Genomic DNA, 55,894 nt, shown 5'->3' with positions numbered 1-55,894 from the left:
CCTTGAGCGGCACCGCAATCGACCAGCCCTCGTCGGCGATATTGGTCGGCTGGTAGGTCACCTCATAGCGATTCCAGCTGCTGGAATTCTTGATCGCCCCGAGGATACGCTGCTTTTCGGACGGCACCCCGATCTGCACCTGCGAGAACGCGACCTGCTCCAGCACCTTGCCGCCGTCGCCAATGGTCTGCGCGCGCATCAGCAGGCCGGAGTTTTTCTCCGCCCACAGGTGCACCGCATAGCGTGCGGCATCGTGCGGCTCCAGCGCAAAGACCTCGCACTCCATGCCTGCCACCCGCTCGGCGGGCATCTTGCGCATGTCGTACAGGTCCAGCACGTCGTTCTTGTTGGTGGCGAGCAGCGCCGGGAAGCGGTCCTTGGCTTCCTGCTTCTCCACCACCACCAGCTTGGCTTCGGGGATCAGGCTGTGCACCACGTCATTCTGCCGCAGCACCTCGCGCGGCTTGCCATCGAGCGTTTCCAGGCGTTCGTACTCGTTGTGGACGAGATCGCTGTAATGCTGGATACGCGAGGCGTGCATGACGCTGCCGCGCTGGTAGATCAGCGTGCCGACATAGTTTTCGCGCTGTGCGGCTTTGTGGATCTTGTTGAGCCAGGCGGTGGCGTCGCGTCGGTTCAGCGTACTGTCTGAAGGCTGTGCGGTGGCCGCGGCAGCGCTCAGACACAAGGCCAGAAAAAAGGACCTACGCAGGGCCCTGATTTTCTGCGCGCCCGCTACATAGGCGGGCGACCCTCCTTTAAGCATGTCCGGCATTATTCCTGCGTATTTTCCTGAGTAAAGTTTGCACCGTTGGCAACCGTGCGCATGGTGGGCACGAACGCATCCGTTGCCACCGACGTGCGATGGGCACGCAGGTATTCGTCCAGGCGCGGGTCACGGATCATCTGGGGACTTTCCGCCGCCACGGTGACGATACCAGAGGCCGGGCTGGCTGCGGGCTGGTCGGCGCGCGCCACCACGGCATCGGGGGTGGCCAGCGTGGCGGGGCCGCGCATCTGCGGCACGACCACCCAGCTGACCGCTGCCACGGCGGCGGCGATCGCGGTGCCCGGCATCACGCGGCGCACCCACGACGGCCTGACCAGCAGGCGGTGGCGGGCGCTGGCCTGCGCCACTGCCGGCACCAGTACGTGCGGCTCGGCTTCCAGGCGCGCGGAGAAACGAGAGAGGAAAGCAGTGGTGGAACCCGCGTGCGTCAGGTCTTCCGAACGCAGCGTGTCGCCGATCAACTGGTAAGTGGCCCAGTCGGACATGCCGGCATCGCTTTTCGCGAGACCCAGCACGGCATCGACTTCGTGCAGCGCCAGTTCGCCATCCATCAGTACGGAGATCTGCTCCGCTGCTTCCACTACATGAACCGACTGCTTATGAGCCTGACCCATTTCCCACCCCAAGACATTCCATTGAACACCGATAATCCCGTCACTTCTGTCGCTTATCGATGCAGGAATACGCTGCAACGCTGGCCGCACGACATTCTTCTCGACTACCCGACTACTACCACCGCTTGCCCTCTGCCGTTCCCAGCAGCGGACGCAATTTCTCGGCAATCGCCTCGCGCGCCCGGAAGATCCGCGAACGCACCGTCCCGATCGGACATCCCATCGCTTCGGCGATCTCCTCATAGCTGAGGCCCTCGATCTCGCGCAGCGTGATGGCGGTTCGCAATTCCTCCGGAAGGGCCTCCATGGCGCGGTTCACCGTCTCGGCGACCTGGCGCGTGTGAAGCATCGATTCCGGCGTATTGATATCCCTTAGTTGCTCACCGTCCGCAAAAGTTTCAGCCTCTTCTGCATCGATATCGCTGGACGCTTCCGGGCGGCGGCCCTGGGTGGCCAGGTAGTTCTTGGCCGTGTTGACGGCGATCCGGTACAGCCACGTATAGAAGGCCGACTCCCCGCGGAACTGGGGCAAGGCGCGGTATGCCTTGATAAAGGCATCCTGCGCCACATCCTCAACCTCAGCGGGGTCCCTGACCAGGCGCGAAATCAGGCGAATGATCTTCCGATGGTATTTGGTCACCAGAAGTTCAAAGGCCCGCTTGTCGCCCTGCTGGACGCGTTCAACTAGGAGCTGATCGGCTTCGCGTTCGCTCACGTATGGCTCACCTGCAGTGTATCTCTTGGTTTGGTCGTCACGACAAACGTTGTATTTTACCTACGATTCTAAGCCCGCCCGGTGAAGCAACGCGCATCCTGTGACCGTAAGCTAACAAAATCGTTCCCCTGCCGGCATATCAGGTTGCACCCGCAGTGCAACTCTGGCGGCGCGTTGCAACCGCCGCACCAACTCGGGCGAACCCGCCTGCCAGGGAAGAAATATGGCGCCCGGCATCCCGGGCGCTCCGGGGACCAGGCGCACGACAACGGCGCCCCCGGCCTGCCAGCATTGCCTGACCACAGCCTCGTGCCGGGCACCGCCCGGCCCTTGCAGGCGGATCCGCAATGGCTCCTTGCCGTCGGGGGCGTGCAGCACCGCGGTGCAGTGCCAGCGCAGGCCGCGCCACCACGCCAGCCAGGCACGCACCGTCGCCGTGGCGGCAAGCGTGAGTCCCAGCGCCATGGCGGCATGCCCCCAATGGAAACCAGACTGACTGCCGGCCACCACATCGGCCAGCGTCCGCGCCAGCAGCGCGAGCGCCAGCGTTTCGCCGGCACAAAACATGAACAGGGCCCACAACGGGTGGACCCTGCCCTGGCGCAGCCCGCGAAGGGCCCGCCTCAACCACGGATCAGGCGCGGCGGAAAACAAGCGTGCCGTTGGTGCCACCGAAACCGAAGTTGTTCTTCACCGCGACGTCGATCTTCATCTCGCGCGCCGTGTTGGCCACGTAGTCCAGGTCGCACTCGGGATCCTGGTTGTCGAGGTTGATCGTCGGCGGCGACACCTGGTTGTGCAGCGCCAGCACGGTGAAGACCGATTCCAGGCCGCCGGCACCGCCCAGCAGATGGCCGGTCATCGACTTGGTCGAGTTCACCACCATCTTGTAGGCCTGCTCGCCGAATGCGGCCTTGATCGCATCGGATTCGTTCTTGTCGCCCAGCGGCGTGGACGTGCCGTGGGCGTTCAGGTAGTGCACCTGGTCGGTATTGATGCCGGCGTCCTTGAGCGCATTGACCATGCAACGGCGCGGGCCGTCCATGTTCGGCGCGGTCATGTGATAGGCGTCGCCGCTCATGCCAAAGCCGATCAGCTCGGCATAGATGCGCGCGCCGCGCGCCTTGGCCGACTCGTACTCCTCCAGCATCATCACCCCCGCGCCTTCGCCCAGCACGAAGCCGTCGCGGTCCTTGTCCCACGGACGCGAAGCGGCCGCCGGATCGTCATTGCGCGTCGACAGCGCACGCGCAGCGGCGAAACCGCCGATGCCCAGCGGCGACACGGTCGACTCGGCACCGCCCGCCAGCATGGCGTCGGCATCGCCGGCCTGGATCAGGCGGGCGGCCAGGCCAATGCTGTGCAGGCCGGTCGTGCAAGCGGTCACGGCAGCCAGGTTCGGGCCCTTGATGCCGTGGATGATCGACAGGTGGCCCGCGATCATGTTGATGATCGATCCCGGCACGAAGAACGGCGAAATCCGGCGCGGACCACGCTCGGTCAGCACGGCGTGGGTTTCTTCGATCAACGGCAGCCCGCCGATGCCCGAACCGACCAGCACGCCGATGCGCTCGGCATTGGCGTCGGTCACTTCCAGGCCGCTGTCCTTCAGCGCCTGCGTGCCGGCTGCAATGCCGAAATGGATAAAGGTATCCATCGCGCGGGCTTCCTTGGCGGGGATGTAGTCCTCGGCATTGAAACCCTTCACTTCACCGGCAAAGTGCACGGAAAGCGCGGAGTGATCGAATTTGGTGATGGTGGCGATGCCGGACTTGCCGGCAACCAGGTTGGCCCAGCCTTCGGCAACCGTGTTTCCGACCGGAGACACAAGGCCAAGCCCAGTGACGACGACGCGACGACGGCTCACTATGTTTTCCTACGGGTGCGTGAAACGGGAACGGAACGGAGATCAACCCGCCGCCGGCCTTGCGGGCCGCACGGCGAAGCACATTCCATTCTGCTTCTTCAAACAGACGAAAGCCACAGAAAACAGCAAGGCGCGGCCGCAACGGCCCGCCCACCTGCCTTCTGTGGCTCGGAATGCAGAGACGACGGGCTTAGGCCTTGACGTGCGCGGTGGCGTAGTCGATAGCCTGTTGCACGGTCGTGATCTTTTCGGCTTCCTCATCAGGAATTTCCATGCCGAATTCATCTTCCAACGCCATCACGAGTTCAACCGTGTCCAGCGAGTCCGCACCGAGATCGTTCACGAACGACGATTCGTTCTTGATGTCTGCCTCGGCCACGCCAAGCTGTTCTGCCACGATTTTCTTGACGCGTTGTTCGATATTGTCCATGTAACCCTCCAGGGAAGTTCGACAAAAAGTGGGCGCATTTTAGCAGGTTTGAGGCGACAGAAATGCCGCCTGCCAAGCTTTGCAAGAATCGCGCCCGTTTGGTTCGGAAAACTACTACTTCAGGCGGCTTCTTCGGGCTTCTTCCCCGAAACCAGCCAACCAAAAACCCATTAGTTCATGTACATCCCGCCGTTCACATGCAGCGTAGTGCCGGTAATGTAAGCGGCTTGCGGACCAGCCAGGAAGGCCACCGCGTTGGCGATATCCTCCGGCTGGCCAAGGCGACCCAGCGGGATCTGTGTCTTGAGAGAAGCATGCTGCTCTTCGGACAGCGCCTTGGTCATGTCGGTGTCGATAAAGCCCGGCGCGACACAGTTCACGGTCACGTTGCGGCTGCCGATTTCCGCGGCCAGCGAGCGGGTCATGCCCGCCACGCCCGCCTTGGCAGCAGAGTAGTTCATCTGGCCGGGGTTGCCGACCGAGCCCACCACCGAAGTGATATTGATGATGCGGCCCTGGCGGGCCTTCATCATCGGGCGCAGCACCGCGCGCGACAGGCGGAACACCGAGGTCAGGTTGGTCTGAATCACGGCCAGCCAGTCCTCGTCCTTCATGCGCATCGCCAGCTGGTCCTGCGTGATGCCGGCATTGTTGACCAGCACGCCGATGCCGCCGTGGGTCTTGACGATCTCGTCGATGAGCGCGTCGCAAGCGGCCGCGTCATTGACGTTGAGCACGGCGCCCTTGCCCTTCAGGCCATCGACGCCGAGGTAATCGGTGATGCCGGCCGCGCCGGCTTCGCTGGTGGCGGTGCCGATCACGGTGGCGCCCTGGCGGGCCAGTTCCAGCGCGATGGCGCGGCCGATGCCGCGCGAGGCGCCAGTGACCAGCGCAACCTGGTTGTCGAGAAGTTTGGTCATGCGGATGTCCTCTTGCTTACTTCAGCAGCGCCAGCGTGTCTTGCAGCGAGGCCGGATCGAAGATCGCGCCGCCGGTCAGGTTGCCGTCGATGCGCTTGGTCATGCCGGCCAGCACCTTGCCGGGGCCGCATTCGATCACGTGCGTGATGCCTTCGGCGGCCATCTTCTGCACGCACTCGACCCAGCGCACCGGCGCTGCGGCCTGGCGCACCAGGGCGTCCTTGATCGCGTCCGGATCATTGACGATGGCGACGTCGACGTTGTTCACCAGCGGGATCGACGGCGCCGAGAAAGCCAGGCCGGCCATGCGCTCGCGCAGGCGGTCAGAAGCGGGCTTGAGCAGCGACGAGTGGAACGGCGCCGACACCGGCAGCGGCAGCGCGCGCTTGGCGCCCTTGCCCTTGGCGATTTCGCAGGCCTTCTCGACCGCGGCCTTGTGGCCGGCGATCACCACCTGCGACGGCGCGTTGAAGTTCACGGCCTCGACCACGCCCGCGGCCGATGCCTCGGCGCAAGCGGCGCGCACGTCGTCATCGGACAGGCCCAGGATCGCGGCCATGGCGCCCTCGCCCACCGGCACGGCTTCCTGCATGGCTTGCGCGCGGAAGCGCACCAGCGGCACCGCATCGGCAAACGGGATCACGCCCGCAGCCACCAGCGCCGAGTACTCGCCCAGGCTGTGGCCGGCAACCAGCGCCGGCGCCGGGCCACCGGCGTCCAGCCAGGCACGGTAGACCGCCACGGCGGCGGTCAGCATCACCGGCTGCGTGTTGGTGGTCAGGTTCAGCTCTTCGGCGGGGCCTTCGGCGATCAGGCGACCGAGGTCCTGGCCGAGCGCGGCCGAGGCTTCTTCCACGGTAGCGCGCACCACGGCGTTATCGGCGAAGGCATTGAGCATGCCGACCGACTGCGAACCCTGGCCGGGAAATACGAAAGCGAATTTCATCGGAATGGAACCCTAACAAGAAACGGGTGGCCGGCGCCGCGGCATGTCCTGCATGCGCGGCATGCCATGGCACCGGCCGCGAATCACATGCGCAGCAGCACCGCGCCCCAGGTGAAGCCGCCGCCCACGCCTTCCATCAGCACGGTCTGGCCCGGGCGGATGCGGCCGTCGCGCACCGCGACGTCCAGCGCCAGCGGGATCGACGCGGCCGAGGTGTTGCCGTGCTCATGCACGGTGGCGACCATGCGCTCCGCCGGCAGGCCCAGCTTCTTCGCCGTGCCCTGCATGATGCGGATATTGGCCTGGTGCGGAATCAGCCAGTCAACCTGGTCCGGCGTCAGGCTGGCAGCCTCCATGGCTTCGCGCGCGACCTTGTCCAGCACATTCACAGCCAGCTTGAACACAGCCTGGCCGTCCATGTGCAGGAACGGGTTGCCGGTGATGTTGCCGCCGGCGACGTTGCCCGGCACGCACAGGATATCGACATGCCTGCCGTCCGAGTGCATCGCGGTGGACAGGATCCCCGGCTCCTCGGAGGCCGACAGCAGCACGGCGCCGGCACCGTCGCCGAACAGCACGCAGGTGGTGCGGTCGTTGAAGTCCAGGATGCGCGAGAACACCTCGGTGCCGATCACCAGCACGTTGCGGTGCGAGCCGCTGCGGATGAACTTGTCGGCCGTGGCCAGCGCGTACACGAAGCCCGAGCACACCGCCTGCAGGTCGAAGGCCGGGCAGTGGTTGGTGATACCCAGCTTTTCCTGCACGATGCAGGCCGTGCTGGGGAACACAAAGTCCGGCGTCGAGGTGGCGACGATGATCAGGTCGATGCTCTGGCGGTCGATGCCGGCAGCCTCGATGGCCTGCTCGGCAGCCTTGACCGCGAGATCGCTGCTGGTCACATCCGGCTCGGCCCAGTGGCGTGCCGAAATGCCGCTGCGCGAGACGATCCAGTCGTCGCTGGTCTCGATGCCCTTTTCGGCAAGCTGCGCGGCCAGGTCATGGTTGGTCACGCGCCGCGGAGGCAGGTAGCTCCCGGTACCGATGATTTTTGCGTACTTGGTCATGTTTTGTCGGATCGTATGGCCCGCAGGCACCCTCGACCGGCGCGCGTGGCGCTCAGGCGACGTGGGGGCTGGGATGCGCGCCAGGCACCTCTGTCTCCGGGGCGGGCTGTGCAGCGCCTGCGGCGCTGGATTTATCGGCAAAAGCCCGGGTAATGCGGGCGATCACGCCATTCTTGGCGGCATCATACCCGCGTTTGATGGCCCACTCAAAAGAATGGGCATCGGCCGAGCCGTGGCTCTTGATCACCAGCCCGCGCAGCCCAAGCAGCGAGGCGCCGTTGTAGCGCGCCGGGTCAAGCCGCCTGGCCAGGCGCGACAGCACCGGCATGGCGACTGCGGCCAGCAGCTTGGTGAACCACGAGCGGGTGAATTCTTCCTTGATCATACTGCCGATCATCTTGGCCAGGCCCTCGGTGCTCTTGAGTGCCACGTTGCCGACAAAGCCGTCGCAGACCACGATGTCGGTAGTGCCCTTGAAGATGTCGTTGCCTTCCACGTTGCCGTAGAAGTTCAGCTCCGAGGCGCGCAGCAGTTCACCCGCACGCTTGACCACCTCATTGCCCTTGATGACTTCCTCGCCGATGTTCAGCAGGCCCACCGTGGGGTGGTCCTTGTGGTCGACCACGGCCACCATGGCTTCGGCCATGCGCGCGAACTGCAGCAGGTGCTCGGGCTCGCAGTCGGCATTGGCGCCCAGGTCCAGCACAGTGGTGCCCCAGCCTTGCTCGTTCGGGATGGTGGTGGCGATGGCCGGCCGCTCGATGCCTTCGAGCGTCTTAAGCACATAGCGCGACACCGCCATCAGCGCGCCGGTATTGCCGGCGGAAATGCAGGCACCGGCCAGGCCTTCCTTGACCTGCGTGACGGCGACGCGCATCGAGGAATCCCTCTTCTTGCGCAGCGCCACCTCGACCGGGTCATCCATGGTGATGACCTCGGTGGCCTCGACGATAGTCACGCGCGGATGGTCCAGCGCGTGAAGCTTCTTCAGCTGCGTCCGGATGGGGTCGGGCAAGCCGACCAGCACCATCTCGGCGTCGTCGTGGCGGGATAGAAAACTGATCGCCGCAGGCACCGTCACGGAGACTCCGTGATCGCCGCCCATGCAGTCGATAGCGATTTTGATCGTCATTGTTCCTGGTACGGATAGCGCGGCGGCGCACGCCACGCCCGGCGGGAAATCCGAGCGCCCAACAAAAAAGCGGCAACGATCTTGCCGCTTTTTTGTCTCTGACACTTTTAGTGTCCGACCTACAGGCATGCGCGAGCGAGACGCAACGTCACGCCGAACGAAGCTATCAGTCGTTCTTGGTCTTGATGACCTTGCGGCCACGGTAGTAGCCGTTCGGGCTGACGTGGTGACGCAGGTGGGTTTCGCCGGTGGTCGGCTCAACTGCCAGCGGCGCGGCCGACAGGTGATCGTGCGAACGGTGCATGCCGCGCTTGGACGGCGACTTCTTGTTCTGTTGAACAGCCATGATGACTCCTTCGAGAATTTTTCAATATTAACACACGCATCCCGCCCAAGGCGTAGCCGGGGCCCGGCCGGATGCTTCAGATTCACCTGCAAGACCTTGCGCACCGCCTGTCGGCGGCATCAATGCTTGGTCTTCAGGCCGGCCAGCGCCGCAAAGGGCGAAGGTCGCTTTTCTTCCTCAGGCTCAGCCTCTGGCTGCGCCTCGCCGTCCGAACCGGTCACGAGGCTTTCGTGCACCGTCGGGCAGACGTCATGCTTGGGGGCCACCGGCAACGCCAGCAGCACTTCATCTTCAATCAGGTCCAGCAGCGAGAAATGCTTCGAGCCGGCGATCACGTCGACTTCGTCGTCGTCCATCGGCGCGGCGTCGGCCGCTTCCTCGCTCTCCACCACCTCGAAACGCGTTGCCGTATCGATCGGCTCGGCATAGGGGGCCAGGCAGCGCTGGCAATCCAGCCATATCCGGCCCTGCACGGTCACGTCGAGAAACAGCCGCCGCGCCACCGGGGCGCCCGGCTCGGCCGCCTCTTCACGCATGAAGCCAGTGGCCGTATAGGCAAACGTCTCATCGGGTGCCGAGGCTGGCGCTTGCGCGGCGGTCTCGGCTAAGATGCGCGGCAAATCCCGCACCGCCACGTCGCCGGCCAGGCTTTCACCCTTCCGGCACAAGGCGAAGAGATCAAGCGCGCGCAGGTCAATCGGCTGGGTCATGTGCGTGGCTCCGGTCGCTATACAATGACTGGTTCACCACATTCCACGCCTGTCGGACTACGGGCCGCACACATTGGCGGCACTGCGCCCGGGTGCGGATGCGGCTAAACGCGCGATTGTACGACGTAAACCGTGCCGAGGTCAAAGGTCTTGCAACGCGGGCCGCACCTTTTACTGTTTCGCTTCCTGTTCCGATTCCATTACTTATGTCCCCAGACCCCCGCCCAAGCCTGATCCTTGGCTCCGGCTCGCCCTACCGCCGCGAATTGCTGGCGCGCCTGCGCATTCCGTTCGAGGTGGCCGTGCCCGACATCGACGAAACACCGCTTGCCGGCGAAGCGCCCGAAGCCACCGCGCTGCGCCTGTCACAGCGCAAGGCCGAAGCCATTGCCGCACGCCATCCGGGCGTGCTGGTGATCGGCTCGGACCAGGTGCTGACCCTGGACGGCGAACAGATGGGCAAGCCCGGCACGCACGAGAAAGCCGTGGCGCAACTGCGCCGCATGCGCGGGCGCACCGCCACCTTCCACTCGGCCCTGTGCCTGCTGGACGCACGCACCGGCACCGTGCAGTTGGCCGACGTGCAGACCCGCGTGACCATGCGCGACCTGACCGACGCTGAAATCGAAACCTACCTGCAGCTGGAGCGCCCCTACGACGTGGCCGGCAGCGCCAAGTCCGAAGGCCTGGGCATCACGCTGCTGGAACGCGTCGAGTCGGACGACCCGACCGCACTGGTCGGCCTGCCGCTGATCGCGCTGACCGGCATGCTGCGCCAGGCCGGCTACCCTCTTCTTTCCGCATGACCCGCACGAGCCCACGATGAGCGGCACTCTTTACCTGATCCCCAATACCCTCGGCAAGCGCGACGAAGCCGACCCACTGGCCGACGTGATCCCGGCCGGCGTGCAGCAGGTCGCGGCCAACCTCGATTACCTCGTCGCCGAGAACGCCAAGACCGCGCGCGCCTTCCTGAAGAAGCTGGGCGAGACCACGCCGCTGGCGCGCCCGATCCAGCAGATCGAGATCCGCGAGCTGAACGTCAACACGCGCGCCGACGCCCTGGCCGCGCTACTTGTCCCGCTCGAAGCCGGCCGAGACGGCGGCCTACTGTCCGAGGCCGGCGTGCCGGCGGTGGCCGACCCCGGCGCCGACCTGGTACGGCTGGCCCATGCGCGCCACATCCGCGTGCGGCCGCTGGTCGGGCCCAGCTCGATCCTGCTGGCGGTGATGGGCTCGGGCCTGAACGGCCAGAGCTTTGCCTTCAACGGCTACCTGCCGGTCGATGCCGGCGAGCGCGCGCAGCGCCTGCGTGAGCTGGAGCAGCGCTCGCGCAAGTCCAGCCAGACCCAGGTGTTCATCGAAACGCCCTACCGCAATGCGGCGCTGCTGGAAGCCATGCGCCAGCACTGCGCCGGCACCACGCTGCTGTCCGTGGCCGTGGACCTGACCCTGCCGGGCGAGACCATCGTCACGCTGCCGCTGTCAGACTGGCGTCCCGAGCGGATCGACCTGCACAAGCGCCCGGCGATCTTCTCGCTACTGGCCATGTAAGCAATGACAAAGGGGGCGCGAACGCCCCCTTTGTCATTGCCGCAGCACCATCCAGGCTCAGTGCATGCCCTGCATGCGGTTGCTCCACAGCATGGTCTTCATCGCCGCTGAGCCCACTGCCGCGCCAAAGCGCTTGGCCACGCGCTCGGCGATGTTTTCCTTGACGGTGTAGTCGACGATGTCCGCGGCCTTGAGCACATCGCGCGCGACATAGTCGGCACTACCCAGCCCGTCGGCCAGGCCCAGCTCTATGGCGCGCTCACCCGACCAGAACAGGCCGGAGAACAGCTCCGGATCATCCTTGAGCCGGTCGCCGCGCCCTTCCTTGACCACGTCGATGAACTGCTGGTGGATCTGCTTGAGCATGGCTTCAGCAAAGGCCTTCTGCTTGGGCACCTGCGGCGAGAACGGGTCCAGCATGCCCTTGTTGGCGCCCGAGGTGTACAGCCGGCGCTCCACGCCCAGCTTGTCCATCAGCCCGGTAAAGCCAAAACCATCCATCAGGACGCCGATCGAGCCCACGATGCTGGCCTTGTCGACATAGATCTTGTCGGCCGCCGCGGCCACGTAATAGCCGCCCGAGGCGCAGATCTCTTCCACCACCACATAGAACGGCTTGGACGGATGAAGCTTGCGCAGCCGCTGGATCTCATCGTTGATGATGCCCGCCTGCACCGGCGATCCGCCCGGCGAGTTGATCTTCAGGATCACGCCGGCGGCATTGCTGTCAGCAAACGCCGCCTGCAGCGAGGCATTGATCGACTCCGCGCTGGCCGGGGTGCCCGCGGCGATCTCGCCCTCCAGCGTGACCATGGCCGTATGGCGGCCCCCGGTGCCGATGGTGCCATCGCCCTTGAAGTCGAACACCGCGACCAGGAGCAGCCCCAGCAACGCCAGCCCGACAAATCGGAAGAAGATGCGCCAGCGCCGTGCCGCGCGCTGCTCGCGCAGCGATGCGGTCAGCACTTTTTCCAGCAGATCGCGCTCCCAGCCGGTGCCGCTGCCAACCGGGGGCCCCGCGGTGGCACCGGCCATGCGCGCCTCGCGCTCGCGCGCTTCACGCCTTGCCGCGTCGTCGCCGGCGCGCAATTCGTCTTCCAGTGGGTAGTCGGCGCGCGGTGCGGTGACCAGGCGCTCGGACTCCGCCTGGGGCGCCCCTTCGCGCGGCTCACCCTCGCCGGCTGGCTTGTGCTCGTCCGGCTGACCCGATTCACCCGATGGCGGCTTCTGTTGTTCTGTCATGCAAATCGCTCGTGGAAACGCCTGGCAACCCAGGCCTGGAAATACAACGGCCGGCCCGACCGCCGGCCCTACCCGTCATTCAGGCACCGTCCATGCGCGCAGCGATCCGGTATGGCGCTTCCGGCAACCAGTAGACGTGGCCGTCGCGCTCCTCGATGCGCAGCTTGGCCAGCGATGCACCGCGGCAGGGACCGCCGACGCACTCGCCGCTGTCCGGCGCATAAACCGCGCCATGTGTGGCGCACATCAAGTATAGGCCTGAGGTATCGAAGAACCGGCCTTCCTGCCAGTCCAGCTCCATCGGCACATGGGCGCACTGGTTCAGGTAACCGTGCGCGGCGCCGTCGAAACGCACCACGAAGGCGCCGATCTCGCGCTGGTCCAGCGCCACCGAGAAGCGCACGCCCAGGCCGCCTTCCTCCAGGTCCGCGGCAGCGCACAGCCGCACCGGTGCCTGGCCGGCCGCTGCCTCAGGCATGGGCAAGCAGCCAGTCGGTCAGGTCGGGGATGGAGGTCGCGCAATGCAGCGGCGCCATCGCGCGCAGCGAATCTGCGGGATGTGCACCATAGCACACGCCAATCCCCTTGGCGCCGGCATTGGCCGCCATCTGCAGGTCATGGGTGGTGTCGCCGACCATCACCGTGCGCTCCACGTCCTGGCCCAGCTCGCGGGTCAGCTCGTGCAGCATGGCCGGGTGTGGCTTGGAGAAGGTTTCGTCGGCACAGCGCGTGGCGTCGAACAGGCGGGTCAGGCCGCTCGCGGCCAGCGCGCGCTGCAAGCCGACGCGGGTCTTGCCGGTGGCCACGCCAAGAAAATAGTGTTCGCCGCGCAGGGTCTCCAGCATTTCGCGCACGCCGTCGAACAGCACCAGGTCGGCGTCGCGAGCGAGGAAGTGGTAGCGGTAGCGTTCGGCCAGGCGCGGGTAGTCGGCGGGGTCCAGCGTCGGCACCGCGTAAGACAGCGCATCCTTCAGGCCCAGCCCGATCACGTGGCTGGCGGCCCTGTCATCCGGCACCGGCAGGCCCAGGTCGCGGCTGGCAAGCTGGATGCACTTGGCGATGGTCGGGGTCGAGTCCATCAGCGTCCCGTCCCAGTCGAAAACGATCAGGTCAAATTGTTGCCTGGCCATGGAAGTCCTTGTGGCGTTTGATGCACTACCCTACTCCGGGGCATGCAGTTCACGCAATTGTTGCAGGAATCCGACGCACTCGTCGGGCAGCGGCGCTTCCACCGCCAGCGGCTCGCCCGTGGCCGGGTGGATAAACACCAGCCGGTGGGCGTGCAGGAACATGCGTTTGAGGCCCGGCTTGGCACCGGAACGCGCCAGCGCCTTGTTCAGCGAGAAGTCGCCATATTTTTCGTCCCCGACAATCGGGAAGCCCGAGTGGGCCAGGTGAACGCGGATCTGGTGGGTACGGCCAGTCTTCAGCTCGGCCTCCAGCAGGGTGAAGCCCTGGAAGGCCTCGACCCGGTTGAACACGGTGTGCGAGGCCAGCCCGTCGGCCTGCACCCGCACCCGGCGCTCGCCGTCCGGCGTGCTGTACTTATATAGAGGCAGCTTCACATGCTGGCGCGCGTTCGGGAATTCGCCGGCCACGCAGGCGAAATAGCGCTTGTCCATCGCGCTGCCGCGAATCTGCTCGTGCAGGTGGACCAACGCCGAGCGCTTCTTGGCCAGCACCAGGATGCCGGAGGTCTCGCGATCGAGCCGGTGCACCAGTTCCAGGAACTTGGCCTGGGGCCGGGACCGGCGCAATTGCTCGATCACACCGAAGGCCACGCCCGAGCCGCCGTGCACGGCCACGCCGGCCGGCTTGTTGATCACCAGCAGCTGGGCGTCCTCAAACAGCACCGGGAATTCGCCCGCTGGCACATGCTGGGCATTGTCCGATTGCGCCGAATTCGCCACCCGCATTGGCGGAATGCGCACGACATCACCCGACTGCAGGCGATAAGTGGCATCGATCCGGCCCTTATTGACGCGAACTTCACCCGAACGCAGCACCCGGTAGATATGGCTCTTGGGCACGCCCTTGGCCACCTTCAGCAGGAAGTTGTCAATGCGCTGACCTTCCGAGCCTTCGTCAATCGTGACATACGCCACCTGTGGGCTGGCCGGCGCAGCTTCGGCAGCCTTTTCAATTTGATGGCGTAACTCATTCATTTTCAATATAATTTCCTCGCTGTCCCGGCTTGTGGCCGGCAGCGCAAGACCTGTGTAAGCGATTGATCTTCGAGTTTTCTTGGATTTTTCGCATTCTACACTTGGGGTTGCCGCCAACCCCGCCCGTCTCCCGCAACTTTGCGTTCCGCCAAGCGCCAGACGGGCAAATGGCAGTAAGAAGCAGCACGCACGGTGCCGCCGGCATGCAGGAAGTCGCCCAAAGGAGGCTTCGGCGAGGCAGGCGGTGACGTGGGAACTGAGTGTTCAGGTAAAACAGAATTTAAAGGCGGATGCCACTGCCGGCATCCGCTTCGGTGAGAGAAGTCCTGCCCGCACCGGGAAACGGTGCCGGCCGGCAGGTTAGCCTGCCGCCTGACTGGAAATACCGGCGCCCGGTCGCAGAATTCCAAGAAGTAGTAGGTGCGCCCGCCAGGAGCAGTCAGGCAGCAACGGCAACCATGCCGTGTCCGAAAAATTTGCTCTTTGACGCGTCTAGGCCTTCCGCGGCCGGCCGCGATGCCGCCGGCGCCGGTTGCGCCGGCGTTCAGCATCGCCTCCGGCACGGGAACGCGCCGGATGTCTGCGCAAGAGCAGCCTCCGGTGTTCTCTCCTGCCCCGCGGACGTTACCCCGACGTCATCGCTCTCTTTCACCCGCGCCCAGCCGCTCGCCTATCCCGCGCAGCGGCGCTTTCCGGCAATTCTCGCGCCTCGCTCGCTCCCTCGCGTGCTCCATAGATCGCCGCGGACACCGCCCAGACGGTGCCACCCGCGACACTGGAGTGAGGTATTGCGATGAAACGCATGCTGTTCAACGCGACGCAACAGGAAGAATTGCGCGTCGCCATTGTCGACGGTCAGAAACTGATCGATATCGACATCGAGACTGCCGGGCGCGAACAGCGCAAGGGCAACATCTACAAGGGTGTCATCACCCGCATCGAACCCTCGCTGGAAGCCTGCTTCGTCAACTACGGCGAAGAGCGCCACGGCTTCCTGCCGTTCAAGGAAGTAGCCCGCGCCTTCTTCAAGGAAGGCATCGACGTGCGCAACGCGCGCATCCAGGATGCCCTGCATGAAGGCCAGGAACTGATCGTCCAGGTCGAGAAGGAAGAGCGCGGCAACAAGGGCGCGGCCCTGACCACCTTTATCTCGCTGGCCGGCCGCTACCTGGTGCTGATGCCCAACAACCCGCGCGGCGGCGGAGTGTCGCGCCGCATCGAGGGCGAGGACCGGCAGGAACTGCGTGAAACCATGGCGCAGCTGACCGTGCCGGAAGGCATGAGCATCATCGCCCGGACCGCCGGCATCGGCCGCTCGGCCGAGGAACTGCAGTGGGACCTGAACTACCTGCTGCAACTGTGGAAGGCCATCGACGGCGCCGCCGGCGACAACAAGGCTCCGCTGCTGATCTACCTGGAATCGAGCCTGGTCATCCGCGCCATCCGCGATTACTTCCAGCCGGATATCGGCGAGATCCTGATCGATACCGACGAGATCTACGAACAGGCCCGCGCCTTCATGAGCGTGGTGATGCCTGACAACATGAACCGCGTGAAGAAGTACCGGGACGACGTGCCGCTCTTCTCGCGCTTCCAGATCGAACACCAGATCGAGTCGGCCTACTCGCGCATGGTGATGCTGCCCTCTGGCGGCGCCATCGTGATCGACCACACCGAGGCGCTGGTCTCCGTGGACGTGAACTCGGCCCGCGCCACCAAGGGCGCCGACATCGAGGAAACCGCGCTGCGCACCAACCTCGAGGCCGCCGACGAGATCGCCCGCCAGCTGCGCCTGCGCGACCTGGGCGGCCTGATCGTGATCGACTTCATCGACATGGAGTCGGGCAAGGCCCAGAAGGACGTGGAAACGCGCCTGAAGGACGCGCTGCGCCACGACCGCGCGCGCGTGCAGATGGGCAAGATCAGCCGCTTCGGCCTGATGGAGCTGTCGCGCCAGCGCCTGCGTCCGTCGCTGTCGGAGGGCTCGCACATCACTTGCCCGCGCTGCAACGGCACCGGCCATATCCGCGATACCGAATCGTCCGCCCTGCAGGTGCTGCGCATCATTCAGGAAGAGGCGATGAAGGAAAACACCGCCGCCATCCACTGCCAGGTGCCGGTGGAGGTAGCCGCCTTCCTGCTGAACGAGAAGCGCCAGGAAATCAACCTGATCGAGCTGCGCTTCAAGGTCAATGTGCTGCTGATCCCCAACAAGCACCTGGAAACGCCGCACTACAAGCTGGAGCGCCTGCGCCACGACGACCCGCGCCTGGAAGAGAGCACCGCCAGCTACCGCATGGCCGAGGCTGCCGCCAAGGAACTGGAAGCCGACACCAGCTACAGCAGCCGCCGCAAGGAAGAAGCCAAGCCGCGCCAGGAAGCCGCGGTCAAGGGCATCACCCCGGAACAGCCGGCGCCGGTATCGGTGCCGCGCCCCGAGCGCGCGCCCAAGCCGGAAGCCCCGGTCGCCCCGCCCGTGCCGGCCACCCAGCCGGTGGTCAGCGGCGGCTTTATCGCCTGGCTGAAGGGCCTGTTCGGTGCCCGTCCGGCGACCCCGCCGGTGGTGGAGCCGGCCAAGCCGGCAGCTGCAACCGAGACCCGTAGCGCCGAAGGCCGGCGCGAGCGCGGCCAGCGCGGCGAAGGCCGCGGCCAGCGTGGTGAGCGTGGCGACCGCGCCGAACGTGGTGAGCGCACGGAACGTGGTGAGCGTGGCGAGCGCCAGGGCCGTGGCCAGCGCGGCGACCGTGCCGAGCGCGCGGAACGTGGTGAGCGCCAGGGTGCCGAGCGCGGCGAGCAACGCGAGGGCCGTGGCGAACGCCAGGGCCGCCAGCCGCGCCAGCAAGGTGAAGGCCAGGCCACCCCGGCCCTGGCCCGCCAGGGCGAGGCCGTGCAAGCCGAGCGTGCCCAGGGCGAACGCGTGGAGGGCCGTCAGGAAGGCCGCCGCGACCGCAACCAGGAACGCCGCGAGCGCCAGCGTGAACGCCAGCGCGAACGCAGTGAACTGCGAGAAGCCGAAGCCGGTGAAGCACCGCAGCCGGAAGCCATCGCCGCCGCCCAGGCCCTGGGCGTGCTGCCCCAGGCCGTGACCGAAGAGACGCAAGCCGTCCGCGCCGAGCTGCCGGAAGGTGCCGAGAGCGCCGCCGAGACCGCTGAGGGCGAAGAGCGCCGTCGCCGCAACCGCCGTGGCCGCAACCGCTATCGCCGTGAGCGCGACGAGTCGGCGCAAGGTGCGCAGGGTGAAGGTGAAGGCGAAGGCGACGAAGAAGCCGCCGCTGCCGAAGGCGTTGCCCCGGTGCGCGCTGAAGCCGCCGTGCCGGCCGAGCCCGCACCGCAAGCTGCCGTGGCCGTGGCCGCCGCAGCCGAGGCCGTCGAAGCGATCCGCATCGCCGTGCCGGAAGACGTGGCGCCCGCGCCGGTCGCCGAGGCCGCCCCGCTGACCGCGCCGGCTGCCGAGCCCGTGCCCCAGCAAGCTGCCCCGGTAGCCGTTGCCGTCACAGAAGCCGTTGCCGCCGAAGCGATCGTCGAAACCACCGCAAGCGTGGCCGTCGAAGCGGCTCCGGTCGTGCCGGCACCTGCCGCTGCACCGGTCGCCGCCCCTGTGGCCGAAGCCGCACCGGCCGAGGTGTCCGCCCCTGCAGCCCCGGTGGTTGCTGCAGCGCCGGCCGCACCGGCGGCGTCGGCCACCCCGGCAGCACTGGAGAACCTGGAACCGATGCTGGCCACCGCCGGCCTGCAATGGGTCCATACCGACAGCGACAAGCTGCGTTCGGCCCAGGAAGCCGCCGCCCGCATGGCGCCCGCCCCGCGCGTGCAGCGCGAGCGCAAGGCGCTGCCGCCGCTGCCCCACGGCCCGATGATCCTGGTGGAAACCGGTGGCCGCGAAGTGGAGATGGCATCGCAGCAGTAAGCATTGCCGCTGCACCGCAGCCAAAGCAAGAAGGGGACGGCCACGCCGTCCCCTTTTTTCATGGGCAGCCGGCCGGATGAATCCCCGCCATCACCGGGGGATGCGGGTGCCCCGCCCCCGCCTCGGCTAGAATGGCAGCAGAAGGCATCCGGCCCTCGAGCGCCCCTGATTTGGCCACGCCGCCATGCCGCTCCCCGGACGCCGTGCCCACCCACAGGCCATGACCGAATCCGTCATTCCGATTTTCGACCTGCGCGACCATCGCTACCGCTCGATGACGCCCAGCATTCCCGGCAAGCTGGCTGCCCCCACCGGCCTGGTGGCAGACACCCGCGGCCGGCCGCTGCATGACCTGCGCATCTCGGTGACGGACCGCTGCAACTTCCGCTGCGTCTACTGCATGCCGAAGGAAGTCTTCGACAAGGACTACACCTTCCTGCCGCATTCCGAGTTGCTGAGCTTCGAGGAGATCGAGCGCACCGCGCGCCTGTTCGTCGCCCACGGCGTCGAGAAGATCCGCCTGACCGGCGGCGAGCCGCTGCTGCGCAAGAACATCGAGCACCTGGTGGAGATGCTGGCGAAGATCGAGACCGTCTCGGGCAAGCCGCTGGACCTGACGCTCACCACCAACGCCTCGCTACTGGCGCGCAAGGCGCGCGCGCTGCGCGACGCCGGACTGACGCGCGTCAGCGTCAGCCTGGACGCGATCGACGACGCCACCTTCCGCCGCATGAACGACGTGGACTTCGCCGTCGCCGACGTGCTGCACGGCATCGAGACCGCGCAGGCCGTGGGACTGGCGCCGATCAAGGTCAACATGGTGGTCAAGCACGGCACCAACGACCAGGAAATCGTGCCGATGGCGCGCCACTTCCGCCACAGCGGCATCATCCTGCGCTTTATCGAGTTCATGGACGTGGGCGCCAGCAACCACTGGCAGATGGATGAAGTGCTGCCGTCCTCCGAGGTGGTGAAGCGCATCGATGCGGAATTTCCGCTCGAACCGGTGCAGGCCAACTACTCCGGCGAAACCGCCGAACGCTGGCGCTACCGCGACGGCAGCGGCGAGATCGGCGTGATCTCCAGCGTCACCCACGCCTTCTGCGGCGACTGCAGCCGCATCCGGCTGTCCACCGAAGGCCGGCTCTACCTGTGCCTGTTCGCGACCGAGGGCTTCGACCTGCGCGCGCTGCTGCGCGGCGGCTACAGCGACCTGGAAATCTCCAATGCGATTGCGCAGGTGTGGCAGGGCCGCACCGACAATTATTCCGAGCAGCGCAGCGACCCGACGGTGCGCGCCAAGCGTGCCGAGCGCAAGATCGAGATGTCCTATATCGGCGGCTGACCCCGCCGCACACACAATCCATGATTGCACGCGACGACATCACCGGCCTGATCCTCGCAGGCGGCAGGGGCAGCCGCATGGGCGGCACCGACAAGGGCCTGCAGCCGCTGCACGGCACGCCGATGGCCATGCACACGATGATGCGCCTTACCCCCCAGGTGGGCGGGCTGATGATCAATGCCAACCGCAACCTCGCCGCCTATGAGTCCTTCGGCGTGCCGGTCTACACCGATTCCGTGCCCGACTTCGCCGGCCCGCTCGCGGGGATGCTGGCCGGCCTGGAGCAATGCGCCACGCCGTGGATGGTGACCGCGCCCTGCGATTCGCCGTTCTTGCCGACCGACCTGGTGGCACGCCTGGCGCAGGCAATCGAGACCGAAGGCGCGGACCTGGCGATCCCCGTCACGCTGGACCAGGACGGCCGGCGCCAGACCCAACCTGTGTTCTGCCTGATGCCGGTCAGTGCGCTCGACAGCCTGGTGGCTTATCTTTCCGGCGGCGGCCGCAAGATCGAGACCTGGGCCGCCTCGCACCGGCTGGCCGAAGTGCTGTTCGACGACGCCGCGGCCTTTGCCAATATCAACACCCTGGACGAACTGCGCACGCACGAAACGCGCTGAGCCACCATGCCCACCCTGCAATCCGTCATCTCCTGCCTTTCCGACTACGACCCCGCCGCCCTGCCGGTGGACCAGGCCAACCGCATCATCGGCGAGGTGGTCGAGCCGGTGCGCGGCGTCGAGCAGTTGCCGATCCGCAGCGCCCTGGACCGCGTGCTGGCCGAGGACATCGTATCGGCCATCGACGTGCCGGCGCATGACAACTCGGCGATGGACGGCTATGCCTTCCAGGGCGCCGCGCTGGCTGCCGCGCAGACCGCCACAGTCGAGCTGGAAGTCATCGGCAGCGCCTTCGCCGGAGGTGCCGGCGCGCTGGCGCCCACGGCGGCGCAGGCGGTGCGCATCATGACCGGCGCGGTGATGCCGGCCGGCTGCGACACCGTGGTGCCGCAGGAATTCGTGGAAGCCGTGGACGACGGCGCGCGCATCCGCTTTGCCGCCGACTGCGTGCGCACCGGCGACAACCGGCGCCTGCGCGGCGAAGACCTGGCGCGCGGCCAGGCCGCGCTGCAGGCCGGGCGCATCCTCCAACCCGCCGACCTGGGCCTGCTGGCCTCGCTGGGCGTGGCCGAGGTGCGCGTGCGCCGGCGCCTGCGCGTGGCGTTCTTCTCCACCGGCGACGAGCTGCGCTCGATCGGCGAGCCGCTCGATCCCGGCTGCGTCTACGACTCCAACCGCTACACGCTGCACGGCATGCTGCGCCGGATGAACGTCGACCTGCTCGACATGGGCGTGGTGCGCGACGACCCCGACGCGCTCGAAGCCGCCTTCCGCACCGCCTGCGAGACCGCCGACGCGGTCATCACCTCCGGTGGCGTCTCGGTCGGCGAGGCCGACTACACCAAGCAGATCATGGCGCGCCTGGGTGATGTCACGTTCTGGAAGATCGCGATGCGCCCGGGCCGGCCGATGGCCTTCGGCCGCATCAATTCCAACGGCCGCGACGCGCTGCTGTTCGGGCTGCCGGGCAACCCGGTGGCGGTGATGGTGACCTTCTACCACTTCGTGCGCGCCGCGCTGCAGCGGCTGATGGGCGCCAGCGTGGCACCGCTACCACTGCTGCGCGTGCGCAGCGCGCAAGCCATCCGCAAGAAGCCCGGCCGCACCGAGTACCAGCGCGGCATCCTGGCGCGCGCCGGCGACGGCCAGTGGGAAGTGCGCATTACCGGCCAGCAGGGCTCGGGCGTGCTGCGCTCGATGAGCGAGGCCAACTGCTTTATCGTGCTCGGCCACGAACAAGACTCGGTCAAGGCCGGCGATGCGGTCGAGGTGATGCTGTTCGACGGACTGGTCTAGCCGGACCGGCAGGAGCTGCACGCAAGCGCTTGCCACACGCCGGTAGCAATGTGTCGTTTTTGTGCCGCACATTTGCGGCCGTAGCACTGCCGGCACGGGGCTTTCGCCTGCCCCCGCCGACGGCGGGCTATGCTTGGCATCGACCAATCGCTACACTTGGCGCACGATTCAGAACCATTCGAGTATCCCCCGTCATGAATCAGGAGATCGCCTACCTCCACCCCGTCAAGACCGCCCGCGCGCTGGTGCTGGTCTACCTGTGCTTCTCGCTGCCGATCGTGTCGCTGGGCCTGTTTGTCACCTTCGTCCGCTACGGTGACCTGCCCGCCATCACGGTCTTCAGCGCAATCATCCTGAATGCGCTGATCGGTTTCGGCCTGCTGTGGCTGGCCTGCAAGGCCTACAACTGGGTGGCCGCCCGTTTCGGCGGCATTGAAGTCCACGTGCGCGAACTGGCGCCCGAAGACGAGCGCTGAGCCGCGCGCCGGCGCCCAGGCCGGCAGCAAATCCGGCAGCCCCCTTCGGGGGCTTGCCCTGAGCCTTCCCTGCCGCGCGTTCAGCCGCCGTTGTCTTCGGCGGCCTCCGGCGCGTCCGCCGCTTCTGCGGCATTGAGGCCAAGCACCTGCTGCGCGGCCTCGCCCGGCAGCGCTTCCACCGTGCGCAGCTTGCGCGCCATCTGGCGCGTGCGCACTTCAGCCTGCTCGATATTGCGCGCGGCGCGTTCCAGCGTATCGCGCGTCTTGGCCAGCACGTCGCCAAACTTGCCGAACTCGGTCTTGACCGCGCCCAGCACCTCCCACACCTCGCTTGAACGCTTTTCCAGCGCCAGCGTGCGGAAGCCCATCTGCAGGCTGTTCAGCAGCGCGGTCAGCGTGGTCGGCCCGGCCACGGTCACGCGGTAGTCGCGCTGCAGCAGGTCGGTCAGGCCCGGGCGCCGCAGCACTTCAGCATACAAACCCTCGGTCGGCAGGAACAGGATGGCGAAATCCGTGGTCTGGGGCGGCGACAGGTATTTCTCGGCGATGGTCTGGGCCTCGCGCCGCAGGGCCACTTCCAGTTCGCGGCCGAAAGCGAGCACGCCGTCCGGGTCGCCCCGCTCCTGCGCGTCCACCAGGCGCTCGTACTGTTCCTTGGGAAACTTGGCGTCGACCGGCAGCCAGACCGGCGCATTGTCGCCACCCGCCGCCTTGCCCGGCAGCCGGATGGCGAACTCCACCCGCGCGCCCGAGTTGCGCACGGTCTCGACATTCTTGCCGTACTGCTCCGGCGTCAGCATCTGCTCCAGCAGCATTTCCAGCTGGACTTCGCCCCAGGTGCCACGCGACTTCACATTGGTCAGCACCTTCTTCAGGTCGCCCACGCCCTGCGCCAGCACCTGCATCTCGCCCAGGCCGCGGTGCACCTGCTCGAGCCGGTCCGACACCAGCCGGAAGGATTCGCCCAGGCGCTGCTCCAGCGTGGCGTGCAGCTTCTCGTCGACGGTGCGGCGCATTTCCTCCAGCTTGGCGGCGTTGTTGGCCTCGATGTCCTGCAGCTTCTTCTCCAGCGTGGCGCGCACTTCGGCCAGGCGCCGCTCGTTGGCTTCGGACATCTGCGCCAGCTGCTGCTGCAGCCCGTCGCCGAAGCGGCGCAGCGTGCCGGCCTGCTCGTCGCGCGCCTGCTGGCCCTGCAGCATCATGTGCTGGCGCACCTGCTCGAGCTGCTGGGTATTGGTCTCGGTCAGCTTGGCCAGTTGCTGCGCGAAGGTGTCGATCTGGTTGTTCTGCAGCGTGGCGATGCCGGTCAGCTGCGACGACAGCGCCTGCTGGAAGCGCAGCATCTGCTGCGCCGACTCGTCGCGGTTGCCGCGCGCGGCCCCGGCCACTTCGGTGCGCACCTCGCGCTCCAGCCGCTCCATGCCGCGCGCGCTTTCCGCGCGCATGTCGGTCAGTTGCCGGCCAAGCTCGGCCCCCGGCGAGGCAGCCTGCTGGCGCAGCAGTACGATAACCAGCAGGGCGACCGCGAGCAGCGCCACGGCCAGCGTCAGGAACGGAATCAGGGTCATGCAGGAAACAGGTGGATGGCAGGCTTAGCGGCGCCGCGACATGACGTCGGGGTTGATCACGGTGGACGGATGGCCGGCCTGCGGGCCCTGGTCGAGCGCGGCGATCAGGTTGTCGGCGGCCAGCATCGCCATCGCACGGCGGGTCTTCTCGGACGCGCTGGCGATATGCGGCGTGAGCACGACGTTGGGCACCGTCAGCAGGTCCGGATGAACACCGGGCTCGCCCTCGAACACATCCAGGCCGGCGCCGAAGATGCGCTTGTCACGTAGCGCCTGCGCCAGCGCGGCGTCGTCGACGATGCCGCCGCGCGCCAGGTTCACCAGCGTCGCGGTCGGCTTCATCAGCGCCAACTCGGCCGCGCCGATGGCATGGTGGCTCTGCGGGCCATAGGGCAGCACCAGCAGCAGGTGGTCGGACTGGCGCAAAAGGTCTTCCTTGCTGACATAGCGCGCGTTGAGCGCGCGCTCGGTGTCCGCCGGCAGCTGGCTGCGGTTGTGGTACAGCACGCTCATGCCAAACCCGCTCGCGCGGCGCGCCAGCGCCTGGCCGATGCGGCCCATGCCGAGGATGCCCAGCGTGCTGCCGTACAGGTCCATGCCGACCAGCATGTCGTAGCTCCAGCGCTGCCACTTGCCGGCGCGCAGGTAGTGCTCGGCCTCGGTCACGCGGCGCGCGGTGGCCATCAGCAGGGCCCAGCCGAAGTCGGCGGTTGTTTCGGTCAGCACGTCCGGCGTATTGGTGGCGACGATGCCGGCGGCTGTCAGCGCCGGCACGTCCAGGTTGTTGTAGCCGACCGCCATATTGCACACCGCACGCAGCGCCGGCAGCCCGGCGACCACGTCGCCGTCGATGCGGTCGGCAGCGTTGGCCAGCACGCCGGCCTTGCCCGCCAGGCGCGCCTTCAGCGCGGCGGCGTCCAGCACCGCGTCCTGCTGGTTGTCGTCGACATCGAAATACTGCGCCAGGTGCGCAATGACTTCGGGATAGATGGCGCGGGTGACCAGGACAGACGGCTTCATGGCATCAAACTCGGAAGAAAAGGAAGGTCATGATGACGAACAGCGGCATCAGGAAGATGCCCGAGTACAGCATGTAGCCGAAGAAGCTCGGCATGCGCACGCCGCGGTTCTCGGCAATGGCTTTGACCATCAGGTTGGGAGCATTGCCGATATAGGTATTGGCGCCCATGAACACGGCCCCGGCCGAGATCGCGGCCAGCGTCGAGGCATCGCGCGTCATCAGCGTGGCCGCGTCGCCACCGGCGGTGTTGAAGAACACCAGGTAGGTCGGCGCGTTGTCCAGGAACGAGGACAGCAGGCCGGTGGCCCAGAAGTACATGCTGTCGACCGGCTGGCCGTTGCTGTCGCTGACCGCGCGGATCACGCCGGAGAAGGCGCCGTCGGTGCCGGCCTTGAGCATGGCGATGACTGGAATGATGGTCAGGAAGATGCCGGCAAAGAGCTTGCCGACTTCCAGGATCGGCTCCCAGTTGAATTCATTGCCGGCGCGCGCCGTCTGCGGCGTCACCAGCAGCGACACTACCGCCACCACCACCAGGAGCGCATCGCGCACCGCGGCCTGCAGCGGCACCTCGGTGCCCAGGATGTCGAACGAGATGCCCGGCTTCCACAGCCCGCTCATCAGCACCAGGCCGATCACGGCCAGCAGCAGCACGAAGTTGAACTTCCCTTCGATGGCGATGCCGCCCGAGTCCGGCGTGGGGTCGCTGCGCGGCGGCAGTTCCTCTTCCTTGTTGTGGTAGTAGTGACGGTCGAGCAGGTAGAACAGCGCCAGCAGCACCACGCAAATAAAGACCGTCTCCGGGAAGATGTTGCGCATGGTCCAGAAGAAGTCCACGCCCTTCAGGAAGCCCAGGAACAGCGGCGGATCGCCCAGCGGCGTCAGCGAGCCGCCGGCATTGGCCACCAGGAAGATAAAGAACACCACCACGTGCGCCACGTGGCGGCGGTTGTCATTGGCACGCAGCAGCGGCCGGATCAGCAGCATGGCCGCGCCGGTGGTGCCCATGAAGCTGGCCAGCAGCGTGCCCAGCGCCAGGATGCCGGTATTGAGCCCGGGCGTGCCGTGCAGGTTGCCGCGCACGCAGATGCCACCGGCCACGATATACAGCGAGGCGATCAGAACGATGAACGGGATGTACTCCGCCAGCAGCGCGTGCACCGCGCTGGCCACAGCCGCATGGGTGCCGAACGCTGCCGCGAACGGCAGCAGGAACAGCAACCCCCAGCCCGCGGCGATCTTGCCATAGTGGTGGTGCCAGAACTTGGGCGCAACCAGCGGCCACACCGCGATCGACAGCAGGATGCCGGCGAACGGCAGCCCCCACAGCGAGGACAGCGACGCCCCGTCAAGGTCCGCGGCATGGCCGACGGCGGGAAAGGCGGCCAGCGCGGCCAGCAGCGGCAACAGCACGGAGGCACGTCGCATCAGGCAGAATCTCCTCGGGAATGCAGCATTCATTGGCGCACCGCCCGCACGAAGCCGCGGCACGCAGGCAAGCGTGCAAGTGTAATTCATGCACCTCTTGCGCAGGCCTTGCTGCATCAGCGGCGCATCGCATTCCGTGCGGCGCAAGCCGCGGCTTCAGGCCTCGTCGACCAGGATCACATGCACGCGGTATGGGCCATGGGCGCCGAGCACGATGGTCTGCTCGATATCGCCCGTGCGGGAAGGCCCGCTGATGATATTGGTGGCGCGCGGCAGTTCGCCGCGCTCGCTGCGCACCAGCGCAAAGGCGTCTTCCAGGCCGGCGACAATGCGCGAGCGCGGCACCACCGCCACGTGGGTCTCGGGCAGCAGCGCGGCCGAGGCAAAGGTGGCCGGGCCCGACAGCAGCATCAGCGAGCCGGTCTCGGCAATCGCGCAGAAGCAGCCGGTAATGCCGACCAGGTCGCCATGATCGTGGTCGGCCTCGACCTCGCGCACCGGCGGGCGGCATTCCACCGCCAGCCCCGCGGCCTGCCACGGCAGCGGGCCCAGCGCGTCCCACGCCACGGCACGGTGGACCAGGTTCAGGCTGTCGAGGAAGCGCGCGGTGGCGGCGGGCACCTCGTCCATCGTCGCCACGCGGTCCACGGTCGAGGCCATGCGCTGCGCCTGGGCCAGGAAGGCCTCGGCCAGGTCGGCCGCCACCGCCGGGCGCGGGCCCTGCGGGTGGCGCGACAGGTAGTCGGCCACGGCCTCGCGCTCACCCGCGCTCGGCCGGGTCGGCCTGCCCTGGGCAGCACGGATGCGGGCAAAGATGCGGTCGCGGGCGTCGTTGGTTTCCATAAGGACTGGCTGGGGGTCGCAAAGCGCGGCGAACGCGCGATGCGCCGATTATAGTGGCGCCCGCCGCGTGCAAAGCATGCGATGGCGGGCGCAAGGTGTTGAATTTTGCTACGCCGCGGGCTGAACCGAGTACACCTGGCGCAGGTAGGACAGGTAGCCGGGATCGTCGCACATGGTCTTTTCCGGCGTGTCCGACAGCTTGGCCACCGGCTGCCCGTTGCAGCGCACCATCTTGATCACGATCTGCAGCGGGGTATAGCCGAGGTCGTTGGTCAGGTTGGTGCCGACGCCAAAGGCCAGCCGGCAGCGGCCATGGAAGCGCTCGTACAGTTCGATCACGCGCGGGATATCGAGACTGTCGCTGAAGATCAGCGTCTTGGTGCGCGGGTCGACGCGGTTGGCGGCATAGTGGGCGACCATGCGCTCGCCCCACAGCATCGGGTCGCCGGAATCATGGCGCACGCCGTCGAAGAGCTTGCAGAAATACAGGTCGAAGTCGCGCAGGAAGGCATCGAAGCCGTAGGTATCCGACAGCGCGATGCCCAGGTCGCCGCGGTACTCGCGCGCCCAGCGCTCCAGCGCGTACACCTGCGAATCGCGCAGCCGTGGGCCCAGGGCCTGGCAGGCCTGCAGGTATTCATGCGCCATCGTGCCCAGCGGCACCATATTGTGCAGGCGGGCAAAGTGGACGTTGCTGGTGCCGGCCAGCTGCCGTCCCAGCAGGCGCCGCATGGTCAGCAGCACTTCTTCCTGCCATTCGCGCGAAAAGCGCCGGCGCGTGCCGTAGTCGGCGATCACGCAATCGGCCAACTCGGGCGTCTTCAGCAAGGCCAGCTTGTGGTCCAGCCGGCGGCGGCCTTCGGCCAGGTCGGGCCTGGGCTGGGTGCGGCGGAAATAGACCTCGTTGACGATGGCCAGGACCGGCACTTCGAACAGGATGGTATGCAGCCACGGGCCGATGATCGAGATCTCGATCTCGCCGTTGCCCTGCGGGGACGGCCGCACCGAGACATATTTCTCGTTCAGGTGGAACAGGCCGAGGAAGTCGACGAAATCGCTCTTGATAAAGCGCAAGCCGCGCAGGTAGGCGAGCTCGTCGTCGGTGAAGCGCAGTTGGCACAGGTGTGCCAGCTCGGTGCGGATCTCATCGATATAGGGCGTCAGGTCGACGCCCGCGTTGCGGCACTTGAAGCGGTATTCCACTTGCGCCTGCGGGAACTGATGCAGCACCACCTGCATCATCGTGAATTTGTACAGGTCGGTGTCGAGCAGGGACGGGATGATCATAGCGGGCCAGACGGCGATGCCGGGTCAGTACATCATGCTAACCGAAGTCTGGCCGCGCCCGGCCACTCTTGCCGCTCAACCACCATCGAGAAAGGGCTGTGGCTGCCGCGGCGCCTCCCTGCCCTTTACCTTGCCCTGCAGGCACCACAGCTGGCGTCCGTCTGTGCCGGGGCACGACACCAGCGTGGCGGCGGCGCGCGGCACCCGCTGCGGCAGCGGCTCGGCAAAGGCGCCGTCGCCGGCCATGATGCGCTCGGTGTAGACCTGCGCCCCGGCGCGCTCGAAGCGCAGCACCTGCACCCGGTCGCCCGGCTGCGGCTGCAGCTGCGGCCCGCACGGCATCAGGCCGGCCCGGCCGCAATGGGCGATGGCGTCGCCCGCGGGCGAATCGGTCACGCTGAAGTGGTCCCAGTCGAACCCGGTCAGCGCCGGCAGCGCGACCGGCGCGTCAGTGCGCGCGCGCCACGCCACCAGGCGCGATACCACGCTGTCGGCCATGCCCGGCGACTGGACCAGGGTCTGGGCGGCAACGGACCCGATCGGCGCCAGAAATGCCGTCAGCAGCACAGCAATGGGCGCGAAGGTCCGGCACATCGCGGCACTGCGCCGCAGGCTGGCATGGCTGGCAAGGCAAAGCTGGCGTGGCATACGGGTCTCCCGGCACGGATGCAAGTGACTGCTGGCGGCCTTCATCATGCCCGCTGGCGGGCCGACATGCCAGCAGGCCGCCATGCGTTAAATCAAAACCACATAAAGAAATAAGAAAACTATCTGATCCGACTATATAGACCCGCTATTCTTGCCAGAAGCCTCGGCTACAATATCGCTTTCCGAAAGGCCTCGGCCGGCGCTCGTCCAGCCCATGCTGCCATGCGGCACCATGCGGTAGAAGCGGCGCGTCCGCCGGCAAGAAGCGGCCCCACAGTTTCCCATTAAAAGCCGACCTGTTTTCTTGGAACCGAAATGACTCACGTTGTCACCGAATCCTGCATCCGTTGCCGCTACACAGACTGCGTTGACGTGTGTCCGGTCGATTGTTTCCGCGAAGGCCCCAACTTCCTGGCTATCGACCCGGATGAGTGCATCGACTGCGCCGTGTGCGTGGCCGAATGCCCGGTGAACGCCATTTACGCCGAGGAAGACGTGCCGGGCGACCAGCAGCAGTTCATCGACCTGAACGCAGAACTGGCCCGCAACTGGCCCTCCATCACCAAGACCAAGGCCCCGCTGGCCGAGGCCGAGGAATGGAAGGACGCCACTGACAAGCTGCAATACCTGCAGCGCTGACAGAACAAGAAAGCCGTCCCCACGCGCTTTCCGCAATACCGGGCACAAGCGGCCCACGCAAACGTATCAGGACGAATATGGACTTGAGCATTCCAAATCCCGTCGCCGACACGACCAAGCAGGTCGACGGCGGCAGCCCGGCAGGCGGCCAGCCACAGGAAATCGATGCGCTGATCGTCGGTGCCGGCCCGGTGGGCCTATTCCAGGTCTTTGAACTGGGCCTGCTCGAAATCAAGGCACATGTCATCGATTCCCTGAAGGTGGTCGGCGGCCAGTGCGTGGAACTCTATCCGGACAAGCCCATCTACGACATCCCGGCCGTGCCCATCTGCACCGGCCAGGAACTGACCGACAACCTGCTCAAGCAGATCGAGCCGTTCGAGCCCACCTTCCACCTGGGCCAGGAAGTCGCCGTCGTTGAGCGCCGCGAAGACGGCCGCTTCTTCGTCGAGACCTCGCTCGGAACCCGCTTCATCACCAAGACCATCTTCATCGCTGCCGGCGTGGGTTCGTTCCAGCCGCGCACACTGAAGGTCGAGGGCCTCGACAAGTTCGACGGCAAGCAGCTGTTCTACCGCGTCAAGGACCCGAGCCGCTTCCATGGCCGCAACCTGGTGATCGTCGGCGGCGGTGATTCGGCGCTGGACTGGACGCTGGACCTGGTCGGCAAGGCCGAGTCGGTGGTGATGATCCACCGCCGCGACGGCTTCCGCGCCGCGCCCGCCTCGGTCGCCAAGATGAAGGAACTGTGCGAGCAGCTGGAAATGCAGTTCGTGGTCGGCCAGATCGGCGGCTATGAAGAGAAGGACGGCGTGCTCACCGAGATCAAGGTGACCGGCGCCGACGGCGTGACCCGCCGCATGCCGGTGGATGACCTGCTGGTGTTCTTCGGCCTGTCGCCCAAGCTGGGCCCGATCGCCGAGTGGGGCCTGGACCTGGAGCGCAAGCAGATCAAGGTGGACACCGAGAAATTCGAGACCAATATCCCGGGCATCTTCGCAGTGGGCGACATCAACACCTACCCCGGCAAGAAGAAGCTGATCCTGTCGGGCTTCCACGAGGCCGCGCTGGCCGCGTTCGGTGCCGCGCCGTATATCTTCCCCGAGAAGAAAATCCACATGCAGTACACCACCACCTCGCCGAAGCTGCACAAGATCCTCGGCGTGGATTCGCCGGTATTCGACTGAGCCGAGCGAGTGCCGTAGAAAAAAAACCGCCGCAAGGCGGTTTTTTTCTGGCACAAAGCAAAAACCGTAGCTATAATGCGGCCTCGCTGTTCGACACGACGGCACGAAGCCAGCAGAGATGCCCTTCGCACCGTACGGCAGGCAGCAAGCCGGAAGCTTCCAGACACCTTCTGACAAGAACAAAATGTCGAAAAGGTGTTGACGAAGAAAAGAGAAACTGGCTATAATTTCTTTCTCAGCTGTTCCCCGATAGCTCAGTCGGTAGAGCGACGGACTGTTAATCCGCAGGTCCCTGGTTCGAGCCCAGGTCGGGGAGCCAACCGATACGGAAGCCCGGTGCAAACGCACCGGGCTTTTTCGTTTTGGGCTTCGGCGCAAAGCGTCACGGCAGACCGGTTGCCGCAACGCCCTCCTCTGTTCTACCTCATCCCTGCAGCGAAGCGCTGGCAACCTTCAGTGCCGCGACGATGGCCTCCGCATTAACCTCGACCCGATGCAGCGGTCCCGCCACCGACAGGCCATAGGTCACGCCACCCATCGTTACCGGCATGGCGATGGCCCCCAGGTCCGGGAACGACTCACCGAAATTCGGATACCAACCCTGCTTCTGCCAGGCCTGCATCATCGCTTCCAGTTCCTGCGCCGAACCGATGGTGCGCGGCGTGCGCGCGGCGAACGACAGGCCTGAGAGCAGCTCGCCGCGCGCGCTGGCCGTCATTGCGCCCAGGATGGCGCGGCCGATCGAATTGACATGCGCGTCGCGCAGCTCGCCCGGCGCGGCGATATAGCGCACCGGATTGGCGGATTCGCGCGCCTCCAGGTACAGCACGCGCCCGTCGTCCTGCAGCTTGCCAAAGATCACGGTCTCGCCGGTGGTGTCGCGCAGCGATTCCAGCACCGGCTGCACGCGCTCCAGCAGCGGGTCGTTGCGCGCGATGCGCTGGGCGATATCGAGCAGCCGGCGCGTCGGGTAGTAGCCCTGGCGGCGTCCGGTCTCGTACAGGTAGCCCAGCGAGGCCAGCGTGCGGATCAGCCCCAGGCAGCTCGACATCGGCGCGCCCAGCAGCCTGGCCAGCTCGGTCAGCGTCAGCGAGCGCCCTTCGCGCGCATAGATCTCCATGATCTCGATCACGCGCAGCGCCGTCTTGACGCTGGCGTAGCCGGACTTCTCCGCTGCTTCGTTTTCTGCCATCGTAGGCTTCCTCGACTTCAGTATCTGTTGGCCGGGATTGTACGCGGCGGAGTCGACCGGCATGGCGCGTCAGCCGCCCTCCGCGCCGCCTGGCCCGGGCAACGCCTGCGGCCAGCTGCGGATATTGCCGGGCGTGCGCGAGAAGCGCGTCGGGATGCCGACCCCGCGCAGGCGCCCTTCGCTGGGATGGTCGTATTCGAACATCATGCCGGTGGCGCGCAGGTGCGGATCGTCGGCCAGGCTGTCGAAATGCGGCACTTCGCTGTGCGGGATATCGGCGTCGCGCAGCAGGTCCAGCCATTCGACCGTGGTGCGCTGCGCGACGATTTCGGCCAGCGTGGCGTAGAGCGCGTCGATATTGGCGCTGCGCGCCGCCGGGGTGGCATAGCGCCGATCGTGCGCCAGTTCCGCATGGCCTGACACATCGAAAAAACGCAGCCATTGGGCGCTGGTATAGGGCAGCAGCGCAACATGGCCGTCGCGCGTGCGATAGGGCTTGCGGTGCGCCGACATTACGCGCGGATAGCCGGCCGGCCCGAGCGGCGGGATGAAGGTCTGCCCGGCCAATTGCTCGGTGGCGAGGAAGGACACCAGCGTCTCGAACATCGGCACCTCGATGGCCTGGCCCTGGCCGGAGCGCTCGCGCTCGTACAGCGCCATCGGGATCGCGTAAGCGACGGTCAGCCCGGCCACCTTGTCGGCCAGGATAGTATTGACGTACTGCGGACCGTCGTTTGAATTGGCACCCTGGAATTGCGCCATGCCGCTGCGCGCCTGGATGATGTCGTCGAATGCCGGCGCGCCCGCGTAGGGACCCTCCTCCGAATAGCCGTAGGCGCCGCAGTAGATCAGCCGCGGATGGTCCGCGCGCAGCGACGCATAGTCCAGCCCAAGCTTGCGCAGCGACTGCGGCCGCACGTTGGAGACAAAGACATCGGCCGTGGCGATCAGGGCTTTCAGCGCGGCGAGGTCGTCGGGCTGCTTCACGTCCAGCACCACGAACTGCTTGTTGCGGTTCAGGTTCAGGAAGCTGGCGCCCATGGCTGCGTGCCGCGCCGGCTCGGCATGGCGGAACACATCGCCGGCGGGCGGCTCGACCTTGATGACTTCGGCGCCCATGTCGCCGAGGATCTGCGTGGCATACGGCCCCATCGCGACCGAGGTCATGTCAATCACGCGGATGCCGGCCAGCGGCCCGGTGGCCGCGCTCGCCTGCGCTTGCTCTGCTTGCATCGTCGCTCCCGCTCAGTACGACTTGGGCAAACCCAGCACGCGCTCGGCGATAAAGCACATGATCAGCTGCGGGCTGACCGGCGCGATGCGCGGGATATAGGACTCGCGCAGCAGCCGCTCGACGCGGTACTCGCGCGAGTAGCCCATGCCGCCCAGCGTCAGGATCGCAGTCTGGCACGCGTTATGGCCGGCCTCGGCGGCGAGGTACTTCGCCGTGTTGGCCTCGGCGCCGCAGGACTGGCCTGCGTCATAGCGCGCGGCGGCCTTGAGCATCATCAGGTTGGCCGATTCCAGCTGCATCCAGGCCTGCGCCAGCGGATGCTGCACACCCTGGTTCATGCCGATGGGGCGGCCGAACACCACGCGCTCCTTGGCGTACTGCGTGGCGATGGCCAGCGCCGCGCGGCCGAGGCCGATGGCCTCGGCGGCGATCAGGATGCGCTCCGGGTTCAGGCCGTGCAGGATGTATTCGAAGCCCCTGCCCTCTTCGCCAATGCGGTCTTCCTCCGGGATGAACAGGTCGTCGATAAACAGCATGTTGGTATCGACGGCGGCGCGGCCCATCTTGTCGATCTCGCGGATCTCGATCTTGCTGCGGTCGACTTTGGTGTAGAACAGCGACAGCCCTTCGGTCGACTTCTTCACCGACTCCAGCGGCGTGGTGCGCGCCAGCAGCAGCATGCGGTCGGCCACCTGCGCGGTCGAGATCCAGATCTTGCGCCCGCTCACCGAATAGCCACCCGGCACCTTGCGCGCAAACGTCTTGAGCTTGGTGGTGTCCAGCCCCGCGTCGGGCTCGGTCACGCCGAAGCAGGCCTTCTCCTGGCCGGCGATCAGCGGCGGCAGGAAGCGGCTCTTCTGTTCGTCAGTACCGAACACCACCACCGGGTTCAGGCCGAACACGTTCATATGCACCGCCGAGGCGCCGGTCATGCCCGCGCCCGACTGCGAGATGGTCTGCATCACCAGCGCCGCTTCCAGGATGCCCAGGCCCGCGCCGCCGAACGCCTCGGGCATCGCCACGCCCAGCCAGCCGCCTTCGCACAGCGTCTTGTAGAACTCGTGCGGATAGGTGCCGGACTTGTCCAGGCGGTCCCAGTACTCCATGTCGAACTGCGTGCAGACCTGCTGCACGGCCTCGACGATGGATGCCTGTTCTTCGGAGAGGTCGAAATTCATAGCGTTACCTGCCTGATGTCGTTGTCTTGTTCGTTGCCTGATGGTTGCCTGAAGAACGCCTATTCCGGCTGGATGCCTGCGTCCTTCACCAGCCGCGACCACTTCTGCAGCTCGGCCACGACAAACTGGCTGAGCTCGGCCGGCGTGCTGCCGAACGGCTCGAAGCCCAGCGCGTGGAACTGCGGCGCATGCTGCTTGCTGGTGGCAATGGCAACCAGCTCACGGTTGAGCCGCTGCACCACCGGCGCCGGCACCCCGGCCGGCGCGAACACGCCGTTCCATGAGGTCACGTCGAAACCCTTCAGCTCCGGCACGCTCGCCAGCGGCGGCAGGTCGGGCAGCAGCGCGCTGCGCTGCGCGGTGGTCACCGCCAGCGCACGCAGCTTGCCGGCGCGCACGTTGGCGATGCCCGCGGCAAAGTCGACGAACATCGCCTGCACCTGGCCGCCCATGACATCAGTCATCGCCGGCGGCGTGCTCTTGTATGGCACGTGCAGCATGTTCAGCCCGGCCATCTTCGACAGCGTGGCGCCCGAGACGATGCCGGTGCTGTTGCCGCTGGCATAGCTCAGGCCCGGATGCGCCTTGGCATAGTCGATGAACTCACGCAGCGTCTTCACCGGCAGCGCCGGGTTGACCACCAGCATGAACGGCAGGTTGCCCATGCGCGAGACCGGCGTGAAATCCTTGACCGGGTCATAGCGCAGCTGCTTCATCAGCGACGGGTTGGCCGAATGCGTGGTGTTGGTGGTCATGAACAGCGTGTAGCCATCGGCCGGGGCCTTGGCCACGAACTCGGCGGCAATGGTGCCGTTGGCGCCGGGCTTGTTGTCCACCACCACCGGCTGCTGCAGCGCCTCGCCCAGGTACTTGGCGGTCAGGCGGGCCACGGCATCGGTGCCGCTGCCGGCAGCGAACGGCACCACCAGGCGCAGCGGCCTGGACGGGAACTCATCGGCCGACAGCGCCGGGGTGGCAGCCAGCGCCGCGGTGCACCCAAGCACCAGGCTGGCAAAGGCGTTCCTGAAGGACTTCACGGTGGTTGTCTCCTGTCGTTGTTAAATCCCTTGCCGTGACCAGCCGCGTCTTATGCGGGCCGTATCACGCGCTCGGGGGATTCCTCGTATGGCGGGGAATAGATGACCAGAATTTTGGCCGGCTCGTCGCTGACCACGGTGAACACATGCATCTGGTCCGGCGGGAAGAAGCAGCAGTCGCCCGGGCCCAGTTCCTTGCGCTGGCCGCCGACCTCGGCCACGGCGCGGCCTTCCAGCACGTAGCAGACCTGCTCGATGCCGGGATGCGCATGCGGCAGCGCGCCCTTGCCCTTCTCGATGGTGCCGTGGATCACTTCCAGGTGCCGCGAGCCCACGGTCTCGGGCCCGATCAGCCGGCGGTTGAGGGTGCCGACATGGTTGGCGGGGTGGTAACCCTCGACGTCGTCGGTCGAGATGAAATAGACGGGTTGGTCCTGCATGTGGTGCTCCTGCCTTAATTCATATTTATGAATAACAGTTTATCCTGTTGAATTCATTCGTCAAACGATTTCGATGTCGTTGCGGGTTTACCGGGAGTGGACGCGCGCCGGGCGAGCGCCAGCCTCACGCGGCGCGTGATCGGCAAAAATGCGTTTTGGGAGTGACCCGGTGGTCAGCCGGCGAAGCGGTAGCCCACCCCGATCTCGGTCAGCAGGTAGGCAGGCTGGGCCGGGTCGGCTTCCAGCTTGTGCCGCAGGTGCCCCATGTAGACGCGCAGGTACTGGCTGCTGTCGGCATGCGACGGCCCCCACACCTCGCGCAGCAGTTCGCGGTGGGTCATGACCTTGCCGCGATGCGCCAGCAGCACCGCCAGCAGCCGGAACTCGATCGGCGTCAGGTGCACCGGCTCCCCCGCACGCGTGACCTGGCGGTTGGCCAGGTCCACGGCGATCTCGCCGAAGGCCACCTGCGCCCGCCCCTGCGCGCCGGCACGCACATGGCGGCGCAGCAGCACGCGCAGGCGCGCCACCAGCTCGCCCACGCCGAAGGGCTTGGTCAGGTAGTCATCGGCGCCGGCGTCGAGCGCGCGGATCTTCTCAGACTCGCCGGTGCGCGCCGACAACACCAGCACCGGCATTTCGGTCCAGGTGCGCAGGTCGCCGATCATCGATACGCCGTCGCCATCGGGCAGCCCCAGGTCCAGGATCACCAGGTCCGGCTGGCGCGTGCCGGCCTCGATCAGCCCGCGCTGCAGCGACTCGGCCTCGTGCACGGTGCAGCCCTCGTCCTGCAGCGCCGCGCGCACGAAGCGGCGGATATGGGGCTCGTCTTCCACCAGCAGCACCGTGGGCGAGAACTCGAATGGCATGACGCGTCGGATCCTTGAAAGATTGTCGGGTTCAGGCCGGCAAGCCGGCCGCTTCCGGTTCCAGCACCGGAGGGTTGCCGCGCGGCAGCGTGACCACGAAGCGCGCGCCGGTGCCTTGGCCCTGCACCCGCGCATGCACCGGCTCGACGCGGATGCTGCCGCCATGCGCCTGCACGATGGCCTCGCACACGGCCAGCCCCAGGCCCACCCCGGTGGTGGCGGACTCGCGCTCGCCGCGGGTGAATTTCTCGAACACCTGCCGCGCCATCGCCGCCGGCACGCCGGGGCCGTCGTCCTCGACGACCAGCTGCACGGCGTCATCGGAGACCTCGCCGCGCACGCGGATCTCGGTACCCGGCGCGGTGTACTTGGCCGCATTCTCCAGCAGGTTGCACAGCACGCGCTCCATCAGCACGCCATCGCATTCCACCAGCGGCAGCGCCGACAGGTCGGCCACCACCACGCGGTGCCGCGCCAGCGCATCGCGCAGCGACGCCAGCGCCGCGCCGGCCAGCTCTTCGAACGACTGCCATTCCTTGCGCAGCGCCACACTGCGGCTTTGCAGCCGCGCCATGTCGAGCAGGTTGGCCACCATGGCGTGCATGCGGCGCGCCTGGTCGCGCATGGCGCCGACGGTCTCGGCCACCTCCGGCGCCAGCGGCGGCGTGCCGCGCTGCAGGGTCTCGGCCATGCCGATCAGGCTGGTCAGCGGCGTGCGCAGGTCGTGCGACACCGCGGCCAGCAGCGAGCTGCGCAGGCGCTCGGACTCCATCGTCAGCAGCGCCTGCTGCGCCACCTCGACATAGTGCAGCCGCTCGATCGCAATCGCGATCAGCGTGGCAAAGACATCGACCTGGCGCCGCAGCGCGGGCTGCGCAAACGCGCGCCAGGCGCGCGGCTCCACCGCCAGCACGCCGCGCACCTGCATCGGCGCCTTCAGCGGCAGGTACAGCACCGTGCCGGAGGGCAGCGTGTCGGTGCCGGTGCCGGCCGGCTGGCCGTGGTTGAAGACCCATTGCGCGAGCACGTGGTCGACGGCATCGCTCTGTGCCGCGCCGCCGGCCTCGGCGTCCGTGGCCGCGGGCAGCAGCCGGCCGTCCGCGCCGACCAGGAAAAACGCCGCACGCGCATCGAACGCCGCGCGCAGGAAGCGGCTGCCGATGCCGACGATGTGCGCGTCGGTCAGCGCCGCCGACAGCTCGCGCGCCAGCTCGTACAGCGTGCGCGCATCGGTCTCGCGCTGCACCGATACCTGGGCCTGCTCGCGCAGGCCGGCCGTCAGCTGGCCGATCACCAGCCCGACTGCCAGCATCACCAGGAAGGTCACCAGGTATTGCACGTCGCTGACCGCAAACGACAGCTGTGGCGGCACGAAGAAGAAATCAAACGCCCCCACCGCCACCAGCGAGGCGAACGCGCCCGCGGCGCGTCCGTGGCGCAGCGCCACGCCGGCCACCGCCAGCAGGAACAGCATGGCAATATTGACCAGGTCGAACCACGGCCGCGCCAGCGCCGACAGCGCGGTGGCGCCGGCGCACCAGGCCACCGCCCACAGCAGGCCCGGCCACTGCGCAGGCCGGGCTTGTTCCCGCGGCAGCTCGGTGCCGGGCAGCATGCGCGCATCACCGGGGGTGTCCTGCCGGACGCTGTCGGCCGCCACGCGGATCACGTCGATCTCGGGACACGCCGCAGCCAGCGCATCGGCAAAACTGGTGCGCCCGAACAGCCACGCGCGCGCGCCCAGCCACGGCGCCAGCGCGCGCGCCAGCAGCGCCTGCACGCGGCCGGGCAACGAAGTCCCGCCATCGGTCCAGCGCGCCGGCGTCCGGCCGATCAAAACCTTGGTCAGGTTATGCCGCCGCACATAGCCGGCCACCGCCGCCACCATGTCGCTGCCGGCCAGCGTTTCGGTACGCCCGCCCAGCGCCTCGGCCAGCCGCATGGCTTCGTCGAGCTGCTCGCGCTGGGCGTCGGGCACGGGTGCCAGGCGCGGTACTGACACCGTCACCACATGGCAGTCGCAATCGAGCTGCCCGGCCAGCCGGTGCGCGCTGCGCACCACCTGTGCGGCATCGCTGCCGTGGCCGATGCAGGCCAGCACCGCTTCACGCGTGCGCCAGACCGGCTCGATCGAGGCTTCCTGCCGGTAGGCGCGCACGTCGTCGTCGACGCGGTCGGCAGTGCGGCGCAGCGCCAGCTCGCGCAGCGCTATCAGGTTGCCCTTGCGGAAGAAATTCTGCACCGCATGGCGGGCCTGCTCGGGCACGTACACGCGCCCTTCGCGCAGGCGGCGCAGCAGTTCGTCGGCGGGCAGGTCGACCAGCACCACCTCGCCGGCATCGTCGAAGACCGCGTCGGGCACGGTCTCGCGCACGCGGATGCCAGTGATGCTGGCCACCGCCTCGTTCAGGCTGTCCAGGTGCTGGACGTTGACCGTGGTCCAGACATCGATGCCGGCCGACAGCAGCTCGGCGATGTCCTGCCAGCGCTTGGGGTGGCGGCTGCCGGGCGCGTTGCTGTGCGCCAGCTCATCCACCAGGATCAGTGCAGGCCGGCGTGCCAGGGCGGCGTCGAGATCGAATTCCTGCAGCGTGCGGCCGCGATAGTCCACGCGGTGCAGCGGCACGCGCTCGATGCCTTCAGCCAGCGCCTCGGTCTCGGCGCGGCCATGGGTTTCGACCACGCCCACCACCAAGTCGCCGCCCTGCTCGCGCTGCGCGCGCGCCGCGGCCAGCATGGCGAAGGTCTTGCCGACGCCGGCCGAAGCGCCGAAATAGATGCGCAGGCGCCCGCGCGCGGCGCGTTCGCCGACGGCCTGCATGCGCTGCAGCAGGTGGTCGGGGTCGGGGCGAAGGTCGTCGGGTTGGCGCGGCTCAGGCATGGTGGGCACTCTTGCCTCGCAGCGGCGGGAGCGCAGCCAGATTGTGCCACGCAGGCGGCGGCATAAAGTGCGCCAAAATAGACTAACGGCGAATTCCGACGCTGCGCCCCGCGCGCGCATTGCACTACATTCTTGACAGTGCCGTCGTATACATGCCATAGTTACGGGCGTATAGCATTCATGGAAACCGGTACTGTCAGGCTCCAGTTGTATAGGACCTGGCGCTATCACCCCTGACACTGGTTGCACGGACTGAAACGTCCACATCTTTCAGGTTCGCGGGGGCGCACCTGGGCATTAGCCCGGCGTGCAATACCAGTCGCTCCGGCGACCGCAGTTTCCCCCCGTGTGAACCAGCCGCTCCTTGCGGCAATCCCCTAAAGGACTGAATTGACTAAGATCGTCTTGAAACCCGGTGAGCCCGTTGAAGTTGCGATGCGGCGTTTCCGTCGCGCCATTCTGCAGACTGGCCTGATCGTTGAACTCAAGAGCCGCACCGCTTACGAGAAGCCGACGACCGAGCGCAAGCGCAAGAAGAAGGCCGCCGAAGCACGTCTGCGCAAGCGCCTGCGCATGCAGATGCTGCCGAAGAAGATGTACTGATCCAGTACGCTTCGCCGCCCGGCACCGCCGGGCAAGAAAAACCGCCAGTTCGCTGGCGGTTTTTTTATGCCCGCGCGCCAGGCCGGCCCCGCTGCGCTTTGCGGCCGCGGCTTTTTTGCTGCACTGCGCCACCTGAGCGTTGCGCCGATGACCGGCATAATGGCGGATATTGCGCCCGTGCGGCGCCACACCGGACCCTGCCTTGACTGCCATCCTAGAGTTGCGCAAGGTGCGCAAGCAATACGGCGACACGGTCGTGGTCGACGACCTCGATCTCCAGGTATTTCGCGGCCAGTGCTTCGGCCTGCTGGGCCCCAACGGCGCCGGCAAGACCACCACGCTGCGCCTGCTGCTGGGCCTGACCACGCCCATGGCCGGCACGCTCACGCTGTGCGGCGAACCCATCCCCGAGCGCGCGCCGCAGGCGCGCATGCGCGTGGGCGTGGTGCCGCAGTTCGACAACCTCGACCCGGATTTTTCGGTGATCGAGAACCTGCGCATCTTCGGGCGCTACTTCGGGCTGTCGTCGGCCGAGATCGAGCGGCGCGTGCCGATGCTGCTGGAATTCGCCCGGCTGGAGAACCGCGCCGATGCCCAGGTGCGCGACCTCTCCGGCGGCATGCGCCGGCGCCTGACCGTCGCACGCGCACTGATCAACGACCCTGACCTGCTGGTGATGGACGAGCCCACCACCGGCCTGGACCCGCAGGCGCGCCACCTGATCTGGGAGCGCCTGAAGTCGCTGATGGCCAGCGGCAAGACCATCCTGCTGACCACGCACTTCATGGAAGAGGCCGAACGGCTGTGCAACTACCTGTGCGTGATCGACGGCGGGCGCAAGATTGCCGAAGGCAAGCCGCACGAGTTGATCGACAGCCAGATCGGCTGCGACGTGGTCGAGGTCTATGGCGATGAACTGGACACGCTGCGCGGCAGCCTGACGCCGCTGGCGCAACGTACTGAAATGAGCGGCGAGACGCTGTTCTGCTATGTGCGCGAGCCCGCCCCGCTGCTGGCGGCGCTGCACGGCAGGAGCGGCGTGCGCTACCTGCACCGCCCGGCCAACCTGGAGGACGTGTTCCTCAAGCTGACCGGCCGCGAGATGCGGGACTGAACCGAGGGACTGACATGAGCGAACAGGATCCCCGCGCGGATACCACCACTGCCCCCGCGGCCGCTGGCGGCCACGCTGCCGCGGCACCGCGCCAGCGCTATCCGCAGCCGCTGCTGCCGCGCAACCTGCGCAACTGGATGATGGTCTGGTACCGCAACTACATGGTGTGGAAGAAGCTGGCCATCCCGTCGATGATCGGCAACCTCGCAGACCCCATGATCTACCTGTTCGGCCTCGGCCTCGGGCTGGGGCTGATGGTGGGCCAGGTCAACGGCGTGTCGTATATCGCCTTCCTGGCCGCCGGCACCACCGCGTCCAGCGTGATGATGTCGGCCAGCTTCGAGTCGATGTATTCCGCGTTCTCGCGCATGCACGTGCAGCGCACCTGGGAGGCGATCATGCATGCCCCGCTGACGCTGGGCGACGTGGTGCTGGGCGAGATCGCCTGGGCCGCCAGCAAGGCGGTGCTGTCCGGGCTGGCCATCATGCTGGTGGCGGGCGCGCTCGGCTATGCGCAGATGCCCGGCGCGCTGCTGGCGCTGCCGGTGATCGTGCTGGCCGGCATTGCCTTTGCCGCGCTGGCGATGATCGTCACCGCGCTAGCGCCCAGCTACGACTTCTTCATGTTCTACCAGACCCTGGTGATGACGCCGATGCTGCTGCTGTCCGGCGTGTTCTTCCCGCTGGAACAGTTGCCCGAAGGCGTGCAGGCAGCCACCAAGGTACTGCCGCTAGCGCATGCAGTGGCGCTGATCCGGCCGCTGATGCTGGGCCGTCCGTCGGAGGATGTCGGCCTGCACCTGGCGGTGCTGGGCGCCTATGCAGTGGTGGCGCTGGTGGTATGCCTCGTGCTGCTGCGGCGCCGGCTGCTGCGCTAAGACTGCCGCATGCCGGGCTTCAGGCGCTGCCCGCCAGCTTGAGCCCGGCAATTCCGCACACGATCAGGCCGATGCAGGCCAGCCGCGCCGCGGTGGAAGAGTATGATGCCGAGGATCGCGGTGCCGCGTAAAACCTTCGGTGTACTTCAGCCCGATCGCCCATACCACCTCGAACAGCCCTGCCAGGGCCAGCAGTGTCCATGCCATTTCGATTTCTCGGATTGCGTCGTAACGTGCGCAACGATAGCGGAGATTCCGCCCCCTTGCAGCGCGCCACCCTGGCGCTGGCGGCCGCATGCGCCACGACGTCGCTGGCCGGTTGCATGGTGATGGCGGTGGGCAGTGCCGCGGTGTCGACGGTGGCTACCGTCGGATCAGCCGCTGTCAGCGTGGCGACGACCGCGGTCAGCACCACCTACGACGTCACGGCCGCAGGTGTGAAGGCCGTGGCCGGCAGCGACGAACCCGCGCCGCCCCCGCCGCCACAACCAGCACAGCCGGCGCAGTAAGCCCTCAGTCGCCCAGGCCGCGCAGCAGGTCGGCCTTCAGGTCCCCGACCGACTCCAGCCCCACCGCCAGGCGGATCAGCCCTTCGCCCACGCCCGCGGCCGCCTTGGCCTCGGGGCTCACGCGCGCGTGCGTGGTGGTGTACGGGTGCGTGATGGTGGTGCGGGTGTCGCCCAGGTTTCCGGTGATCGAGCACAGCCGGGTGTTGTCGATCACGCGCCAGGCATTGGCGCGCTGCTGCTCGGGCGTGGCGCCCTTCAGCTCGAACGACACGATCGCGCCGCCGCCGCTTTGCTGGCGCATGGCGATCTCGTGCTGCGGGTGCGACTTCAGCGCGGGGTGGAACACACGCGCCACCGCCGGGTGCGATTCCAGGAACTGCGCCAGCGCCAGCGCGCTGGCCGAATGGCGTTCCATGCGGATCGCCAGCGTCTCCATGCCCTTGAGCAGCACCCAGGCGTTGAAGGCCGACAGCGTCGGGCCGGCGGTGCGAACGAACGGGAACACCTTGCCCATGATGAAGTCGTGCGTGCCCAGCACCGCGCCGCCCAGCACGCGGCCCTGGCCGTCGATATGCTTGGTGGCCGAATGCACCACGATGTCGGCACCGAACTTCATCGGCTGCTGCAGCGCCGGCGAACAGAAGCAGTTGTCGACCACCAGCAGGGCGTTCGCGTTGTGCGCGATGTCGGCCACGGCGGCAATGTCGGCCACTTCGGTCAGCGGGTTCGAGGGCGTTTCCAGGAAGAACAGTTTCGTGTTCGGGCGCACCGCGGCACGCCACGCGTTCAGGTCGCTCGGGTCGACGAAGGTGGTCTCGACGCCGAACTTCGAGAAGATATTGCCGAACAGCGTCATGGTCGAGCCGAAGATCGCGCGCGAGCTGACCAGGTGGTCACCCGCCTGCATCGACGACAGCACCACCGACAGGATCGCGCTCATGCCCGAGGCGGTCGCCATGCAGGCCTGCGCGCCTTCCAGCGCGGCCAGGCGCGACTGGAACATCGACACCGTGGGGTTGGTGAAGCGCGAGTAGGTGAAGCCCTCTTCCGAGTTGGCGAAGCGTTCGGCGGCCTCGGCCGCGCTGTTGAAGCAGAAGCTCGAGGTCAGGTAGATGGCCTCGGAGTGCTCCATGAATTCGCTGCGCAGCGTGCCGGCGCGCACGCCGAGGGTGTCGATGCCGAGCGATTCGGGGTTGAGCGGTTCGTTCATGCTGGTGGGGCGCGGTCGTACCCGCGCGAATGCGATGGTTTCGACGAGCCGGCGCCGGCCAGGTGGACAGGCGCGCGGCCATGAAAAAAGCCCGTGCGATCGGGTGGTCGGATCGACGGGCTTGCTGTTCTGCGAATGGCCTTCGGCTTCAGGCTGTGGCGGCCGGCTTCCGGAAATCGCTGCGCCGCGAAGGCACTGCGCATCGGGAATCGTTGCTGACCGCCATCTCTTTAGCTGTTTCGGGCTGGACCCGCGTCCGCAAGCTGACTATCAAATCGACGCCCGGCCATGTTACGGCCGGGCTCCGCATTCGTCAACGCGCGGACAGCGGCGGCACGGCTTACTCGTTGCCGCCGGAGCGCTGCAGGTGCAGTTGCGAGCGCTCGGTGTCGCCATTGGTGCCGTCGCGGTCGGCCTGGCTGCGCGCCGTTTCCAGGCGGTTCAGGTAGGCCTCGTCGATATCGCGGGTGATGTAGCGGCCATCGAAACATGAAGCATCGAAGTCCTTCAGCGCCGGGTTGATGTCGCGCACGGCCTGCTTCATCGCTTCCACGTCCTGGTACACCAGCTTGTCCGCGCCGATGATCTTCGCGATCTCTTCGTGGGTGCGGTTATGGGCCACCAGCTCGCTGCGGGTCGGCATGTCGATGCCGTACACGTTGGGGTACTTCACCGGCGGCGCGGCCGAGGCGAAGATCACCTTGTTGGCGCCGGCGTCGCGCGCCATCTGCACGATCTCGAACGAGGTGGTGCCGCGCACGATCGAGTCATCGACGATCAGCACGTTCTTGCCCTTGAACTCCACACCCATGGCGTTGAGCTTCTGGCGCACCGACTTCTTGCGCACCGCCTGGCCGGGCATGATGAAGGTGCGGCCGACGTAGCGGTTCTTGAAGAAGCCTTCGCGGTAGTTCACGCCCAGGCGGTTGGCCACCTGCATCGCGGCCGGACGGCTGGAATCGGGAATCGGCATGACCACGTCGATGTCGCCGGCCGACACTTCCTGGCGAATCTTCTCGGCCAGGTAGTCGCCCATGCGCAGGCGCGCGTCATAGACCGGCACGCCGTCGATGCACGAATCCGGGCGGGCCAGGTAGACGTACTCGAAAATGCACGGCGTCAGCACCGCGTTCTCGGCGCACAGCTTGGTATAGAGCTTGCCGTCCAGGTCGATGAAGATGGCCTCGCCCGGCGCCACGTCGCGCTCGAGCTTGTAGCCGATGCCTTCCAGCGCCACGGACTCGGATGCCACCATCCATTCCTTGCCGGTCGGGGTCTCGACGCTGCCCAGGCACAGCGGGCGGATGCCGAACGGGTCGCGCACGGCCAGCATGCCGTAGCCGGCGATCTGCGCGGCGATGGCGTACGAACCGCGCACGCGGCGGTGCAGGCCACTGACCGCCGTGAAGATGGTGTCCGGGTCCAGCGCCATGCCGTTGCTGGCGCGCTGCAGCTCGTCGGCCAGCACGTTCAGCAGCACTTCGGTGTCCGAATGCGTGTTGATGTGGCGGCGGTCGCGGCGGAACATCTCCTCGCGCAGCTGCTCCCAGTTGGTCAGGTTGCCGTTATGCGCCAGGATCACGCCATAGGGCGCGTTCACGTAGAACGGCTGCGCTTCTTCCTCGCTGGATGCCGAGCCGGCGGTCGGATAGCGCACCTGGCCGATACCGGCGGCGCCAGGCAGGCTGCGCATGTTGCGCGTGCGGAAGACATCGCGCACCAGGCCGTTGGCCTTGTGCATGTGGAAAGTACTGCCGTTGGCGGTGGCGATGCCGGCAGCATCCTGTCCGCGATGTTGCAACAACAGCAGGCTGTCGTAAATCAATTGGTTGACAGGCGTGGCTGAAACCACACCGACGATACCGCACATTGCCAAGCTCCCAGGAAAGGCTTTGAATCAGGGGGCGCAGCCTGGTCCGGAAATCCCCCGGACCAAAGGCCTGCGTACTACCGACCGGGCACCATGCCCGGCTTCATGTCTTGACGTACTTCGCCAGCTCCGGCGGCAGCCATGGCTTCACCGATTCCATGGCCTGCATCACATAAGGGCGGCTCACCGCGTCGCGCCAGAACGGTTCTTCCGGCAATTTCGTCAAGCTGGCCAGCGTGACCATCACCATCACCAGCAGCACGCCGCGCAGCAGGCCGAACACCAGTCCCAGCCCGCGGTCGGCGGGCTTGAGCCCGGTGCTCTCCAGCAGCTGCCCGACCACCATGCCGGCCAGCGAGGCGCCCAGCACGGTGCCGATCAGCAGCACCACGAAGCCCAGCGCATGGCGCGCCAGCTCGCCGCCAGGCATCGATTCAGGCATCCAGCCCGCGGCCACCGCGCCATAGCGGAACGCCACCCAGAACGCCACCACCCAGCCGATCAGCGAGAGCACCTCGCGCACCAGGCCGCGCAGCACGCCGAGCACGCCCGAGGCCAGCAGGATGAAGACCACGGCATAGTCGAAGAAAGTCGGCTGCATCGTTGCTTGCGGCCGGGCACAGGCGCCGGCCGTGCTTGCCCCTTACTGTTCCACGACCTTCGAGGTCAGCCCCACCGCGCGCACGCGCTTGTCGGCGGCGTCGGCGGCGTCACGGTCGCTGAAGGGGCCGGCACGCAGCAGGATGCGCTCGCCATCGGCCAGCATTTTCTTTTCGACATAGGCCGGGACCTTGCTCGCCTTGAGCTTGGCCAGCCAGCCCTTGGCGCGCTCTTCGGAAGAAAAGGCGCCGATCAGGATCAGGTACTTGCCGCTGCCCGGCAGCTTGGCTTCGGGCTTGGCTTCAGCCCGTTGCGCGGGCTTGTCCGCGGCGGCTGCGGCGGTGGCCGCAGGCTTGGGCGCGCTGACGATTTCCTCGCCGGCGTCCAGCGCCTCGGCATCATTGCGCGCCGCCGGCGTAGGCGGCAGCGGGTCGGCCTTGCGCGGCTCGACGCGGGGCTTCTGCGCCCCCTGCGCGCCCGTGACCCCGTTTGCGACCTTTACCGAGACGTCCTCGGACACCGGCCGCGGTTTGGTCTCGAACACGATCGGCAGCACGATCACGGCGGCCACCATCAGCACCACGGCGCCGATCAGGCGGCGGCGCGCGCGCTGCTTCTGCGGAAATTCGGGGTCGAGCGTATCGTCGGCATAGTCATCGGCCAGACGGCGCGACGAGGCAATGCCTGCACCCGTGTCGGTGCGCTGGCGCCGCGCACGCTCGGGTGCCGGGTCGTTGCCCTTGCGGGAAGAAAACAGCGAAAGCAGGCCCATAGATTGGTTCGGTGATACGGCCTTGTGGGGCCGCTCGTTGCGTTTGCCGCTCATTGATCGGCCAAGGCCGCCGGGGTTGCCAGGTCAGCGGGCGCCGGGGCGCCTGCTTCAGTTAGCCTGCGTGGCACGATAGGCCATCACGCCGGCGACGGTATAGAACGATCCGAAGACCAGAATTCTATCATTCTCGGTGGCTCGCTCGATGGCATCGCGGAATGCCGCCTCGGGGCTGGAAAAGCAGGCCGCGGTGGCGTCCGGCCCGGGGCGGAATCCGCCCGCCTCCAGCTTGGCCAGCAGGTCCGCGGCACTGGCGGCGCGCTCGGTCGGCAGGTCGCACAGGCACCAGTGGTCGACCTTGTCGGCCACGTGCTGCAGCACCCCGGCGATGTCCTTGTCCTGCATCGCGCCGAACACCGCATAGGTGTAGCGGAAGAACCCCATGTTCTCAAGGTTTTGCCCCAGCGTGGCCGCCGCATGCGGATTGTGCGCCACGTCCAGGATCACCGCCGGGCGCCCCGGCAGCACCTGGAAGCGTCCCGGCAGTTCGACAAAGGCCAGCCCGTTGCGCACTTCCTGTGCGCTGACCGGCAGGCGCGGGCGCATGGCCTGCAGCGCGGCCAGCGCCGCCGCCGCGTTGAGCAGCTGGTTGGCCCCGCGCAGCGCCGGGTAGCCCAGGCCGTTAAGCTTGCGCCCGCCGCCGCTCCAGTCCCATTGCTGGCGCTCCTGGCCCTTGGCGGCGTGGAAATGGTAATCGCGCCCCACCAGCCACAACTCGGCGCCGACCGCTTCGGCGTGCGCCACCAGCGACTTGGGCGGCATCGGGTCGCCACAGATCGCGGGCACGCCCGGGCGGAAGATGCCGGCCTTCTCGAAGCCGATTTCCTCGCGCGTATGGCCCAGGTACTGGGTATGGTCGATATCGACGCTGGTGACGATGGCGCAGTCGGTATCGATTACGTTGACCGCGTCCAGCCGCCCGCCCAGGCCTACTTCCAGGATGATCGCGTCCAGCCCGGCCGCGGCGAAGGCATGGATGATCGCCAGCGTGGTGAACTCGAAGTACGTCAGGCTGACCGGGTCGGCAAAGCTGTTGCGTGCGCGCTCGACCGCCTCGAAATGCGGCAGCAGCTGCGCATCGGTGGCGATCTCGCCATTGATGCGGGCGCGCTCGTTGAACGAGATCAGGTGCGGCGAGGTATGGCAGCCCACCTTGTAGCCGGCCTCCAGCAGGATGCGCTCTAGCATCGCGCAGGTAGAGCCCTTGCCGTTGGTGCCGCCCACCGTGAACACCACAGCGTCGATGCGCAGCCCGAGGGCCTCCTTCACGCGCGTGATGCGCGCCAGGCCCATGTCGATGCCCACGGGATGGGCGGTTTCGAGATGGGCAAGCCATTCGGGGAGCGTACGGAAGACAGGCATGTGGGGTGCGAGGAAAAGCTGTTGCTACCAGATTTGGCCAGCCAGCGGCAAAGTCAAGGCCGGGCTTGCGCCCGGCCCCGAGATAGCGGCCGGGGCGGCCAAGAAAAGCGAAAGGCGCGTCAACCACCCGCGCCCTTGATCTGCCATGCAGACGTTGTTATGCCACCGCGTCGGCCGGCTGCTTCTGCAGCAGCGCCAGCAGCTGCGCCAGTTCCGCGCGCATCTTGCGGCGGTCGACGATCATGTCGATGGCGCCCTTCTGGATCAGGAATTCCGAGCGCTGGAAGCCTTCCGGCAGCTTCTCGCGCACGGTCTGCTCGATCACGCGCGGGCCGGCAAAGCCGATCAGCGCCTTGGGCTCGGCGATCACCACATCGCCCAGGAAGGCGAAGCTGGCCGATACGCCGCCCATGGTCGGGTCGGTCAGCACGCTGATGAACGGCAGCTTGGCCGCGCTCAGCTGGTTCAGCATCGAGGTGGTCTTGGCCATCTGCAGCAGCGACAGCAGGCTTTCCTGCATGCGCGCCCCGCCGGTGGCGGTAAAGCAGATGAACGGCACCTTCTGCTCCAGCGCGGCCTTCGCGCCGCGCACGAAGCGCTCACCCACCACCGAGCCCATCGAACCGCCCATGAACTCGAACTCGAAGCAGCTCACCACCACCGGGATGGTGTGGATGGCACCGCCCATCACCACCATGGCATCGGTCTCGCCGGTGTCGTCCATGGCGGCCTTGATGCGGTCCGGGTACTTCTTGGAATCCTTGAACTTGAGGGCGTCGACCGGCACGATCTCCTGGCCGATCTCATAGCGGCCTTCGGCGTCCAGCAGCCCGTCCAGGCGCGCCCGTGCGCCGATGCGCATATGGTGGTCGCACTTGGGGCAGACGTGCAGGTTGGCCTCGACGTCGGTCCGGTACAGGGTGGACTCGCACGACGGGCACTTGACCCACAACCCCTCAGGGATGCCCTTGCGGGTGCTGGGGTCGGTCTGTTGAATCTTGGGGGGCAGGAGTTTATCCAACCAGCTCATGAAAGCTCCTTTCGGATGACTGCGGTCCGCCGGCAAGCCCGGTGTCGGGACGCCTGTTGGCGGATGGCAGGGAATCAACCCGCGAATTTACCATGCCGGCCCGGTGACCTCGAAGCGCAACGCGCGATTTGCGCACAAAACATCACTCCACAAGGTTTGCCGGGCCGACATTACATCACTTCAGCTGTCCAGCGCCTGGCGGATCTCGGCAATAAACGCCTGCAGCGTCGCCACCGCCTGTTCGCGCGGGGTGTCCTCCAGCAGCTGCACCAGGCGGCTGCCGATCACCACGGCATCGGCCACGCTGCCGATCGCGCGCGCGGTCTGCGCGTCGCGGATGCCGAAGCCCACGCCCACCGGCAGGTTGGCATGCTGCTTGATCAGCGGCAGGCGCGCCGCCACGCTGTCCAGGTCGATCGCGGCCGAGCCGGTCACACCCTTGAGCGACACGTAGTACAGGTAGCCGCTGGCCACGCGCGCCACGGCCTCGATGCGGGCATCGGTCGAAGTCGGCGCCAGCAGGAAGATCGGGTCCATGCCGTTGTCGCGCATCAGCGTGGCGAACGACTCGCACTCCTCGGGCGGATAGTCGACCACCAGCACGCCGTCCACGCCAGCCTCGCGCGCGGCAGTGGCAAAGACCTGCTCGCCCATGCACTCGATCGGATTGGCGTAGCCCATCAGCACCACCGGGGTGTCGGCATTGGTCTGGCGGAACTCGCGCACCCACTGCAGCACCTGGGTCAGCGACACGCCCTGCGCCAGCGCGCGCTCGGAGGCGCGCTGGATCACCGGGCCGTCGGCCATCGGGTCGGAGAACGGCACGCCCAGCTCGATCACGTCGGCGCCGCCCGCCACCAGCGCGTGCATCAGCGCCACGGTCAGGCCGGGCTCGGGATCGCCCGCGGTGATAAACGGAATCAGGCCCTTCTTCTGCTGCGCGGCCAGCGCCGCGAACGTCTTCTGGATACGGGACATATCAGGGAATCAGGTGAGGCCGCGGCGCCGGCGAGACATCGTCGTTGGCGGCGGCCAGGGTTGGGGTGGCGGCAGGCTCGGCGGCTGCATTCGGGGCAAGGGCTGCAGCGGCGGCAGACACGCGATCGCATGCCACCTGCACATACTCCGGATTGATCTCGAAGCCGGCAAAGCGCCGTCCGTGGCGCAGGCAGGCCACCGCGGTGGTGCCGCTGCCGGCGAACGGATCCAGCACCAGGCCGCCCGGCGGACAGCTTGACAGCACCATGCGCTCGACGATCTCCAGCGGCTTCTGCGTCGGGTGGTTGGCGCGCTCCGGGTCCTGGCGGTGGATGCGCGAGACGCTCCACAGGTCCTTCGGGTTGTAGCCCACCTCCAGCCACTTCTTGCCTTCGAAACGCGGACGGCTGCGCGCCTTCTTGGTCTCGGGGTCGTAGGGAATGCGGACCGGGTCGAGATCGAAGTAGTAGTCGCGCGCGCGCGCAAAAAAGCCGATGTTGTCGTGCACCGACGAGAACTTGCGCGTGGTGCCGCCCATGCTGGGCACGCGGCGGTCCCAGATGATCTCGTTGATCATGGTCAGGCGCCGCTTGAGCATCACGAACAGCTCGGGCGAATACTGCCAGGTGCAGAACAGGTAGAGCGTGCCCTTGGGCGCGAGCTTGGGCACGACCGCGTTCATCCAGCGCTCGGACCAGTCGAGATACTCCTGGCCCGACAGCAGGTCGGAATCGTTGCCGTAATCCTTGCCCAGCCCGTAGGGCGGATCGGCGACGATCAGGTCGACCGAGCCGTCCGGCAGGCGGGCAATGCCCTCGAACATGTCTTCCTGGAACAGGCGCAACTGGGCGGAATCGGGCGCACCGGACGCATCCGGTGCACCCGCGCCGCCCACGGCAAGTCCGGTCGGAGGCAGCGCGCGCATCAGAGCTTGAGCCCCGCGCGCTCGGCCACGGTGTGCATGTCCTTGTCGCCGCGGCCGGACAGGTTCACCAGTAGCAGCTTCTCCTTGGGCAGCGTCGGCGCCAGCTTGCAGGCGTAGGCGATGGCATGGCTCGATTCCAGCGCCGGGATGATGCCCTCGATGCGGCAGCAGTCGTGGAAGGCCTTGAGCGCTTCCTCATCCGTGATCGGCACGTACTGCGCGCGGCCGCTGTCCTTGAGCCAGGCATGCTCGGGGCCCACGCCCGGGTAGTCCAGGCCGGCCGACACCGAATGGGTCTCGATGATCTGGCCGTTGGCGTCCTGCAGCAGGTAGGTGCGGTTGCCGTGCAGCACGCCCGGCGTGCCGCCGGTCAGCGAGGCCGCGTGGCGGCCGGTGTCCAGGCCGTCGCCGGCGGCTTCCACGCCGATTAGCTGCACGTCCTGGTGCTCGATATACGGGTAGAAGATGCCCATGGCATTGGAGCCGCCGCCGACGCAGGCGATCACGGCATCCGGCTGGCGGCCCGTCATCTCCGGCATCTGCACCTTGGATTCCTCGCCGATCACGCACTGGAAGTCGCGCACCATCATCGGATACGGATGCGGGCCGGCCACGGTGCCGATGATGTAGAAGGTGTTCTCGACGTTGGTGACCCAGTCGCGCATGGCTTCATTGAGCGCGTCCTTGAGCGTGCGCGAGCCGCTTTCCACCGGCACCACGGTGGCGCCCAGCAGCTTCATGCGGTAGACGTTGGCGGCCTGGCGCTTGACGTCCTCGGCCCCCATGTAGACCACGCACTCCATGCCGAAGCGCGCGGCGATGGTGGCCGTGGCCACGCCGTGCTGCCCTGCCCCGGTCTCGGCGATCACGCGCGGCTTGCCCATGCGCTTGGCCAGCAGCGCCTGGCCGATCACGTTGTTGATCTTGTGCGCGCCGGTGTGGTTCAGGTCTTCGCGCTTGAAGTAGATCTGCGCGCCGCCGAGCGTCTCGCTCCAGCGCTGCGCGTGATAGATCGGCGACGGGCGGCCGACAAAGTGCTTCAGTTCGCGGCGGTATTCGGCATCGAACTCCGGATCCTTCTGGTAGTGCGCATAGGCTTCGCGCAGCTCATCGAGCGCGTGGACCAGCGTTTCGGACACAAAGGTGCCGCCATAGGGGCCGAAATGGCCACGGGAATCGGGCAAGTCGTACATATCTAGACTCTTCGGAACAGCGGCCTTGCCTCATCCGGCAAGGGCGCATGGTTGACTGCGATGCGTGTGCGCGCATGCGGCAGGCCATAGGCGGCATGGGGAAAGACGCGGGAGACGGCCCGGCTCATCCTGCCTCGGCACTGCGCACAGCACGCACGAACGCGGCGATGCGGGCGTGGTCCTTCACGCCCTTGGCGGCCTCTACCCCGCTGCTGACGTCCACAGCGTAGGGCCGCACGCGTTCAATCGCACCAGCGACGTTTTGCGCGTTCAACCCACCACTCAAAACGATGCGAGGAGCGCCGCTTGCGTTCGGGTTGCCGGTAGCTGGTACCGGGGGAGTAGGCGGAAGCCATGCCGGGGGAATCAGGGTCCAGTCGAAGACGTGGCCGCCACCGCCGTAGCCTTCGACGAAGGCATCAAGCAGCAAGGCAGCGGCATCACGGTATTGATCGGCAAATTCTACCAAATCGAGGCCCTGGCGCACACGGGCGGCGCGCAGGAACGGTAGCCGGCAGCGTTGTGACGCCTGCGAGCAGAACTGCGGGGTCTCGTCGCCGTGCAGCTGCAGCAGCGTCAGCGGCACGCGCTCGGCCACATGGGCGATGTCTTCCAGGTCGGCATTGACGAACAGCCCGGTGATCGCCACGAACGGCCCGGCGGCCTCGGCCAGCGCGGCGGCGCGCGCCACGTCGACGTAGCGCGGGCTGTTCGGGTAGAACACCAGCCCGACGGCGTCGGCGCCGGCGCCCACGGCGGCGCGCACGTCGTCCTCGCGCGTCAGGCCGCAGATCTTGATGCGGGTGCGGGCCGGCATGTGCACTGTGCTGCCCGCCGTGCTACCTTCGGCGGCCTCAGGCTGCGTCATCGAACACTCCATGGAACAGGCTCGCGGACGGATCGGCCGCGGGGATCTGGTAAGGATCAGGATACTTGACGCCGACCAGGTAGAGGCCGTCCGGCATGAAGGTCGGCGCCGCCAGCTTGCGCTCGCGCCCGGCCAGCACCTGCGCCAGCCATGGCGCCGGGTAGCGTCCGCGCCCCACCGCCACCAGGCAGCCCATCAGGTTGCGCACCATGTGGTGCAGGAAGGCGCTGGCGCGAAAGCGCAGGAACACCCAGTTGCCGTCATCCTTGATGGTGACGTCGTACATGGTCTTGACCGGCGACTTGGCCTGGCACTCGGCGGCGCGGAAGGCGGAGAAATCGTGCTCGCCGACCAGGCACGCGGCGGCCTCGCGCATGGCGTCGACATCCAGCCGCTGACCCGGCGGCAGCATCTGGTAGCCGGCGCGGCCGTGCACCAGCGGCACGCGGTGCGGCCCGGTGTAGAGCGCGTAGTAATACATGCGCTCGAACGCCAGGAAACGGGCGTGGAAGCCCTGGTCCACCGGCAGCGCCCATTGCAGCGCGATCGACGGCGGCAGGAAGGCGTTGACGCCGCGCACCCAGGAAAATGGCTCGCGCTCCAGCGCCGTGTCCAGGTGGATGACCTGGCCGAGCGCATGCACGCCGGTATCGGTGCGCCCCGCCACAGTGGTCAGCAGGCGCACCCCGGCAAAGCGCTCGATGGCGTTTTCCAGGTGATCCTGCACGGTATTGCGGTGCGGCTGCGACTGCCAGCCGGAAAAGGCGGCGCCGTCGTAGTGCAGGCCAAGAGCGATGCGGTTCATGTCAGGGGATCGGGCAAGGCGGCGGGTACGTCCGGGCGCAATGGTTCACGCCAGGTCCGCCGAAAAAGCAAATGCGCCGGAAGGGACGCTTCCGGCGCATCGCTTCAGGCTGCGGCAGCGCGTGCCGCGGCCGGACCGTCAATGATAGCTCAGGCCACTTCCTGCAGCAGCGAACGGGCCTCCGCCTGCAGCGGGTCCTGCGACTGCTCGACCACTTCCTGCAGCAGTTCGCGCGCGCCTTCCTTGTCGCCGATCTCGATATAGGCACGAGCCAGGTCAAGCTTGATCTGCATGTCCCGCCCGCCGTCCACGCCGTCGACCGACAGCGTGCTCGGCGAACCCCCGTGCGTGAGGTCGCCGCCGGTTTCAGGCGCCACGCGCGACAGGTCGATCGGCTCGGCCAGCTTGCCGTCGCGCAGCATAGTGGTGGCGGGCAGCGGCATGGTGGCCTCGTCCAGCACATCCTTGCCGCGGGCGTCGGCTTGCGCGGCGCTGCCCAGGTCAAGCGACAGCCCCGACATGTCGAACTCCAGCGGACGGCTACGGGTCGGCGTGTCAAGGGTGGGCACGTCGTCGGCAAGCGGGTCGGCGCCGGTGCCAGGCAGGCCGAGATCCAGCCGCACCGGCTCGCCGGCGTCGTGCGCGTCAGCGCCAAATACCATCGCCGCGGAAGCAGGCGCAACGATCGGCTCGCCGGCCGCCGGGGCCGGGAAGGCATCCAGCGGCAGCGCCAGGTCACCCAGCGACGGCTCCAGCCGCGCGATCGAGGCCGGATTCTGCGACGGGTCCTGGGTGCGCCACTGGTCGGTTGCCGGCGATGTCGTATCCGGCCCCGCCGCTTCGGGCGTCACCGCCAGGAAGAGCGCGTTGCCCGGCTCGAGCGCGCGCCCCATTTCTGCTGCCTTCAGCCATTCCGCCCCGTGTCCGCCGGTCTGGGCGAACATTTCTTCTGCAATCACGCGGAAACCTTCCACATCCTGTCTGTTGCTGTAAATCTCCAGGAGCTTGAGCCGCACCGGCTGCTGCTCCGGGTTCTTCTCCAGGGCTTCGCGCAGGATTTCCTCCGCCTGCACATCGCGCCCATAGGCGATATAGACCTCGGCCTCGGCGATCGGGTCGACCTCGTTGGCTTCTGGCGTGTTGTTGCCGATGCGGAAGTCCGCGCCGAACACGCTGTGCTGCGAGGTGTCGACGCTCTGCCCCCCGGCCGTGCCGAACAGCGAATTGGCACCGGCCATCACCGTGCTTTCCTGCGACAGGATGCTGTCGCCGAAGCCGGTCGCCTCGCCCGCCTTCTGCTGCTGGCGGCGGCGATAGATCGCATAGACGCCCAGCAGCGCCACCAGCAGGCCACCGCCGGGCAGCAGCATGGGGTTGGCCAGCAGGCCATCGATGAACGACGGTTGGGGCACCGGCTCGGGCTGGGCCGCCAACACCGGCGGGCGCTTGGCCGCGGGGGCCGACGCGGCGGCTGCGGCCTGCGCTGCGCTGGCAGGGATGGCCGCAGCCGGCTGCGAGGCTGGGACGGC

The 55,894-nt window shown here is 67.1% G+C and carries 55 protein-coding genes and 1 tRNA gene (1 of these 56 cut by a window edge); 14 read left to right on the top strand and 42 right to left on the bottom strand.

Annotated features, from left to right (window positions below; genetic code table 11):
• From AC3WL8_RS11715 to AC3WL8_RS11660, 12 genes are all read right to left on the bottom strand, one after another.
• Window positions 1–766, bottom strand: partial view of a MucB/RseB C-terminal domain-containing protein gene (locus AC3WL8_RS11715; protein ID WP_013957366.1) — the 5' portion only. Its footprint begins 314 nt before the window's first position; only the first 766 of its 1,080 coding nucleotides appear in the window; its start codon is at window positions 764–766; its stop codon lies off the left edge, out of view.
• 8 nt (window positions 767–774) lie between these two features.
• A complete protein-coding gene (locus tag AC3WL8_RS11710) occupies window positions 775–1,404 on the bottom strand; it encodes a sigma-E factor negative regulatory protein (protein WP_013957367.1) in 630 nt (209 codons plus the stop codon).
• A 115-nt stretch (window positions 1,405–1,519) separates the two neighbouring features.
• Complete coding sequence (gene rpoE / locus AC3WL8_RS11705) at window positions 1,520–2,119, bottom strand: RNA polymerase sigma factor RpoE (RefSeq protein WP_010814682.1); 600 nt, start codon at window positions 2,117–2,119, stop codon at window positions 1,520–1,522.
• A 111-nt stretch (window positions 2,120–2,230) separates the two neighbouring features.
• Complete coding sequence (locus AC3WL8_RS11700; protein WP_228772480.1) at window positions 2,231–2,701, bottom strand: hypothetical protein; 471 nt, start codon at window positions 2,699–2,701, stop codon at window positions 2,231–2,233.
• 52 nt (window positions 2,702–2,753) lie between these two features.
• A complete protein-coding gene (fabF, locus tag AC3WL8_RS11695; protein ID WP_013957369.1) occupies window positions 2,754–3,986 on the bottom strand; it encodes a beta-ketoacyl-ACP synthase II in 1,233 nt (410 codons plus the stop codon).
• Between the two features lie 190 nt (window positions 3,987–4,176).
• On the bottom strand, window positions 4,177–4,416 hold the full coding sequence (gene acpP, locus AC3WL8_RS11690; protein ID WP_008644813.1) for an acyl carrier protein: 240 nt from the start codon (window positions 4,414–4,416) through the stop codon (window positions 4,177–4,179).
• A gap of 170 nt (window positions 4,417–4,586) precedes the next feature.
• Window positions 4,587–5,336: a 3-oxoacyl-ACP reductase FabG gene (fabG, locus tag AC3WL8_RS11685; protein WP_211979961.1), complete on the bottom strand. Its 750-nt coding sequence runs from the start codon at window positions 5,334–5,336 to the stop codon at window positions 4,587–4,589.
• 16 nt (window positions 5,337–5,352) lie between these two features.
• The gene (fabD, locus tag AC3WL8_RS11680) at window positions 5,353–6,282 is read right to left on the bottom strand and encodes an ACP S-malonyltransferase (RefSeq protein WP_013957371.1); all 930 of its coding nucleotides are present in this window, start codon (window positions 6,280–6,282) and stop codon (window positions 5,353–5,355) included.
• 83 nt (window positions 6,283–6,365) lie between these two features.
• Window positions 6,366–7,346: a beta-ketoacyl-ACP synthase III gene (locus AC3WL8_RS11675; protein ID WP_013957372.1), complete on the bottom strand. Its 981-nt coding sequence runs from the start codon at window positions 7,344–7,346 to the stop codon at window positions 6,366–6,368.
• A 52-nt stretch (window positions 7,347–7,398) separates the two neighbouring features.
• On the bottom strand, window positions 7,399–8,478 hold the full coding sequence (gene plsX, locus AC3WL8_RS11670; RefSeq protein WP_013957373.1) for a phosphate acyltransferase PlsX: 1,080 nt from the start codon (window positions 8,476–8,478) through the stop codon (window positions 7,399–7,401).
• A gap of 166 nt (window positions 8,479–8,644) precedes the next feature.
• On the bottom strand, window positions 8,645–8,824 hold the full coding sequence (rpmF, locus tag AC3WL8_RS11665; RefSeq protein ID WP_010814675.1) for a 50S ribosomal protein L32: 180 nt from the start codon (window positions 8,822–8,824) through the stop codon (window positions 8,645–8,647).
• Window positions 8,825–8,943: 119 nt separating this feature from the next.
• Complete coding sequence (locus AC3WL8_RS11660) at window positions 8,944–9,534, bottom strand: DUF177 domain-containing protein (protein ID WP_013957374.1); 591 nt, start codon at window positions 9,532–9,534, stop codon at window positions 8,944–8,946.
• Between the two features lie 206 nt (window positions 9,535–9,740).
• On the opposite strand from AC3WL8_RS11660, the gene AC3WL8_RS11655 reads away from it, so the two are divergent.
• Together AC3WL8_RS11655 and AC3WL8_RS11650 are read left to right on the top strand one after the other, a co-directional pair.
• The gene (locus tag AC3WL8_RS11655) at window positions 9,741–10,340 is read left to right on the top strand and encodes a Maf-like protein (RefSeq protein ID WP_013957375.1); all 600 of its coding nucleotides are present in this window, start codon (window positions 9,741–9,743) and stop codon (window positions 10,338–10,340) included.
• A gap of 16 nt (window positions 10,341–10,356) precedes the next feature.
• On the top strand, window positions 10,357–11,088 hold the full coding sequence (locus AC3WL8_RS11650) for an SAM-dependent methyltransferase (protein ID WP_492378288.1): 732 nt from the start codon (window positions 10,357–10,359) through the stop codon (window positions 11,086–11,088).
• Between the two features lie 57 nt (window positions 11,089–11,145).
• On the opposite strand, the gene AC3WL8_RS11645 is transcribed toward AC3WL8_RS11650, so the two are convergent.
• From AC3WL8_RS11645 to AC3WL8_RS11630, 4 genes are all read right to left on the bottom strand, one after another.
• Window positions 11,146–12,330, bottom strand: a complete 1,185-nt coding sequence (locus AC3WL8_RS11645) for a S49 family peptidase (protein WP_013957377.1) — start codon at window positions 12,328–12,330, stop codon at window positions 11,146–11,148.
• Between the two features lie 79 nt (window positions 12,331–12,409).
• Window positions 12,410–12,808, bottom strand: a complete 399-nt coding sequence (locus tag AC3WL8_RS11640) for a Rieske (2Fe-2S) protein (protein ID WP_013957378.1) — start codon at window positions 12,806–12,808, stop codon at window positions 12,410–12,412.
• Window positions 12,801–13,460: an HAD-IA family hydrolase gene (locus AC3WL8_RS11635; RefSeq protein WP_492378287.1), complete on the bottom strand. Its 660-nt coding sequence runs from the start codon at window positions 13,458–13,460 to the stop codon at window positions 12,801–12,803. Before AC3WL8_RS11635 ends, AC3WL8_RS11640 begins: the two co-directional genes overlap by 8 nt.
• Before the next feature lie 30 nt (window positions 13,461–13,490).
• Window positions 13,491–14,495: an RluA family pseudouridine synthase gene (locus AC3WL8_RS11630; RefSeq protein ID WP_013957380.1), complete on the bottom strand. Its 1,005-nt coding sequence runs from the start codon at window positions 14,493–14,495 to the stop codon at window positions 13,491–13,493.
• Window positions 14,496–15,288: 793 nt separating this feature from the next.
• On the opposite strand from AC3WL8_RS11630, the gene AC3WL8_RS11625 reads away from it, so the two are divergent.
• The 5 genes from AC3WL8_RS11625 (at window position 15,289) to AC3WL8_RS11605 (ending at window position 22,139) form a co-directional block, all read left to right on the top strand.
• A complete protein-coding gene (locus AC3WL8_RS11625; protein WP_492378286.1) occupies window positions 15,289–18,402 on the top strand; it encodes an Rne/Rng family ribonuclease in 3,114 nt (1,037 codons plus the stop codon).
• 220 nt (window positions 18,403–18,622) lie between these two features.
• Window positions 18,623–19,747, top strand: coding sequence for a GTP 3',8-cyclase MoaA (gene moaA / locus AC3WL8_RS11620; protein WP_211979963.1), 1,125 nt, complete (start codon window positions 18,623–18,625; stop codon window positions 19,745–19,747).
• 20 nt (window positions 19,748–19,767) lie between these two features.
• Complete coding sequence (mobA, locus tag AC3WL8_RS11615) at window positions 19,768–20,367, top strand: molybdenum cofactor guanylyltransferase MobA (protein ID WP_013957383.1); 600 nt, start codon at window positions 19,768–19,770, stop codon at window positions 20,365–20,367.
• A gap of 6 nt (window positions 20,368–20,373) precedes the next feature.
• The gene (gene moeA / locus AC3WL8_RS11610) at window positions 20,374–21,663 is read left to right on the top strand and encodes a molybdopterin molybdotransferase MoeA (protein WP_114132432.1); all 1,290 of its coding nucleotides are present in this window, start codon (window positions 20,374–20,376) and stop codon (window positions 21,661–21,663) included.
• Between the two features lie 194 nt (window positions 21,664–21,857).
• Complete coding sequence (locus AC3WL8_RS11605) at window positions 21,858–22,139, top strand: hypothetical protein (RefSeq protein ID WP_010814663.1); 282 nt, start codon at window positions 21,858–21,860, stop codon at window positions 22,137–22,139.
• 80 nt (window positions 22,140–22,219) lie between these two features.
• Here the strand turns inward: AC3WL8_RS11605 and AC3WL8_RS11600 are convergent, their stop codons facing one another.
• The 6 genes from AC3WL8_RS11600 to AC3WL8_RS11575 form a co-directional block, all read right to left on the bottom strand.
• On the bottom strand, window positions 22,220–23,707 hold the full coding sequence (locus AC3WL8_RS11600) for a DNA recombination protein RmuC (protein WP_013957385.1): 1,488 nt from the start codon (window positions 23,705–23,707) through the stop codon (window positions 22,220–22,222).
• Window positions 23,708–23,731: 24 nt separating this feature from the next.
• Window positions 23,732–24,727 (bottom strand): 2-hydroxyacid dehydrogenase, encoded by a 996-nt coding sequence (locus AC3WL8_RS11595; protein WP_013957386.1) that lies wholly within the window; start codon window positions 24,725–24,727, stop codon window positions 23,732–23,734.
• A gap of 4 nt (window positions 24,728–24,731) precedes the next feature.
• Entirely contained in the window at window positions 24,732–26,156 is a 1,425-nt protein-coding gene (locus AC3WL8_RS11590) for a sodium:proton antiporter (RefSeq protein ID WP_211979965.1), read from the bottom strand.
• 156 nt (window positions 26,157–26,312) lie between these two features.
• Window positions 26,313–26,999: a LutC/YkgG family protein gene (locus tag AC3WL8_RS11585; protein ID WP_013957388.1), complete on the bottom strand. Its 687-nt coding sequence runs from the start codon at window positions 26,997–26,999 to the stop codon at window positions 26,313–26,315.
• A 108-nt stretch (window positions 27,000–27,107) separates the two neighbouring features.
• Window positions 27,108–28,286 (bottom strand): nicotinate phosphoribosyltransferase, encoded by a 1,179-nt coding sequence (gene pncB / locus AC3WL8_RS11580; RefSeq protein ID WP_492378285.1) that lies wholly within the window; start codon window positions 28,284–28,286, stop codon window positions 27,108–27,110.
• A gap of 75 nt (window positions 28,287–28,361) precedes the next feature.
• Window positions 28,362–28,934 carry a hypothetical protein gene (locus AC3WL8_RS11575; protein ID WP_013957390.1) on the bottom strand — a complete coding sequence of 191 codons (573 nt, stop codon included), beginning with the start codon at window positions 28,932–28,934 and terminating at the stop codon, window positions 28,362–28,364.
• A 315-nt stretch (window positions 28,935–29,249) separates the two neighbouring features.
• Between AC3WL8_RS11575 and fdxA the strand changes: the two genes are divergently transcribed.
• The 3 genes from fdxA (at window position 29,250) to AC3WL8_RS11560 (ending at window position 31,079) form a co-directional block, all read left to right on the top strand.
• On the top strand, window positions 29,250–29,573 hold the full coding sequence (gene fdxA / locus AC3WL8_RS11570) for a ferredoxin FdxA (RefSeq protein WP_010814656.1): 324 nt from the start codon (window positions 29,250–29,252) through the stop codon (window positions 29,571–29,573).
• A 77-nt stretch (window positions 29,574–29,650) separates the two neighbouring features.
• A complete protein-coding gene (locus AC3WL8_RS11565) occupies window positions 29,651–30,760 on the top strand; it encodes an NAD(P)/FAD-dependent oxidoreductase (RefSeq protein WP_013957391.1) in 1,110 nt (369 codons plus the stop codon).
• 243 nt (window positions 30,761–31,003) lie between these two features.
• Window positions 31,004–31,079 (top strand) — tRNA-Asn (locus AC3WL8_RS11560).
• A 105-nt stretch (window positions 31,080–31,184) separates the two neighbouring features.
• Here AC3WL8_RS11560 and AC3WL8_RS11555 read toward each other — a convergent pair.
• The 7 genes from AC3WL8_RS11555 to AC3WL8_RS11525 form a co-directional block, all read right to left on the bottom strand.
• Window positions 31,185–31,952: an IclR family transcriptional regulator gene (locus AC3WL8_RS11555; protein WP_013957392.1), complete on the bottom strand. Its 768-nt coding sequence runs from the start codon at window positions 31,950–31,952 to the stop codon at window positions 31,185–31,187.
• Between the two features lie 69 nt (window positions 31,953–32,021).
• Window positions 32,022–33,185 (bottom strand): CaiB/BaiF CoA transferase family protein, encoded by a 1,164-nt coding sequence (locus tag AC3WL8_RS11550; protein WP_492378284.1) that lies wholly within the window; start codon window positions 33,183–33,185, stop codon window positions 32,022–32,024.
• Window positions 33,186–33,197: 12 nt separating this feature from the next.
• Complete coding sequence (locus tag AC3WL8_RS11545; RefSeq protein ID WP_211979967.1) at window positions 33,198–34,364, bottom strand: acyl-CoA dehydrogenase family protein; 1,167 nt, start codon at window positions 34,362–34,364, stop codon at window positions 33,198–33,200.
• 59 nt (window positions 34,365–34,423) lie between these two features.
• Window positions 34,424–35,401 (bottom strand): Bug family tripartite tricarboxylate transporter substrate binding protein, encoded by a 978-nt coding sequence (locus tag AC3WL8_RS11540; protein ID WP_013957395.1) that lies wholly within the window; start codon window positions 35,399–35,401, stop codon window positions 34,424–34,426.
• Between the two features lie 50 nt (window positions 35,402–35,451).
• A complete protein-coding gene (locus AC3WL8_RS11535; protein ID WP_013957396.1) occupies window positions 35,452–35,841 on the bottom strand; it encodes a cupin domain-containing protein in 390 nt (129 codons plus the stop codon).
• Window positions 35,842–36,014: 173 nt separating this feature from the next.
• Window positions 36,015–36,710 (bottom strand): two-component system response regulator KdpE, encoded by a 696-nt coding sequence (gene kdpE, locus AC3WL8_RS11530; RefSeq protein WP_211979968.1) that lies wholly within the window; start codon window positions 36,708–36,710, stop codon window positions 36,015–36,017.
• A gap of 31 nt (window positions 36,711–36,741) precedes the next feature.
• Complete coding sequence (locus tag AC3WL8_RS11525; RefSeq protein WP_492378283.1) at window positions 36,742–39,591, bottom strand: DUF4118 domain-containing protein; 2,850 nt, start codon at window positions 39,589–39,591, stop codon at window positions 36,742–36,744.
• A 390-nt stretch (window positions 39,592–39,981) separates the two neighbouring features.
• On the opposite strand from AC3WL8_RS11525, the gene rpsU reads away from it, so the two are divergent.
• The 3 genes from rpsU to AC3WL8_RS11510 all read left to right on the top strand — a co-directional run bounded on the left by rpsU (window position 39,982) and on the right by AC3WL8_RS11510 (window position 42,186).
• Entirely contained in the window at window positions 39,982–40,194 is a 213-nt protein-coding gene (rpsU, locus tag AC3WL8_RS11520) for a 30S ribosomal protein S21 (protein WP_010814647.1), read from the top strand.
• 202 nt (window positions 40,195–40,396) lie between these two features.
• The gene (gene nodI / locus AC3WL8_RS11515) at window positions 40,397–41,308 is read left to right on the top strand and encodes a nodulation factor ABC transporter ATP-binding protein NodI (protein ID WP_022535960.1); all 912 of its coding nucleotides are present in this window, start codon (window positions 40,397–40,399) and stop codon (window positions 41,306–41,308) included.
• 14 nt (window positions 41,309–41,322) lie between these two features.
• Complete coding sequence (locus tag AC3WL8_RS11510) at window positions 41,323–42,186, top strand: ABC transporter permease (RefSeq protein WP_013957400.1); 864 nt, start codon at window positions 41,323–41,325, stop codon at window positions 42,184–42,186.
• Between the two features lie 63 nt (window positions 42,187–42,249).
• Here the strand turns inward: AC3WL8_RS11510 and AC3WL8_RS11505 are convergent, their stop codons facing one another.
• On the bottom strand, window positions 42,250–42,393 hold the full coding sequence (locus tag AC3WL8_RS11505; RefSeq protein WP_080569550.1) for an SMR family transporter: 144 nt from the start codon (window positions 42,391–42,393) through the stop codon (window positions 42,250–42,252).
• Window positions 42,394–42,449: 56 nt separating this feature from the next.
• Between AC3WL8_RS11505 and AC3WL8_RS11500 the strand changes: the two genes are divergently transcribed.
• Complete coding sequence (locus tag AC3WL8_RS11500) at window positions 42,450–42,695, top strand: hypothetical protein (protein ID WP_492378282.1); 246 nt, start codon at window positions 42,450–42,452, stop codon at window positions 42,693–42,695.
• Window positions 42,696–42,699: 4 nt separating this feature from the next.
• Here the strand turns inward: AC3WL8_RS11500 and AC3WL8_RS11495 are convergent, their stop codons facing one another.
• The 12 genes from AC3WL8_RS11495 to AC3WL8_RS11440 form a co-directional block, all read right to left on the bottom strand.
• The gene (locus AC3WL8_RS11495; RefSeq protein WP_013957402.1) at window positions 42,700–43,905 is read right to left on the bottom strand and encodes an O-succinylhomoserine sulfhydrylase; all 1,206 of its coding nucleotides are present in this window, start codon (window positions 43,903–43,905) and stop codon (window positions 42,700–42,702) included.
• A gap of 340 nt (window positions 43,906–44,245) precedes the next feature.
• Entirely contained in the window at window positions 44,246–45,775 is a 1,530-nt protein-coding gene (gene purF / locus AC3WL8_RS11490) for an amidophosphoribosyltransferase (protein WP_492378281.1), read from the bottom strand.
• A gap of 103 nt (window positions 45,776–45,878) precedes the next feature.
• A complete protein-coding gene (locus tag AC3WL8_RS11485; RefSeq protein ID WP_013957404.1) occupies window positions 45,879–46,376 on the bottom strand; it encodes a CvpA family protein in 498 nt (165 codons plus the stop codon).
• 42 nt (window positions 46,377–46,418) lie between these two features.
• Window positions 46,419–47,147, bottom strand: coding sequence for an SPOR domain-containing protein (locus AC3WL8_RS11480; RefSeq protein WP_013957405.1), 729 nt, complete (start codon window positions 47,145–47,147; stop codon window positions 46,419–46,421).
• Between the two features lie 108 nt (window positions 47,148–47,255).
• Window positions 47,256–48,566: a bifunctional tetrahydrofolate synthase/dihydrofolate synthase gene (gene folC / locus AC3WL8_RS11475; protein ID WP_492378280.1), complete on the bottom strand. Its 1,311-nt coding sequence runs from the start codon at window positions 48,564–48,566 to the stop codon at window positions 47,256–47,258.
• Window positions 48,567–48,723: 157 nt separating this feature from the next.
• Complete coding sequence (gene accD, locus AC3WL8_RS11470) at window positions 48,724–49,596, bottom strand: acetyl-CoA carboxylase, carboxyltransferase subunit beta (RefSeq protein ID WP_013957407.1); 873 nt, start codon at window positions 49,594–49,596, stop codon at window positions 48,724–48,726.
• Between the two features lie 180 nt (window positions 49,597–49,776).
• Window positions 49,777–50,574, bottom strand: a complete 798-nt coding sequence (gene trpA, locus AC3WL8_RS11465) for a tryptophan synthase subunit alpha (RefSeq protein WP_013957408.1) — start codon at window positions 50,572–50,574, stop codon at window positions 49,777–49,779.
• Between the two features lies 1 nt (window position 50,575).
• Window positions 50,576–51,499, bottom strand: coding sequence for a DNA-methyltransferase (locus AC3WL8_RS11460; RefSeq protein ID WP_492378279.1), 924 nt, complete (start codon window positions 51,497–51,499; stop codon window positions 50,576–50,578).
• Entirely contained in the window at window positions 51,499–52,692 is a 1,194-nt protein-coding gene (gene trpB, locus AC3WL8_RS11455; RefSeq protein ID WP_211979971.1) for a tryptophan synthase subunit beta, read from the bottom strand. Before trpB ends, AC3WL8_RS11460 begins: the two co-directional genes overlap by 1 nt.
• Window positions 52,693–52,816: 124 nt before the next feature.
• Window positions 52,817–53,560 (bottom strand): phosphoribosylanthranilate isomerase, encoded by a 744-nt coding sequence (locus AC3WL8_RS11450; protein WP_492378278.1) that lies wholly within the window; start codon window positions 53,558–53,560, stop codon window positions 52,817–52,819.
• On the bottom strand, window positions 53,547–54,365 hold the full coding sequence (gene truA, locus AC3WL8_RS11445; RefSeq protein WP_013957411.1) for a tRNA pseudouridine(38-40) synthase TruA: 819 nt from the start codon (window positions 54,363–54,365) through the stop codon (window positions 53,547–53,549). Before truA ends, AC3WL8_RS11450 begins: the two co-directional genes overlap by 14 nt.
• A gap of 149 nt (window positions 54,366–54,514) precedes the next feature.
• Window positions 54,515–55,894: motility hub landmark protein FimV (locus AC3WL8_RS11440; RefSeq protein ID WP_492378277.1), on the bottom strand; the 1,380-nt coding region annotated here is incomplete at its 5' end.

Source organism: Cupriavidus sp. FW305-F7 (assembly GCF_058782875.1).
The sequence above is the reverse complement of the archived record's forward strand: the minus strand, read 5'-3'. Positions and strand labels throughout refer to the sequence as shown.

Excerpts from the sequence above, each read along its gene's own strand:
- AC3WL8_RS11525 (WP_492378283.1), bottom strand. The coding sequence starts at position 39,591 with ATGCCTGAGCCGCGCCAACCCGACGACCTTCGCCCCGACCCCGACCAC.
- AC3WL8_RS11535 (WP_013957396.1), bottom strand. The coding sequence starts at position 35,841 with ATGCAGGACCAACCCGTCTATTTCATCTCGACCGACGACGTCGAGGGT.
- AC3WL8_RS11485 (WP_013957404.1), bottom strand. The coding sequence starts at position 46,376 with ATGCAGCCGACTTTCTTCGACTATGCCGTGGTCTTCATCCTGCTGGCC.
- acpP (WP_008644813.1), bottom strand. The coding sequence starts at position 4,416 with ATGGACAATATCGAACAACGCGTCAAGAAAATCGTGGCAGAACAGCTT.
- AC3WL8_RS11605 (WP_010814663.1), top strand. The coding sequence starts at position 21,858 with ATGAATCAGGAGATCGCCTACCTCCACCCCGTCAAGACCGCCCGCGCG.
- AC3WL8_RS11660 (WP_013957374.1), bottom strand. The coding sequence starts at position 9,534 with ATGACCCAGCCGATTGACCTGCGCGCGCTTGATCTCTTCGCCTTGTGC.
- AC3WL8_RS11645 (WP_013957377.1), bottom strand. The coding sequence starts at position 12,330 with ATGACAGAACAACAGAAGCCGCCATCGGGTGAATCGGGTCAGCCGGAC.
- AC3WL8_RS11550 (WP_492378284.1), bottom strand. The coding sequence starts at position 33,185 with ATGCAAGCAGAGCAAGCGCAGGCGAGCGCGGCCACCGGGCCGCTGGCC.
- mobA (WP_013957383.1), top strand. The coding sequence starts at position 19,768 with ATGATTGCACGCGACGACATCACCGGCCTGATCCTCGCAGGCGGCAGG.
- fabD (WP_013957371.1), bottom strand. The coding sequence starts at position 6,282 with ATGAAATTCGCTTTCGTATTTCCCGGCCAGGGTTCGCAGTCGGTCGGC.
- folC (WP_492378280.1), bottom strand. The coding sequence starts at position 48,566 with ATGCCTGTCTTCCGTACGCTCCCCGAATGGCTTGCCCATCTCGAAACC.
- AC3WL8_RS11495 (WP_013957402.1), bottom strand. The coding sequence starts at position 43,905 with ATGAACGAACCGCTCAACCCCGAATCGCTCGGCATCGACACCCTCGGC.
- AC3WL8_RS11595 (WP_013957386.1), bottom strand. The coding sequence starts at position 24,727 with ATGAAGCCGTCTGTCCTGGTCACCCGCGCCATCTATCCCGAAGTCATT.
- AC3WL8_RS11650 (WP_492378288.1), top strand. The coding sequence starts at position 10,357 with ATGAGCGGCACTCTTTACCTGATCCCCAATACCCTCGGCAAGCGCGAC.
- fabG (WP_211979961.1), bottom strand. The coding sequence starts at position 5,336 with ATGACCAAACTTCTCGACAACCAGGTTGCGCTGGTCACTGGCGCCTCG.
- AC3WL8_RS11710 (WP_013957367.1), bottom strand. The coding sequence starts at position 1,404 with ATGGGTCAGGCTCATAAGCAGTCGGTTCATGTAGTGGAAGCAGCGGAG.
- AC3WL8_RS11555 (WP_013957392.1), bottom strand. The coding sequence starts at position 31,952 with ATGGCAGAAAACGAAGCAGCGGAGAAGTCCGGCTACGCCAGCGTCAAG.
- AC3WL8_RS11480 (WP_013957405.1), bottom strand. The coding sequence starts at position 47,147 with ATGGGCCTGCTTTCGCTGTTTTCTTCCCGCAAGGGCAACGACCCGGCA.
- AC3WL8_RS11510 (WP_013957400.1), top strand. The coding sequence starts at position 41,323 with ATGAGCGAACAGGATCCCCGCGCGGATACCACCACTGCCCCCGCGGCC.
- pncB (WP_492378285.1), bottom strand. The coding sequence starts at position 28,286 with ATGATCATCCCGTCCCTGCTCGACACCGACCTGTACAAATTCACGATG.
- AC3WL8_RS11575 (WP_013957390.1), bottom strand. The coding sequence starts at position 28,934 with ATGCCACGCCAGCTTTGCCTTGCCAGCCATGCCAGCCTGCGGCGCAGT.
- moaA (WP_211979963.1), top strand. The coding sequence starts at position 18,623 with ATGACCGAATCCGTCATTCCGATTTTCGACCTGCGCGACCATCGCTAC.
- accD (WP_013957407.1), bottom strand. The coding sequence starts at position 49,596 with ATGAGCTGGTTGGATAAACTCCTGCCCCCCAAGATTCAACAGACCGAC.
- AC3WL8_RS11505 (WP_080569550.1), bottom strand. The coding sequence starts at position 42,393 with ATGGCATGGACACTGCTGGCCCTGGCAGGGCTGTTCGAGGTGGTATGG.
- trpB (WP_211979971.1), bottom strand. The coding sequence starts at position 52,692 with ATGTACGACTTGCCCGATTCCCGTGGCCATTTCGGCCCCTATGGCGGC.
- AC3WL8_RS11640 (WP_013957378.1), bottom strand. The coding sequence starts at position 12,808 with ATGCCTGAGGCAGCGGCCGGCCAGGCACCGGTGCGGCTGTGCGCTGCC.
- trpA (WP_013957408.1), bottom strand. The coding sequence starts at position 50,574 with ATGTCCCGTATCCAGAAGACGTTCGCGGCGCTGGCCGCGCAGCAGAAG.
- truA (WP_013957411.1), bottom strand. The coding sequence starts at position 54,365 with ATGAACCGCATCGCTCTTGGCCTGCACTACGACGGCGCCGCCTTTTCC.
- AC3WL8_RS11655 (WP_013957375.1), top strand. The coding sequence starts at position 9,741 with ATGTCCCCAGACCCCCGCCCAAGCCTGATCCTTGGCTCCGGCTCGCCC.
- AC3WL8_RS11635 (WP_492378287.1), bottom strand. The coding sequence starts at position 13,460 with ATGGCCAGGCAACAATTTGACCTGATCGTTTTCGACTGGGACGGGACG.
- fdxA (WP_010814656.1), top strand. The coding sequence starts at position 29,250 with ATGACTCACGTTGTCACCGAATCCTGCATCCGTTGCCGCTACACAGAC.
- AC3WL8_RS11585 (WP_013957388.1), bottom strand. The coding sequence starts at position 26,999 with ATGGAAACCAACGACGCCCGCGACCGCATCTTTGCCCGCATCCGTGCT.
- AC3WL8_RS11675 (WP_013957372.1), bottom strand. The coding sequence starts at position 7,346 with ATGACCAAGTACGCAAAAATCATCGGTACCGGGAGCTACCTGCCTCCG.
- purF (WP_492378281.1), bottom strand. The coding sequence starts at position 45,775 with ATGTGCGGTATCGTCGGTGTGGTTTCAGCCACGCCTGTCAACCAATTG.
- AC3WL8_RS11630 (WP_013957380.1), bottom strand. The coding sequence starts at position 14,495 with ATGAATGAGTTACGCCATCAAATTGAAAAGGCTGCCGAAGCTGCGCCG.
- AC3WL8_RS11450 (WP_492378278.1), bottom strand. The coding sequence starts at position 53,560 with ATGACGCAGCCTGAGGCCGCCGAAGGTAGCACGGCGGGCAGCACAGTG.
- plsX (WP_013957373.1), bottom strand. The coding sequence starts at position 8,478 with ATGACGATCAAAATCGCTATCGACTGCATGGGCGGCGATCACGGAGTC.
- rpmF (WP_010814675.1), bottom strand. The coding sequence starts at position 8,824 with ATGGCTGTTCAACAGAACAAGAAGTCGCCGTCCAAGCGCGGCATGCAC.
- AC3WL8_RS11545 (WP_211979967.1), bottom strand. The coding sequence starts at position 34,364 with ATGAATTTCGACCTCTCCGAAGAACAGGCATCCATCGTCGAGGCCGTG.
- AC3WL8_RS11565 (WP_013957391.1), top strand. The coding sequence starts at position 29,651 with ATGGACTTGAGCATTCCAAATCCCGTCGCCGACACGACCAAGCAGGTC.
- AC3WL8_RS11460 (WP_492378279.1), bottom strand. The coding sequence starts at position 51,499 with ATGCGCGCGCTGCCTCCGACCGGACTTGCCGTGGGCGGCGCGGGTGCA.
- kdpE (WP_211979968.1), bottom strand. The coding sequence starts at position 36,710 with ATGCCATTCGAGTTCTCGCCCACGGTGCTGCTGGTGGAAGACGAGCCC.
- AC3WL8_RS11625 (WP_492378286.1), top strand. The coding sequence starts at position 15,289 with ATGAAACGCATGCTGTTCAACGCGACGCAACAGGAAGAATTGCGCGTC.
- moeA (WP_114132432.1), top strand. The coding sequence starts at position 20,374 with ATGCCCACCCTGCAATCCGTCATCTCCTGCCTTTCCGACTACGACCCC.
- AC3WL8_RS11590 (WP_211979965.1), bottom strand. The coding sequence starts at position 26,156 with ATGCGACGTGCCTCCGTGCTGTTGCCGCTGCTGGCCGCGCTGGCCGCC.
- AC3WL8_RS11600 (WP_013957385.1), bottom strand. The coding sequence starts at position 23,707 with ATGACCCTGATTCCGTTCCTGACGCTGGCCGTGGCGCTGCTCGCGGTC.